The 57164-nt window shown below is 68.8% G+C and carries 52 protein-coding genes, 1 tRNA gene and 1 pseudogene (1 of these 54 only partly in view); 30 read left to right on the top strand and 24 right to left on the bottom strand.

Annotated features, from left to right (window positions below):
- Window positions 1-469, bottom strand: partial view of a Cys-tRNA(Pro) deacylase gene (gene ybaK / locus QM841_RS33290; RefSeq protein WP_283335221.1) — the 5' portion only. Its footprint begins 26 nt before the window's first position; the window shows 469 of its 495 coding nt (coding positions 1-469); it begins with the start codon at window positions 467-469; the stop codon falls past the left edge of the window.
- Between the two features lie 98 nt (window positions 470-567).
- Here ybaK and QM841_RS33295 point away from each other — a divergent pair, with 98 nt between their 5' ends.
- Complete coding sequence (locus QM841_RS33295; protein WP_280781772.1) at window positions 568-1305, top strand: sigma-70 family RNA polymerase sigma factor; 738 nt, start codon at window positions 568-570, stop codon at window positions 1303-1305.
- Complete coding sequence (gene rsrA, locus QM841_RS33300; RefSeq protein WP_005240092.1) at window positions 1302-1583, top strand: mycothiol system anti-sigma-R factor; 282 nt, start codon at window positions 1302-1304, stop codon at window positions 1581-1583. Before QM841_RS33295 ends, rsrA begins: the two co-directional genes overlap by 4 nt.
- A gap of 70 nt (window positions 1584-1653) precedes the next feature.
- Here rsrA and QM841_RS43555 read toward each other — a convergent pair whose 3' ends face one another.
- Window positions 1654-1728: a 50S ribosomal protein bL37 gene (locus QM841_RS43555; protein WP_022597109.1), complete on the bottom strand. Its 75-nt coding sequence runs from the start codon at window positions 1726-1728 to the stop codon at window positions 1654-1656.
- 94 nt (window positions 1729-1822) lie between these two features.
- Here QM841_RS43555 and QM841_RS33305 point away from each other — a divergent pair, with 94 nt between their 5' ends.
- Together QM841_RS33305 and QM841_RS33310 are read left to right on the top strand one after the other, a co-directional pair.
- On the top strand, window positions 1823-2038 hold the full coding sequence (locus QM841_RS33305) for a biotin/lipoyl-binding carrier protein (protein ID WP_005240095.1): 216 nt from the start codon (window positions 1823-1825) through the stop codon (window positions 2036-2038).
- Between the two features lie 17 nt (window positions 2039-2055).
- Window positions 2056-3558, top strand: a complete 1503-nt coding sequence (locus QM841_RS33310; RefSeq protein ID WP_280781639.1) for a sensor histidine kinase — start codon at window positions 2056-2058, stop codon at window positions 3556-3558.
- Window positions 3559-3618: 60 nt separating this feature from the next.
- Here QM841_RS33310 and QM841_RS33315 read toward each other — a convergent pair whose 3' ends face one another.
- Window positions 3619-3873, bottom strand: coding sequence for a WhiB family transcriptional regulator (locus QM841_RS33315; RefSeq protein ID WP_005240099.1), 255 nt, complete (start codon window positions 3871-3873; stop codon window positions 3619-3621).
- A gap of 239 nt (window positions 3874-4112) precedes the next feature.
- On the bottom strand, window positions 4113-5069 hold the full coding sequence (locus QM841_RS33320; protein ID WP_283335222.1) for a diacylglycerol/lipid kinase family protein: 957 nt from the start codon (window positions 5067-5069) through the stop codon (window positions 4113-4115).
- 76 nt (window positions 5070-5145) lie between these two features.
- On the opposite strand from QM841_RS33320, the gene QM841_RS33325 reads away from it, so the two are divergent.
- The gene (locus QM841_RS33325; protein ID WP_005240102.1) at window positions 5146-5583 is read left to right on the top strand and encodes a hypothetical protein; all 438 of its coding nucleotides are present in this window, start codon (window positions 5146-5148) and stop codon (window positions 5581-5583) included.
- On the opposite strand, the gene QM841_RS33330 is transcribed toward QM841_RS33325, so the two are convergent.
- Together QM841_RS33330 and QM841_RS33335 are read right to left on the bottom strand one after the other, a co-directional pair.
- Window positions 5580-6059 carry a GNAT family N-acetyltransferase gene (locus QM841_RS33330; RefSeq protein ID WP_280781641.1) on the bottom strand — a complete coding sequence of 160 codons (480 nt, stop codon included), beginning with the start codon at window positions 6057-6059 and terminating at the stop codon, window positions 5580-5582. The genes QM841_RS33325 and QM841_RS33330 overlap by 4 nt on opposite strands.
- Window positions 6056-6670, bottom strand: a complete 615-nt coding sequence (locus QM841_RS33335; protein WP_283335223.1) for an acid phosphatase — start codon at window positions 6668-6670, stop codon at window positions 6056-6058. The genes QM841_RS33330 and QM841_RS33335 overlap by 4 nt, the downstream gene beginning before the upstream one ends.
- A 69-nt stretch (window positions 6671-6739) precedes the next feature.
- On the opposite strand from QM841_RS33335, the gene QM841_RS33340 reads away from it, so the two are divergent.
- Window positions 6740-7537 carry a ParA family protein gene (locus QM841_RS33340; RefSeq protein WP_105413157.1) on the top strand — a complete coding sequence of 266 codons (798 nt, stop codon included), beginning with the start codon at window positions 6740-6742 and terminating at the stop codon, window positions 7535-7537.
- On the opposite strand, the gene QM841_RS33345 is transcribed toward QM841_RS33340, so the two are convergent.
- Entirely contained in the window at window positions 7509-8339 is an 831-nt protein-coding gene (locus tag QM841_RS33345; protein ID WP_280781643.1) for an SDR family oxidoreductase, read from the bottom strand. The genes QM841_RS33340 and QM841_RS33345 overlap by 29 nt on opposite strands.
- 8 nt (window positions 8340-8347) lie before the next feature.
- The gene (locus QM841_RS33350; protein WP_283335224.1) at window positions 8348-9178 is read right to left on the bottom strand and encodes an NAD(P)H-dependent oxidoreductase; all 831 of its coding nucleotides are present in this window, start codon (window positions 9176-9178) and stop codon (window positions 8348-8350) included.
- 99 nt (window positions 9179-9277) lie between these two features.
- Here QM841_RS33350 and QM841_RS33355 point away from each other — a divergent pair, with 99 nt between their 5' ends.
- A complete protein-coding gene (locus QM841_RS33355) occupies window positions 9278-10264 on the top strand; it encodes a GlxA family transcriptional regulator (protein WP_280781645.1) in 987 nt (328 codons plus the stop codon).
- A 54-nt stretch (window positions 10265-10318) separates the two neighbouring features.
- Entirely contained in the window at window positions 10319-10732 is a 414-nt protein-coding gene (locus QM841_RS33360) for a VOC family protein (RefSeq protein WP_280781646.1), read from the top strand.
- Window positions 10733-10741: 9 nt separating this feature from the next.
- On the opposite strand, the gene QM841_RS33365 is transcribed toward QM841_RS33360, so the two are convergent.
- Both QM841_RS33365 and QM841_RS33370 read right to left on the bottom strand, forming a co-directional pair.
- Window positions 10742-11956 carry an Rv3212 family protein gene (locus QM841_RS33365; RefSeq protein WP_283335225.1) on the bottom strand — a complete coding sequence of 405 codons (1215 nt, stop codon included), beginning with the start codon at window positions 11954-11956 and terminating at the stop codon, window positions 10742-10744.
- A gap of 9 nt (window positions 11957-11965) precedes the next feature.
- Window positions 11966-13609, bottom strand: a complete 1644-nt coding sequence (locus QM841_RS33370) for a DEAD/DEAH box helicase (RefSeq protein ID WP_280781648.1) — start codon at window positions 13607-13609, stop codon at window positions 11966-11968.
- A 322-nt stretch (window positions 13610-13931) separates the two neighbouring features.
- On the opposite strand from QM841_RS33370, the gene QM841_RS33375 reads away from it, so the two are divergent.
- On the top strand, window positions 13932-14612 hold the full coding sequence (locus QM841_RS33375; protein ID WP_009479559.1) for a ferritin-like fold-containing protein: 681 nt from the start codon (window positions 13932-13934) through the stop codon (window positions 14610-14612).
- A gap of 112 nt (window positions 14613-14724) precedes the next feature.
- Window positions 14725-14955 (top strand): DUF3107 domain-containing protein, encoded by a 231-nt coding sequence (locus tag QM841_RS33380; protein WP_005259708.1) that lies wholly within the window; start codon window positions 14725-14727, stop codon window positions 14953-14955.
- Window positions 14956-15012: 57 nt separating this feature from the next.
- Here the strand turns inward: QM841_RS33380 and fasR are convergent, their stop codons facing one another.
- Entirely contained in the window at window positions 15013-15684 is a 672-nt protein-coding gene (gene fasR, locus QM841_RS33385) for an HTH-type transcriptional activator FasR (RefSeq protein ID WP_009479561.1), read from the bottom strand.
- A 224-nt stretch (window positions 15685-15908) separates the two neighbouring features.
- Between fasR and QM841_RS33390 the strand changes: the two genes are divergently transcribed.
- The 3 genes from QM841_RS33390 (at window position 15909) to QM841_RS33400 (ending at window position 19297) form a co-directional block, all read left to right on the top strand.
- Window positions 15909-17042 carry a DUF3152 domain-containing protein gene (locus QM841_RS33390; protein WP_283335272.1) on the top strand — a complete coding sequence of 378 codons (1134 nt, stop codon included), beginning with the start codon at window positions 15909-15911 and terminating at the stop codon, window positions 17040-17042.
- A gap of 133 nt (window positions 17043-17175) precedes the next feature.
- A complete protein-coding gene (gene moeZ / locus QM841_RS33395; RefSeq protein ID WP_283335273.1) occupies window positions 17176-18360 on the top strand; it encodes an adenylyltransferase/sulfurtransferase MoeZ in 1185 nt (394 codons plus the stop codon).
- Between the two features lie 82 nt (window positions 18361-18442).
- Complete coding sequence (locus QM841_RS33400) at window positions 18443-19297, top strand: TIGR02569 family protein (RefSeq protein ID WP_280781650.1); 855 nt, start codon at window positions 18443-18445, stop codon at window positions 19295-19297.
- Here the strand turns inward: QM841_RS33400 and QM841_RS33405 are convergent.
- The gene (locus QM841_RS33405) at window positions 19294-19959 is read right to left on the bottom strand and encodes a FadR/GntR family transcriptional regulator (RefSeq protein ID WP_280781651.1); all 666 of its coding nucleotides are present in this window, start codon (window positions 19957-19959) and stop codon (window positions 19294-19296) included. The genes QM841_RS33400 and QM841_RS33405 overlap by 4 nt on opposite strands.
- Window positions 19960-19970: 11 nt before the next feature.
- Between QM841_RS33405 and QM841_RS33410 the strand changes: the two genes are divergently transcribed.
- The 6 genes from QM841_RS33410 to QM841_RS33435 all read left to right on the top strand — a co-directional run bounded on the left by QM841_RS33410 (window position 19971) and on the right by QM841_RS33435 (window position 27663).
- Entirely contained in the window at window positions 19971-21221 is a 1251-nt protein-coding gene (locus QM841_RS33410; RefSeq protein WP_283335226.1) for a CynX/NimT family MFS transporter, read from the top strand.
- Window positions 21222-21352: 131 nt separating this feature from the next.
- Complete coding sequence (locus QM841_RS33415) at window positions 21353-22762, top strand: MFS transporter (protein WP_283335227.1); 1410 nt, start codon at window positions 21353-21355, stop codon at window positions 22760-22762.
- A 52-nt stretch (window positions 22763-22814) separates the two neighbouring features.
- Window positions 22815-25325 carry a nitrite reductase large subunit NirB gene (gene nirB / locus QM841_RS33420; RefSeq protein ID WP_280781653.1) on the top strand — a complete coding sequence of 837 codons (2511 nt, stop codon included), beginning with the start codon at window positions 22815-22817 and terminating at the stop codon, window positions 25323-25325.
- 81 nt (window positions 25326-25406) lie between these two features.
- A complete protein-coding gene (gene nirD, locus QM841_RS33425; RefSeq protein WP_283335228.1) occupies window positions 25407-25808 on the top strand; it encodes a nitrite reductase small subunit NirD in 402 nt (133 codons plus the stop codon).
- Window positions 25805-26962 (top strand): uroporphyrinogen-III synthase, encoded by a 1158-nt coding sequence (locus tag QM841_RS33430; protein ID WP_283335229.1) that lies wholly within the window; start codon window positions 25805-25807, stop codon window positions 26960-26962. The genes nirD and QM841_RS33430 overlap by 4 nt, the downstream gene beginning before the upstream one ends.
- Complete coding sequence (locus QM841_RS33435) at window positions 26959-27663, top strand: sirohydrochlorin chelatase (protein ID WP_283335230.1); 705 nt, start codon at window positions 26959-26961, stop codon at window positions 27661-27663. The genes QM841_RS33430 and QM841_RS33435 overlap by 4 nt, the downstream gene beginning before the upstream one ends.
- Window positions 27664-27667: 4 nt before the next feature.
- Here the strand turns inward: QM841_RS33435 and QM841_RS33440 are convergent, their stop codons facing one another.
- Window positions 27668-29416 (bottom strand): NTP transferase domain-containing protein, encoded by a 1749-nt coding sequence (locus QM841_RS33440; protein WP_283335231.1) that lies wholly within the window; start codon window positions 29414-29416, stop codon window positions 27668-27670.
- 22 nt (window positions 29417-29438) lie between these two features.
- The gene (locus QM841_RS33445; RefSeq protein ID WP_274542819.1) at window positions 29439-29564 is read right to left on the bottom strand and encodes a hypothetical protein; all 126 of its coding nucleotides are present in this window, start codon (window positions 29562-29564) and stop codon (window positions 29439-29441) included.
- 61 nt (window positions 29565-29625) lie between these two features.
- Here QM841_RS33445 and yczR point away from each other — a divergent pair, with 61 nt between their 5' ends.
- Window positions 29626-31071, top strand: coding sequence for a MocR-like transcription factor YczR (yczR, locus tag QM841_RS33450; protein ID WP_283335233.1), 1446 nt, complete (start codon window positions 29626-29628; stop codon window positions 31069-31071).
- A gap of 138 nt (window positions 31072-31209) precedes the next feature.
- Window positions 31210-32475, top strand: a complete 1266-nt coding sequence (locus QM841_RS33455; protein WP_283335234.1) for a lipase family protein — start codon at window positions 31210-31212, stop codon at window positions 32473-32475.
- 13 nt (window positions 32476-32488) lie between these two features.
- Here the strand turns inward: QM841_RS33455 and QM841_RS33460 are convergent, their stop codons facing one another.
- Together QM841_RS33460 and QM841_RS33465 are read right to left on the bottom strand one after the other, a co-directional pair.
- A complete protein-coding gene (locus QM841_RS33460) occupies window positions 32489-32797 on the bottom strand; it encodes an MGMT family protein (protein ID WP_009479577.1) in 309 nt (102 codons plus the stop codon).
- The gene (locus tag QM841_RS33465; RefSeq protein ID WP_283335274.1) at window positions 32797-33582 is read right to left on the bottom strand and encodes an alpha/beta fold hydrolase; all 786 of its coding nucleotides are present in this window, start codon (window positions 33580-33582) and stop codon (window positions 32797-32799) included. Before QM841_RS33465 ends, QM841_RS33460 begins: the two co-directional genes overlap by 1 nt.
- Before the next feature lie 56 nt (window positions 33583-33638).
- Here QM841_RS33465 and QM841_RS33470 point away from each other — a divergent pair, with 56 nt between their 5' ends.
- Together QM841_RS33470 and QM841_RS33475 are read left to right on the top strand one after the other, a co-directional pair.
- The gene (locus tag QM841_RS33470) at window positions 33639-36935 is read left to right on the top strand and encodes an ATP-dependent helicase (protein WP_283335235.1); all 3297 of its coding nucleotides are present in this window, start codon (window positions 33639-33641) and stop codon (window positions 36933-36935) included.
- Entirely contained in the window at window positions 36932-40279 is a 3348-nt protein-coding gene (locus QM841_RS33475) for an ATP-dependent helicase (RefSeq protein WP_283335236.1), read from the top strand. The genes QM841_RS33470 and QM841_RS33475 overlap by 4 nt, the downstream gene beginning before the upstream one ends.
- Here the strand turns inward: QM841_RS33475 and QM841_RS33480 are convergent.
- Entirely contained in the window at window positions 40245-40643 is a 399-nt protein-coding gene (locus tag QM841_RS33480; protein ID WP_283335238.1) for a DoxX family protein, read from the bottom strand. The genes QM841_RS33475 and QM841_RS33480 overlap by 35 nt on opposite strands.
- A 121-nt stretch (window positions 40644-40764) precedes the next feature.
- Here QM841_RS33480 and QM841_RS33485 point away from each other — a divergent pair, with 121 nt between their 5' ends.
- Together QM841_RS33485 and nudC are read left to right on the top strand one after the other, a co-directional pair.
- Window positions 40765-41832 (top strand): potassium channel family protein, encoded by a 1068-nt coding sequence (locus QM841_RS33485; protein WP_009479578.1) that lies wholly within the window; start codon window positions 40765-40767, stop codon window positions 41830-41832.
- 20 nt (window positions 41833-41852) lie between these two features.
- Window positions 41853-42764: an NAD(+) diphosphatase gene (gene nudC, locus QM841_RS33490; RefSeq protein WP_283335239.1), complete on the top strand. Its 912-nt coding sequence runs from the start codon at window positions 41853-41855 to the stop codon at window positions 42762-42764.
- On the opposite strand, the gene QM841_RS33495 is transcribed toward nudC, so the two are convergent.
- Window positions 42761-43015: a mycoredoxin gene (locus QM841_RS33495; protein ID WP_105413134.1), complete on the bottom strand. Its 255-nt coding sequence runs from the start codon at window positions 43013-43015 to the stop codon at window positions 42761-42763. The genes nudC and QM841_RS33495 overlap by 4 nt on opposite strands.
- Before the next feature lie 80 nt (window positions 43016-43095).
- Here QM841_RS33495 and QM841_RS33500 point away from each other — a divergent pair, with 80 nt between their 5' ends.
- Together QM841_RS33500 and QM841_RS33505 are read left to right on the top strand one after the other, a co-directional pair.
- Window positions 43096-45234, top strand: coding sequence for an ATP-dependent DNA helicase UvrD2 (locus QM841_RS33500; protein ID WP_283335275.1), 2139 nt, complete (start codon window positions 43096-43098; stop codon window positions 45232-45234).
- Window positions 45235-45685: 451 nt separating this feature from the next.
- Window positions 45686-46027, top strand: coding sequence for a WhiB family transcriptional regulator (locus tag QM841_RS33505; RefSeq protein ID WP_016883149.1), 342 nt, complete (start codon window positions 45686-45688; stop codon window positions 46025-46027).
- 87 nt (window positions 46028-46114) lie between these two features.
- On the opposite strand, the gene QM841_RS33510 is transcribed toward QM841_RS33505, so the two are convergent.
- The 3 genes from QM841_RS33510 to QM841_RS33520 all read right to left on the bottom strand — a co-directional run bounded on the left by QM841_RS33510 (window position 46115) and on the right by QM841_RS33520 (window position 49907).
- Window positions 46115-47470, bottom strand: a complete 1356-nt coding sequence (locus QM841_RS33510; protein WP_280781664.1) for an ABC1 kinase family protein — start codon at window positions 47468-47470, stop codon at window positions 46115-46117.
- Window positions 47467-48360 carry a hypothetical protein gene (locus QM841_RS33515; protein WP_280781665.1) on the bottom strand — a complete coding sequence of 298 codons (894 nt, stop codon included), beginning with the start codon at window positions 48358-48360 and terminating at the stop codon, window positions 47467-47469. The genes QM841_RS33510 and QM841_RS33515 overlap by 4 nt, the downstream gene beginning before the upstream one ends.
- Window positions 48361-48479: 119 nt before the next feature.
- Entirely contained in the window at window positions 48480-49907 is a 1428-nt protein-coding gene (locus QM841_RS33520; protein ID WP_280781666.1) for a zinc-dependent metalloprotease, read from the bottom strand.
- 114 nt (window positions 49908-50021) lie between these two features.
- On the opposite strand from QM841_RS33520, the gene QM841_RS33525 reads away from it, so the two are divergent.
- The gene (locus tag QM841_RS33525) at window positions 50022-51044 is read left to right on the top strand and encodes a YlbL family protein (protein WP_280781667.1); all 1023 of its coding nucleotides are present in this window, start codon (window positions 50022-50024) and stop codon (window positions 51042-51044) included.
- 4 nt (window positions 51045-51048) lie between these two features.
- Here QM841_RS33525 and QM841_RS33530 read toward each other — a convergent pair whose 3' ends face one another.
- Window positions 51049-51660 carry a PPA1309 family protein gene (locus QM841_RS33530; protein ID WP_005240184.1) on the bottom strand — a complete coding sequence of 204 codons (612 nt, stop codon included), beginning with the start codon at window positions 51658-51660 and terminating at the stop codon, window positions 51049-51051.
- Between the two features lie 154 nt (window positions 51661-51814).
- Here QM841_RS33530 and QM841_RS33535 point away from each other — a divergent pair, with 154 nt between their 5' ends.
- Complete coding sequence (locus QM841_RS33535) at window positions 51815-54793, top strand: UPF0182 family protein (RefSeq protein WP_283335240.1); 2979 nt, start codon at window positions 51815-51817, stop codon at window positions 54791-54793.
- A 76-nt stretch (window positions 54794-54869) separates the two neighbouring features.
- Here QM841_RS33535 and QM841_RS33540 read toward each other — a convergent pair whose 3' ends face one another.
- Together QM841_RS33540 and QM841_RS33545 are read right to left on the bottom strand one after the other, a co-directional pair.
- On the bottom strand, window positions 54870-55424 hold the full coding sequence (locus tag QM841_RS33540; RefSeq protein ID WP_280781668.1) for a transglycosylase family protein: 555 nt from the start codon (window positions 55422-55424) through the stop codon (window positions 54870-54872).
- A 480-nt stretch (window positions 55425-55904) separates the two neighbouring features.
- A pseudogene (locus QM841_RS33545) lies at window positions 55905-56234 on the bottom strand (transglycosylase family protein); the annotation flags it as partial.
- Between the two features lie 442 nt (window positions 56235-56676).
- Between QM841_RS33545 and QM841_RS33550 the strand changes: the two are divergent.
- Window positions 56677-56753 (top strand) — tRNA-Met (locus QM841_RS33550).
- The last annotated feature ends 411 nt before the right edge of the window (window positions 56754-57164 follow it).

Here is a 57164-nt window from a genome sequence, read left to right on the forward strand (position 1 = left end):
CGGCTCCGCTGAGCCGCACCAGGTCGGCGGGGGCGAGTTCGATCTCGAGTCCGCGCCTGCCGGCGCTGCACAGCACCCGGTCCCAGTCGAGCGCCGACGCGTCGACGACCGTCGGGAGTGCCTTGCGCTGTCCGAGCGGTGAGATGCCCCCGAAGACGTACCCGGTGGAGCGCTCCGCCTCGGTACGGTCCGCCATCACGGCCTTGCCCGCGCCCAGCGCCGCGGCCGCCGCCTTCAGCGACAATTTCTCCGGCACCGGCACGACCGCCACAGCCAGCTTGCCGGTGTCGAGTTTGATCACCAGCGTCTTGAACACCTGATGGGCGGTGACGCCGACCGTCTCGCCCAGGGCGTCGACGGCCTCCGAACCGTACGACTCCGCCCGCGCATCGTGCGCGTAGCTGTGCACGGTGTGGTCGACGCGGTGTTTCACGAGCAGCTTCGTCGCGGGAGTGGCAGTTCCGGCCATGGACAGACACTCTGCCACGCGGTCGGGAACACACCGGACGAGAGGTGTGTTGGTACCTGCAGAACAACAGTGCATCGAAGGGAGTGGTCCGTATCGTGATGTCCTCGGTGATGGAGCCCACGTCGCGTCTGCAGTTGGCGGTAACGTTGACGCCCACGGCGACCGAAGGGATCAGCGTGCAGGAACATGACCGTCCGACGGCAGACCAGGCCGAGCCACAGGACGAGTTGATCGCGCGTTTCGAAAGGGACGCGCTCCCACTTCTGGATCAGCTGTACGGCGCTGCTCTGAGGATGACCAGAAACCCGGCGGACGCCGAGGACCTCGTGCAGGAGACGTACGTGAAGGCCTACACGGCGTTCCGTTCGTTCCGCGAGGGCACCAACCTCAAGGCGTGGCTGTACCGGATTCTCACGAACACGTACATCAACTCGTACCGCAAGAAGCAGCGCCAGCCCGCGCAGTACCCCACCGACGAGATCACCGACTGGCAGCTGGCGGCGACGGCGGAACATTCGTCGACCGGTCTGCGGTCCGCCGAGGTCGAGGCTCTGGACGCGTTGCCCGACGACGACATCAAGGAAGCACTCCAGGCCCTGCCGGAGGAGTTCCGGATGGCCGTCTACTACGCCGACGTCGAGGGGTTCCCCTACAAGGAGATCGCCGAGATCATGGGCACCCCGATCGGGACCGTGATGTCGCGACTGCACCGTGGGCGCAAGCAGCTCCGAGGTCTGCTCGCCGACGTCGCACGCGAACGTGGATTCAACCGTGGGGGCACCGACGACGTGCCCGGCGACAGTGCAGTGAGCGCGGAGCAGGAGGTTTCTCGGTGAGCGAGCAGGACGAATTCGAGCAGCTCGACTGCTCCGCCGTCATCGCGGACGTCTGGCTGATGCTGGACCGTGAATGCGATGAGGCGTCGCGGGCGCGGCTGCAGAGGCACCTCGACGAGTGTGGGTCGTGCCTCGAGGCGTACGGCATCGAGGAGAAGGTGAAGTCCCTCGTGAACCGAAAGTGCGGCGGGGAGCACGCACCGGAAAGCCTCCGTCAGAGGCTCTCCATCGAGTTGCGGCGGACGATCCTCATTACGAATACCGAACCCGACGCATAACTCGTCAGAACAGCAATCAGGGGCCGGAAAGCATCGCTGCTTTCCGGCCCCTGGTGCGTTCTACGGCGCGTCAGGCGTTGGGACGCTTGCCGTGGTTTGCGGCGTTGCCCTTGCGACTGCGCTTCTTACGACCACGCTTACCCATGAGTAGATCTCCCTTCTTTTCACCACAGTCTTCCACGTGTGGTTGGGTGTCCTTGCAACAGGGCTTTCTCGACACCCGGGAGTGAAGGATCACAATGGCAGAAGACGTGCGCGCCGAAATGGTTTCGACGGTGTATCAGGTTGTGGTGAGCGCGGGTGACGAGGTGAAGGAGGGCGACACCCTCGTCATCCTCGAGTCGATGAAGATGGAGATCCCCGTCATCGCCGAAGAGCCCGGCACGGTCACCTCCGTGGACGTCAAGGTCGGCGACGTGATCCAGCAGGGCGACCTGATCGCAGTGATCTCCTGAGCTGACACCCACCGACGATGTCCACACTGAGTGACCTGCTCGCCGAACACACCGACCTGCCCGGCGAGGCCGTCGATCACCTCCAGCGAGTCGTCGGTGAGTGGCAGTTGCTCGCCGACCTCTCCTTCGCGGACGTTCTGCTCTGGGTCGGAACGGATTCCGCGGCCACCAACTCGACCGGCACCGTGATCTGCGTCGCGCACTGCAGGCCCACCACCGCGTCGACCGCCTTCCCGGAGGATGTCGTCGGGACGGTCGTGTCGGAGTCGGAACACCCGCAGGTGCTGCAGGCGCTGCTCGAGGGCCGCGTCGTGCGCCCCGAGGACGGCGGCGGGCACGCCGGTCTGCCGCCGCGCGGGGAAGCGGTCCCGGTGCGGTGGAACGGCGAAGTGATCGCGGTCCTGAGCCGGGACACCAACCTGTCGCACCAGCGGGCGCAGAGCCCGCTCGAGGTCGCGTATCTCGACTGCGCCGATGATCTGTGCCAGATGATCAGCGACGGAACCTTCCCGATCCGGGAGGCCCGGTCGGACACCAACTCGAGTCCCCGCGCCGGCGACGGCTTCATCCGCCTCGACACCGACGGCAGCGTGGTCTACGCGAGTCCCAATGCGCTGTCGGCCTATCACCGGATGGGTCTCAGCTCGGACCTGATCGGCCAGAACCTGGCCGCCACCACGCGGTCGCTCGTGACGGATCCGTTCGAGTCGCAGGAGGTCGCCGGGTACATCCGCGACACCATCGCCGACAAGCCGGGCCGCCGCATGGAGATCGAGGCCAGGGGAGCGACCGTCCTGCTCCGGGCGCTGGTCCTCAAACCCGGCGGGAAGCGCGTCGGCGCCGCCGTCGTCGTGCGGGACGTCACCGAGGTGAAGAGGCGGGATCGCGCGCTGCTCAGCAAGGACGCGACGATCCGCGAGATCCATCACCGGGTGAAGAACAATCTGCAGACCGTGGCGGCGCTCCTGCGACTGCAGGCCCGCCGCACCAACAACGAGGAAGCCCGGCAGGCGCTGAGCGAATCGGTGCGCCGCGTCACGTCGATAGCCCTCGTGCACGACACGTTGTCGATGTCGGTGGACGAGGAAGTGAACCTCGACGAGGTCGTCGACCGTCTGGTGCCGATCCTGTCCGACGTGGCGACGGTGAGTACGCCGATCAAGGTCCGCCGGGAGGGCAGCTTCGGGGTGTTCTCCGCGGAGCGGGCCACGCCACTGGTGATGGTGCTGACCGAACTCGTGCAGAACGCGATCGAGCACGCCTTCGAACCCGGCGCTCCGGGCACGGTCACCATGAGGGCCGAGCGTTCTGCGCGGTGGCTGGACGTCGTGATCCACGACGACGGCAGGGGATTGCCGCCCGGTTTCAGCCTCGAGCGGTCCGACCGTCTCGGTCTGCAGATCGTCCGGACTCTGGTGGCCGCCGAGCTGAACGGCTCCCTCGGGCTGCATCCCGGGCCGGAGGGTGGAACGGATGCCGTGTTACGCGTACCGCTGGGCCGTCGTGGGCCGCGGTACTGATCGGGGGGCAAGCAAAAGGCCCGGCACCATGTGGTGCCGGGCCCGTCTCCTTCTGATGTATCAGACGGTGGTGCGGGCACGCGTCCGAGCGTTGCGGCGCTTGAGTGCGCGTCGCTCGTCTTCGCTCATGCCGCCCCACACACCGGCGTCCTGGCCCGACTCGAGTGCCCACGAGAGGCATTCGGCGGTCACCGGGCAGCGGTTGCAGACAACCTTGGCATCAGCAATCTGCGCGAGAGCCGGACCGCTGTTGCCCACAGGGAAGAACAACTCGGGGTCTTCGTCGCGACAGATTGCCTTGTGGCGCCAGTCCATCCTTCTGCTCCTTAACTGGGTGCTAAATGCACCGTTTCGTCTTCATGAGTTCATGTGTGCGTAGAGAATGTTTCCGCACTGTTGCTTGTGAATGCTTTCACGAACTGGCGGGATGTCAATAGAAAACCGCCGCACCGTGGGGGAGCTCACGTACTTAGGCTGCCCTTCGAGGTGCGCCGTCCTTTGTACCCGGTGCAGGCACTTCCCGCTAGGTGAAAACGGCGATTCTCGAGAATTGCTCAGGGTCGCGCCGGCGCGACCACATCCAGCGCCTCGGGCACCGACACGAACTCGACGACGTTGCGCAGTCCGATGTAGTCGCCGTCCATCTGCAGTCCGATGGGTTCCGACGCGGAGATCCGCACGGACGGCACGTCGTCGACCCGGACCAGCTTCTTCGCCTTCGGACGGGTTCCGGGGGTCAGCAGCTGGCGGGCCACCCGCAGCGTGGTGAGGATCGCGGTGGACCGCATCGCGAAGACGCCGAGGCCGGTGTCGTAGGTGGTGTCGGGATTCGTGTGCACTTCCCGCTTGTTCAGATACGTCCAGGGACTCGCGTTCGACACGAATGCGTAGTGAACGCCCTCGACCGGATCGTGATCGGGAACCTCGACGGTGAGCGTCGGCTCCGCGTATTTCGACCGGAAGAACACCCGCACCGCCGCGCGGACATACTGCGCCGGTGTGGCCGGCCGCCCGTTCTTGCGGTGCATGTCGACCGCCTCACACACCTGGGCGTCCCAGCCGAGACCGGCGTTGAACGTGAACCAGCGGTTGTCGCAGTGCGCGAGCCCGATCCGGCGCCGCTGCCTGCGGGCGAGGAGATCGATGAGCTGGTTGGTGGCGTCCACCGGGTCGGGCGCGATGCCGAGCGAGCGGGCGAACACGTTCGCCGACCCACCGGGGACGACGGCGATCGGGGGAATCGGCCCCACCGTCACCGCGCTCATCGACTTCGGTACCGGGGTGCCGAGCAGTCCGTTGACCACCTCGTTCACGGTGCCGTCTCCGCCGTGGACGATGATCAGGCCCATCCCGTCCACACAGGCCTGCTGCGCAAGTTCGGCGGCGTGACCGCGGTGTGTCGTGTGCGCGACCGTCAACCGCACCCGGCTCGACAGCGCGTGGGCGAGGAGATCACGCCCGGCCGGAGTCGTCGATGTGGCATTGGGGTTGACGATCAGCAGCGCGCGCACGGGGCCCAAGCCTAGCGGGGGCGGGACGTGTCACCATCCGAGGCCGCCGGCGACGGGGTGTTCTAGGCTGGCCGACGTGCCGAAGCCGTCTCTCAGCAAGTCCACGCCCACCACGGTCCGCGCGGCGGGCGCCCTGGTGTCGCTCGAGGGCGCGGTGGCGGTCGGTGTCGCCGTGGTGCTGGTCATCCGGGGACTGCTCGGGCACGACCAGAGCGTCAGCAGCGGATACGGCACCGCGGCCTGGTTTGCGATTCTCGGGGGCGCCGTGCTCGCCGCCGGGCTCGCGCTGATCTTCGGCCGGCGCTGGGGGCGGGCGATCGCGATCGTCGCCCAACTTCTCCTGCTCCCGGTGGCGTGGTCGCTGCTCACCGATTCGCACCAGCCGTTCTTCGGTGTGCTGCTCGGCGTCGTCGTCGTGGCGGCCCTCGGGTGCCTGTTCAGCAGTCCCACGTCGAAGTGGATGGCTGCCGAGTACGGCCAGGAGGCCGACGCCGACAACCCATCGGACCGCTAGCTCACCTCGGACGCGAGGCGGCCGAGCGGATCCCCGGTCAGCCGGTACGTGGTCCATTCGTCCTGCGGGTGCGCGTCCAGCGACTCGTAGAACGCGATCGACGGCTTGTTCCAGTTGACCACCGACCACGACAGTCGCGTGTAGCCGTTGTCGACGCACTCCTTCGCGAGTGTGGCGAGCAGGGCCTTGCCGTGCCCGGAACCGCGCTCCGACGGGCTGACGAACAGGTCCTCGAGGTAGATGCCGTGCGTTCCGTCCCAGGTGGAGAAGTTCCGGAACCACACCGCGATCCCGACGACCCGGTCGTCGTCGTTCGTCGCGACGTGGGCGAAGGTCGACGGCTGCGGACCGAACAGGGCGTCGTCGATCTGGTCGGCGGTGACGGTGCACTCGTCACGGGCCCGCTGGTGTTCGGCGAGTTCGTAGATCATGGCGGTGATCGCGGAGACGTCCTCAGGTACTGCGCGTCTGATCATCGGGCACCTTCCTCGCTTGTCACGTTGTGGCTGACCACCTGTTGCGCCCCGTGCTCGAAGCCGAGGACGGAGTACGCGCCCGGCGACATCGCGAACCGTCGTCCCTCACTGATGGGAAGCTCCGCCCAGCGGGCGATGAGCCCGCGCGAGAAGTGACCGTGCCCGACGAGGATCACGTCACGGTCGACGAGTTGCGAATGAGCGACAGACAGTACGAGGTCGCACCGGGTGTGCACTTGCTCGGCCTGTTCGCCGCGAGGGCACGGGTGCGTCCACACGGTCCAGTCCGGCACCTGCTGCCTGATCTCGGGGGTCGTCATGCCCTCGTAGATCCCGTAATCCCATTCGGCGAGCGCGTCCCAGGTGCGCTGGATCTTCAATCCCGCCAGCTCCGCCGTCTCCCGGGCGCGTTGCCGCGGGCTGACGATGACGAGGGGGTCGCGCAGTTCGAGGGCGTCCATCGCCGGACCCACCCGCCGCGCCTGGGCTTCACCCAGTTCGGTGAGGTGGACGTCGGTCCGACCGGTGTGTTTACCCCAACGGGCCCATTCCGTTTCGCCGTGTCGGAGGAGGACGATCCGACGGCCGCGCGGCGAATCACTGGGTGGCATCCATCCATCATGTCAGTCAATCTGCGTGTATGGCTCGCCTCCGGGGACGAAGTAGGTAAGGATCGAGCCGTGACAACGGTTCTAGCAGTGGCAAATCAGAAGGGTGGGGTCGCGAAGACCACCACGGTCGCTTCTCTCGGCGCAGCCCTCGTCGGGCTGGGCCAGAAGGTCCTGGTGGTGGATCTCGACCCGCAGGGATGTCTGACGTTCTCCCTCGGGCACAACCCGGACCGCCTGGACGCCTCCGTCCACGAGGTGCTGACGGGTGATCTGGCGGCGCAGGAGGCCGTGATCGACACCGAGGACGGTGTCGCCCTTCTGCCCGCGACGATCGACCTCGCGGGCGCGGAAGCGTTGCTGCTCATGCGTCCCGGTCGTGAGTTCGCCCTCAAGCGCGCTCTGGCGCCGTTGCTGGACGACTACGACACGATCATCCTCGACTGCCCGCCGTCGCTCGGTGTGCTCACGCTCAACGGGCTCACGGCGGCGCAGTCGGTACTGGTGCCGTTGCAGTGCGAGACGCTCGCCCACCGCGGTGTGGGGCAGTTGCTGCGGACGGTCACCGAGGTGCAGCAGATCACCAACCCCGACCTGGTGCTGCTCGGAGCGCTGCCGACGCTGTACGACGCCCGCACGACGCACAGCCGGGACGTGCTCTCCGACGTGTCCGATCGCTACAACCTGCCGGTCCTCGCGCCGCCGATCCCGCGGACGGTGCGATTCGCGGAGGCGACGGCGTCGGGTGCCACGGTGCTGGCGGGGCGCAAGAACAAGGGTGCCCAGGCGTACCGGGACCTGGCCGAGAACCTCGCCAAGCACTGGGCGGGATCCGAGCTGGCTACGTTTTCGCCTGGAAGTGCCGAGTAAGTTCTTCCGGCGTCGGATTCCACGCGGCAGGCCAATCCTGTTGGCGTAACTGGGCGTCCGTGCCCCCGTCGGCAAAGACGATGCTGCCGCAGAACAGTGTCGACCCCGGTCCGAGCAGGAACTCGACGAGCGCGGCGATCTCGTCCGGGCGTCCGCGCCTGCCCAGCGGCACCGGATAGAAGTCCAGCGCCTTCGCCAGTTCGGGGTCGAGGTCGTCCCCGCTGGTCATCGGTGTGTCGATCATGCCCGGCGCGATCGCGTTGAGTCGTATGCCGTTGCCGATCCACTCGGGCCGTACCGCTTCGCGCCGAATCCACCAGGCCAATGCGAGCTTGGACGCGGGGTATGCCGGGATGGCGGTCACCTGGTCGCCGATGCGCACCGCCTCCGCCTCGTCGCCGTCGAGGCACGCGGTCACCAGATTCTCGGGAATCCCCGGCTGTGTGGTGGTGCTGCTCGACGAGATCACCACCACCGAGGCGCCGTCCGCGCGCTCGAGGGCGGGCTTCAGGGCCGTCACGAGTTCCACGGCCCCGAAGTAGTTGACCGCGACGAGCCTGCCGCCCGGGACGTGCGACAGCGAGCCGAGTCCTGCGCAACAGACGAGACCGTCCACGACTCCGCCGCTTGCCTCGGACACGGCGTCGGCCGCCGCGGTTCGTCCGCCGGGGGTCGACAGGTCGGCGGTCACGTCGGTGTGTGCGAGGTCGACTCCGATGACGGTATGACCGCCGGACTCGAGCGTGCGGCGGCTCGCCGCCCCGATGCCCGAGGCGGCGCCGGTGATCACGTAGGTTGCCATGCCGTGAATTAGAACACGTTACAGATCGCGGTGGTGCGGACTTCGGACTCCGATTCACGCGTTCCGGACTCCGCGTCGGCGTAGTGGGCGCGCAGTCCCGTGACGCCGGGCGCCCGGTCCTCGTGCAGCACGAACCGGGCGTCGTAGTCGCCGCCGTTCTGGGAGCGGAAAGGCAACGGCGCGTCGGTGAACAGGCCGGACAGGCGATCGATCAACCGGGCCGCGACACCCGGGTAGTGCTTGGCGGGCAACCGGTCCGCGCTGTCGGTCAGGACCGGGGGCAGTACGGACATCCCGGTGTACCAGAAGATTCCGTGGTGGATCGGGAACAGGAGTTCGTCCATCTGGCCGTTGATCCCACGTGCGCCCGCGCTGTCGGCGCTGCCGCCGAAACTGACGACCGTCATCGCCCGCTTGCCGGCCAGGGTTCCGTCGCCGTACCGCCGGGTGGAGCCGTCCTCGCGGCGCAGTCCGTAGCCGTACCCCTCGACGAAGACCCGGTCGAACCAGCCCTTGAGGATCGCGGGCATGCCGTACCACCACAGCGGGAACTGCACGATCACCGCGTCGGCCCACGCGAGTTTGCGCTGCTCGGCGCGGATGTCGGGGGCCAGGGTGCCCTCGGTCAGGGCCTGACCCGACCGCGCGCCGACGAGGAGGCGGTGGTGGGGGTCGTGTCCGAAATCGTCTGCCGTCACCACCGGGTTCCATCGCATCGCGTACAGGTCCGAGGTCCGGATGTCGTGGTCGGCGCCGCGCAGTGCCGAGAGGGCGTCGCTGCGGAGTGCCGCGTTCAGGGACTTCGGTTCGGGATGTGCCGATACCCACAGGATCTTCATGGTTCGCCTTCCGCTCGGTCGTCCTGACCTCTCCGATCATGGACGCGCGGCGGTGGCCGCGACAGTGGCCGGTGGGACGATATGTGAAATAATCGGGCCATGTCCGATTCGAGAGGTAAGCGGACCGTGCGTCGCCATCGCGTGGTCGTGTTCGTGCGCGACGGTCTGCTCCCGATCGAGTTCGGAATCGTCCACCGACTGTTCGGTGAGGCGCGATCGCGGGAGGGCGAACCGCTGTACGAGGTCCTCACGTGCACCCTCACACCCGGCGCCGTCCGTACCGACACCGACGTGACGATCACCGTCGAGCACGGCCCGGCACTTCTCGGCACGGCCGACACCGTCGTGATCCCGGCGTCCGATCAGGACTACGACCCGCCGGAGGACGGGCGCCTGCCCCGCCACCTCGCGGACGCCCTCGCGCACATTCGCCCGGGCACGCGGGTGGCATCGATCTGCACGGGCTCGTTCGTCCTCGCCGCGGCAGGGCTTCTCGAGAACCGGCGTGCCACGACGCACTGGAAGTCGGCGGACGCGTTCCGGCGGCGTTACCCGGACGTGCACCTGGACCCCGGCGTGCTCTACACGCACGACGGCGGCGTGCTCACCGCCGCCGGCGTCGCGTCCGGAATCGATCTGTGCCTGTACATGATTCGTCTCGACCACGGTGCGTCGGTGGCCAACGAGGTGGCGCGGGGAACGGTCGTGCCGCCTCATCGCAGCGGTGGTCAGGCGCAGTTCATCACCGAGCCCGTCCCGGACGCCGACGGTGCGTCCACGGCGCGAGCGCGGGCGCGGGCGCTGTCGCATCTCGATCAACCGCTGTCGCTGCGGGAGCTGGCCGCGTGGGAGTCGATGAGCGTGCGCACGTTCACCCGGCGATTCCGGGCCGAGACGGGGATGTCGCCGACGCAGTGGGTTCTCGAACAGCGGATCATCCGCGCCCGCGAACTGCTCGAGAACACCGACCTGCCGGTGGACGACGTGGCGGCGGCCGCGGGATTCGGCACCGCGACGTCGCTGCGACAACACCTCTCGCGCACGGTCGGCGTCTCACCGTCCGCGTACCGCGCCACTTTCCGTTGACGGCATGCTCATTCGTCCAAGTGCGGGGGAGTGCGCGGCGCTAACGTCGAGGCCATGACAGTCTCGGACACGCCTCGAAACAACACCCTGACGATGCGGGCTCAGCCGCTTCTCGCCGTCGACGACGTCGAACGCGCAGGCGAGTGGTACCGGAAGGTCCTGGACGCGCGCAGCGGCCACGGTGGACGGGACTACGAGCAACTCCTCGTCGACGGGCACATGATCCTGCAACTGCACCGGCTCGACGAGGGCCACCACCACGGCCCCCTCGGCGATCCCTCGCTCCCGCGGGGAAACGGGGTGGCGATCTGGTTCGAGACCCCCGACTTCGACGGCACCGTCGCGCGGGTGCGGGAGGCGGGTGCCGACGTGGTCACGGACGTGCACGTCAATCCCAATGCGGGACATCGCGAGATCTGGATCCGCGACCTCGACGGCTATCTCGTGGTGTTCGCCGAACCGGCGTGACGGGCGATCTCAGCGCAGCGCCACGACAGCATCGCCGCGCTGTTCGAGGACGACGTCGCCGGCCACCGTCGTGAGGATCGGCCCCGCCGCGGCGTCACGCGCAACCGGGATCGTGCGAAGCAACGCGCCGGTCGACAAGTCGAGCACGGCGATGCCGGATTCCACCGGAACCAGCAGGTTTCCGGCCATCACCGCTCCCGGGCCGAGAGCGCCCGGGAAGATCCAGCGCGGTACGAGATCGGAGGCGCCGAGTGACACCACGTCCGAACCGGTCCACCAGGTGACCGCCGAACTGCCTGTCGACGTGACGGGGTCCGGGCCGACCCGGGCGGTGAGCGCGTATTCGGACACGGCGTTGCCGGTGCCGTCGAACAGGCCGATCCGCGGTCCGTACGACGGGCCGGCGGGGAGGTAGACGGCCGTGGTCTCGCCGGACACCCCGAGGATGCGAGCGCCCTCGACGCCGGCATCCACCCCCGCCAGGACGCTCGACCCGTACTCCTCGGGTTCCTGATTGTCCTTCGGCGACGGGTTCATGACCGTCAGACGATCGGCTACCTCGCCGGGACAGCGCTCGAGAACGGACAGCCTGCTGCTACTCGAACCGACGTCGATCAGCGTGCATCCGCTGCGTGGCTGCCTCCTGGGGTTCACGGGCGCGTCCACCCGGCCGTACTCGACGGTGCGGACGAGGTCGGAGCGCCACAATTCCAGCCGGCGGTCGCCGAGAGATGCCACATACGTACCGTCGGCCTTCAGCGTCACCTCGGAATCGGCGTCGCTGCTCCGCTGGGCCAGACGCTCACCGGTACCGCCGTCGAGTTCGGTGGCCTGGGAGCAGCCGCGGTCGTCGCGGTAGACGGCCACGACCTTCTCCCACGACGCCGTCACACCGCACAGGTCGAGATCACGCTCGTACCGCCACAGCTCGGTACCCGACATCCGGTCCCGTCCCACGACGTCCCCGCTGTTGGCGGTGACGACCGCACCAGCGACGACGAGGGGCGCGGAGGTGGCGGAACTGGCGGCGTCCCAGATCGGGCTCAGCGTCTCAGGAACCGTCAGGGCCGTGATGAGCGCAGGCGGCGGCTCGGCGGCGGTGACCGAGGTGGTGCCCCGGGCATCGCTACGGAACCACACCACGGTGAGGGCGACCACGACCGCGACGGCGATTCCGGCAGCGACGACGAGATCGGCGCGCGAGCGCCGCTCAGGTGCGAGCACGGTGGTTGTTTACTCCGCGTTCGTCGCGGCGGCGCCGACCTTCGTGGTCCGGCGGCGACGACGCCGGCGGGGCTTGGAGGCACCCTCGCCGTCGGTGTCCCCGCTCGAAGCAGCGGATTCGGGTGCCGTCGGCTCCGGCGACACGGACTTGGGGCCCACAGAGTCCGCGGGGCGGCCACCACGGGTGCGGCGGCGGGTGCGGGTGCGTGCCGGACGCTCCGTGCGCTCGGCCTTCTCGCCCTGCTCGATATCGGAGCTCTCGCTCCGCTCGGCGCCCGTGTTCTCGCTCCGCTCGGATGCGACCTTCTCGGCCTTCTCCACCCGGGGGCGCTTGATCGTGCCGGTCGCGCCGGCCGGGATCGACAGCTCCTCGAACAGGTGCGGGGAGCTGGAGTACGTCTCCGCCGGATCGGGGATGCCGAGGCCGAGAGCCTTGTCGATGAGCTGCCAGCGGGGGATGTCGTCCCAGTCCACCAGCGTCACGGCGATGCCGGTGCGGCCCGCCCGCCCGGTGCGGCCGATCCGGTGGACGTACGTCTTCTCGTCCTCGGGGCACTGGTAGTTGATGACGTGGGTGACATCGTCGATATCGATGCCGCGGGCCGCGACGTCCGTTGCGACCAGCACGTCGATCTTGCCCGTGCGGAACGCCTTCAGCGCCTTCTCGCGAGCAACCTGATTGAGGTCGCCGTGGACGGAGCCGACGGAGAAACCCCGCTCGGCGAGATCGTCGGCGACCTTCTGGGCGGTGCGCTTGGTGCGGGTGAAGATCATCGTCGCGCCGCGGCCGTCGGCCTGCAGCACGCGGGCCACCATCTCCGCCTTGTCGAGCGCGTGCGCCCGGTAGATGTGCTGGCTGGTCCGGTCGTGCACCGCCGAGTCGTCGGCCTGCTCGGCGCGGATGTGCGTCGGCTGGGTGAGGAACGTGCGGGCGAGCGTGATGATCGGACCCGGCATGGTCGCCGAGAACAGCATCGTCTGGCGCTTGTCCGGCACCATTCCGAGGATGCGCTCGATGTCGGGCAGGAAGCCCAGGTCGAGCATCTCGTCGGCCTCGTCGAGAACGAGGACCTCGACCTTGCCCAGGATCAGATGACCCTGGTTGGCGAGGTCGAGCAGACGACCCGGGGTGCCCACGACGACGTCGGCGCCCTTCTGGAGCGTCGCGATCTGCGTCTCGTACGGGCGGCCACCGTAGATGGCGAGGACCTCGAGCTTGTTCTTCTCGCCCTTCAGGTACTTCGCTGCGCCCTCGAGGTCCTTGGTGACCTGGATGCACAGCTCGCGGGTGGGGACGATGACCAGCGCGCGGGGAGTGCCGTCGAGTGCGGCCGTCCCGGTGGTGCCACTGGAGATGCGGTGGAGCAGCGGGACGCCGAAACCGAACGTCTTGCCCATGCCCGTGCGGGCCTGACCGATCAGGTCGTCGCCGGCGAGGGCGAGGGGGAGCGTCAGCTCCTGGATCGCGAACGTCCGCTCGATGCCGATCTCGTCGAGAGCGCGGACGATCTCGTCACGCACTCCGAGCTCGGCGAAAGTGGGGGCGACGTGCGTGGAGTCGAGTTGCGCCGACAGCGTGGTCTCGGTTGCGTCGTCTTCATGGTCGACAGTGATCTTGCTCAGGGGACTGGCCTTCCTCGTAGCTGCACGCACGCACGAGGTAAGGGCCAGGCCGCTGGTCGGCCCGATTTCCCAGTCGACGCTCGTCGATGTCCTCTTCCGAGTCGATCCTGCCACTGCCTCAGCGCTGAAATCGAAGATTTCGGCGAGGCGCGGCTGGGACCGTCGATCAGGTGCGCGCACATTATCGGTGGGAACCGCTGATCGGATCGTGATCGATCATCACTCAAACCGCGTTCTCCGTGGAGGCGAACGTGGTGACGAGCGGTTGCCCATGATCATTGTAGCCGGAGAACGCCCCACAACCGGTTACGCATGGCAAACATCACTGGGTGACCCACTAGGCTGTGGCGCCATGGAGCCCAACACGCCTGCATCCTCTGATTCCACCATTCCCGCTGATCACCCCGGCGTCAGTGAACTCTTCGCGGTCCTCGCGTACGGCGAGATCTCCGCGTTCTACCGGCTGTCCGAGGACGCGCAGATGGCGCGGACCCTGCAGGGCAAAGTGGCGCTCGCAAGCATGGCCGCCGCCGAGATGGGCCACTTCGAGATGCTCGAGAAGGCGCTGACCGCGCGTGGGTTCGACATCTTCGAGGCGATGGATCCGTTCGTCCGCCCCCTGAACAACTACCACGCGTCCACCACACCGTCGACGTGGCTCGAGGCATTGGTGAAGGCCTACGTCGGTGACGGGATCGCCGCCGACTTCTACCGCGAGATCGGGCACTCGCTGCCCGCCGAGGTCTCGCGGACGGTCGAGGAGGTGCTCTCGCAGACCGGCCACTCGGAGTTCGTCGTCCACGAGGTGCAGCAGGCGATCAAGGCCAGCAACCGCGACAAGGACCGCCTCATGCTCTGGGGCAGGCGACTGCTCGGCGAGGCCATCACCCAGGCACAGTTCGTCCTCGCGCAGCGGGAGGCGCTCACCGAACTCGTCATCTCCGCGTCCGGCGACCTCAACGGCGTCGTCGCACTGTTCGACCGCATGCAGGAGATGCACGCCGAACGCATGGCCGTGCTCGGGCTTGTGTGACGTGTGACGGCATGTTCGCTCAGGGCACAGCCCACGGACGCGCACCGGCGGCGGCCACTGCATTAGCCTTGCCAGGACAGCTGATGTTTCTCGGAGAGTTCGGAGGTTGACCGTGGAGGTCAAGATCGGTGTAATCGACAGCCCGCGTGAGCTCATCGTCAGCAGCGAGCAGACCCCGGACGAGGTCGAGACATTGGTCTCGGACGCCCTTACCGGTGGCGACGGGATCTTGTCTCTGCAGGACGACAAGGGACGCAAGTACCTCGTGCAGTCCAGCAAGATCGCCTACGTGGAGATCGGCCCGTCCGATATCCGCAAGGTCGGATTCGCTCCGACCAAGTGAACACACGAGAAAGGGCCCGCAGTCGACTCGACTGCGGGCCCTTTCTCGTGCACGGTGTCAGCGCTGTTCGGGATGCAGCGGCACGCGGGACAGACCGCCCCACGCGAGCGTGACCGTCGTGTCGACCGCTTCTTCCTTCGGGATCGGGCGCGACGCCTCGAGCCAGTACCGCGCGGTGAACTGGCTGGCGCCGACGAGGCCGACAGCGAGGATGCGGGCGCGGTAGGGATCGAGACCGGAGTCGTGGCTGACGAGGTCGAACACGGCGTCAACACACGCCTCGGTGGCCTGCTCGACGCGGCTCTGCACCTGGGGCTCACCCATGAGGTCCGACTCGAACACGAGCCGGAAGCCCTGCGAGTCGTTGTCGACGAAGTCGAAGAACGCCTGCACTGCGGCGCGGACACGCTGCTTGTTGTCCGTGGTCGAGCGCAGCGCCTGCCGGACGCCGGAGATCAGGCTGTCGACATAGCTCTGCAACACCGCCACGTACAGCTCGAGCTTGCCGGGGAAGTGCTGGTAGAGGACGGGCTTGCTCACACCGGCGCACTCGGCGATCTCGTCCATACCGGCAGCGTGGTATCCGCGTGTGACGAAGACCTCGCTGGCTGCGGCGAGTAGTTGCAGTCGCCGGGCGTCACGGGGGAGTCGCGTGCTGCGACGGGCCCCGGTGCCCTTTCCGGGGGTGGCATCGCGATCGGAGTTCGTCCGATCCGCGAGTTCAGTCATAGCGCTTCCAATCTGCACAAGTATTCCGCGTCACATTCTGTGTAACTGTGTGAACGATACCCGCGCGTAGTGAACCGTTCATGGTGGACTCGCTGGACTCGCCCGGTCAAGGATATTGCCTGACCGGTAACTGGGACCCTGTGGGGGTCGGGTGCGCCTGGTCGTCCGGGTAGCCGCGACGTTGCGGATCGCCTCTGCGTGACACGCCGAATGACCTGCGGGTGGTGCGCTGGGACGAGGCGGTGCCGGACTGTGAGATTCTGGGCTGCGTGACTGACCGAGGAGGACCGCGTGTTCGCGGCCGGGCTCCCCAGAGCTCCGAGGACGGGGAGCGACGATCGCGCAGCATCGACCAGCGTGACGTCCGTCCCCGCACTTCGCAGTCGGCACCACAGTCGCATCAACCGCTCCGTGCGCAATGGGACCCGACCAGCCGCGACGTCGGCAGGCCCCGGAACCCGCGCCCCGAGCGGCAGGCGCGGAAGCAGAGTCGCATCGGCCGGTTCGTCTCCACCTACGGCTGGCGGGCCTACGCGATCCCGATCCTGCTGGTGGTCACCGTTCTCGTGGTGGTCGACGCGGTCCGGGACACCGGCGGCGGCAGCGAGACGACGGCCGAGACCGACACCCCCGGATTCGGCACCCTGTCCCGCGACACCGACGGTTCGAGCGTAATCGGGATCCCGCCGGAGGCCGACGGTAACTTCGCCGCCGAACTTCCCTCGGGCGCGCTGCCCGAGGGAGGTCCGTTCACGGCGGTCGGCGCAGGCACCTGGCATGTGGTTCCCGGAAGCGGAACCAAGATCGGGCAGGGCACCGAACGCGAATTCACGTACAGCGTCGAGATCGAGGACGGGGTCGACACGTCCGGGTTCGGCGGCGACGAGTCGTTCGGCCGGATGGTCGACCAGACGCTGTCGAATCCGAAGAGCTGGACGAAGGACCCGCGGTTCGCGTTCCGCCGCGTCGACCAGGGCGACCCCGACTTCCGGGTGTCGCTGACGTCGCAGATGACCATCCGTGAGGCGTGCGGCTACGACATCCAGCTGGAGGTGTCCTGCTACAACCCCGGCATCGATCGCGTCGTCCTCAACGAGCCGCGCTGGGTGCGGGGAGCCATCGCGTTCCAGGGCGACATCGGGTCGTACCGGCAGTACCAGATCAACCACGAGGTCGGGCACGCCATCGGCTACCAGGACCACCAGCCGTGCGAGACCGAGGGCGGCCTCGCGCCGGTGATGATGCAACAGACGTTCGGCACGGCCAACAACGACATCGCGCAGCTCGACCCCGAGGGTATCGTCCCAATGAACGGTCTGACCTGCCATTTCAATCCGTGGCCGTTCCCGAGGGCGTGAGCAGGGGCCGCCCCGCGCGACTGCCGGCGGGAGGGGAAGAATGGACCCTGTCGGAGCGTTGAAGTCAATGCTGTCCGACGCATCGGAAGCTGTCGTGCAACGTCAGGAGTGGGCCGTGTCGCTTGACCGTTCTGTGAAGACCACCGAGGCACTGCCGCCGCTGGTGGAACCGGACGCCGAACTTTCCCGCGACGAGGTGGCGCGGTACAGCAGGCACCTGATCATCCCGGATGTCGGTATGGCGGGGCAGAAACGTCTGAAGAACGCGAAGGTCCTCGTCATCGGCGCGGGCGGCCTCGGGTCACCCGCCCTGCTGTACCTGGCGGCGGCGGGTGTGGGGACGCTCGGCATCGTCGAGTTCGACGAGGTCGACATGTCGAACCTGCAGCGGCAGGTGATCCACGGCCGGTCCGACGTGGGCCGTCCGAAGGCCGAGAGTGCGCGCGACTCGATCCGCGAGATCAACGACAACGTCGACGTCCGGTTGCACGAGTTCCGGCTCGAGCCCGACAACGCCGTGGAACTGTTCGAGCAGTACGACCTGATCCTCGACGGCACCGACAACTTCGCCACCCGGTATCTCGTCAACGACGCCGCCGTCCTCGCGCACAAGCCGTACGTGTGGGGCTCGATCTACCGATTCGAGGGCCAGGCGTCCGTGTTCTGGGAGGATGCGCCGAACGGTCGCGGACTCAACTACCGGGACCTGTACCCGGAGGCGCCCCCGCCGGGCATTGTGCCGTCGTGCGCCGAGGGCGGTGTGCTCGGTGTGCTCTGCGCGTCGATCGGTTCGATCATGGCCACCGAGGCGGTCAAGTTGATCACCGGCATCGGGGAGTCGCTGCTCGGACGGCTGATGGTCTACGACGCACTGGACATGACCTACCGCACCATCACGTTGCGCCGGGATCCGGCGCGGACCCCGGTCACCGAACTGATCGACTACGACGCGTTCTGCGGCGTGGTGTCCGACGAGGGTCAGGCGGCGGCGGCCGGTTCGACCATCACGGCCACGGAGCTGCGTGATCTCCTCGACTCCGGCAAGGAGATCGAACTGATCGACGTGCGCGAGCCGGTCGAGTGGGACATCGTCCACCTGCCCGGTGCCGTGCTGATCCCCAAGGACCGGATCCTGTCGGGGGAGGCGCTGTCGGAGCTTCCGCAGAACAAGCCGATCGTGCTGCACTGCAAGACCGGCGTCCGCTCGGCGGAAGCGCTGGCCGCGCTGAAGAAGGCCGGCTTCTCCGACGCCACACATCTGCAGGGCGGCGTGATCGCGTGGGCGAAACAGGTGGACACCAGCCTGCCCGTCTACTGACCTTCGTCGTGGCGTGATTGCCCGTGCCCGGGCCAGCGCGCCTTGCAGTGTCACCGGCCCACCCGGCGGTAGCGTTGAGTCCGTGAGCACAGGCCAACCCCCTCAACACGTGTGCTCCACGTTCGGCCTCCGGGAAGTCGAGCCCATCCCACTCGGTGCGGACTGGGACGGCGGGTGGCTCTGTGGAGACGTAGTCCTGTCAGCCGTCGCCGACCACGCGCGCGCCGCGTGGTCCGCCAAGATCCGCGAGACGCTGGAGGTGGACGGGGTGCGGCTCGCGCGTCCTGTGCGGTCCACCGACGGCCGGTATGTGGTGTCCGGGTGGCGGGCCGACACGTTCATCGAGGGCACGCCCGAACCGCGTCACGACGAGGTCGTGTCGATGTCGGGGCGGCTTCACGCCGCCACCTCGCAGCTCGACCGTCCCCGGTTCCTCGTGCAGCCCCCGGTTGCGCCGTGGGCCGAGGTCGACGTGTTCGTGGCTGCGGATCGCGCCGCCTGGGAGAAGATCCCGCTGCGCAGCGCGAAGGGTGCGGAACAGCTCGAGACGCCGTCCCCCGACGGTCGCAAGAGCCTGGAACTGATCACCGGACTCGCGACGCTGCGCAAGCCCGTCACGGGCCCGGACCAGCTGGTGCACGGAGACCTGTTCGGCACCGTCCTGTTCGCCGGTGCCCTCGCGCCCGGGATCACCGACATCACTCCGTACTGGCGTCCCGCGTCGTGGGCGGCGGCGGTGGCCGTGGTGGATGCCATTTCCTGGGGTGGAGCCGACGAGGCCCTCATCGGCCGTTGGGAAGATCTGCCCGAATGGCCGCAAATGCTCCTGCGTGCGGTGCTGTTCAGGCTCGCCGTCCACGTGCTGCACCCACGCTCGACCGCGGAGGCGTTTCCCGGACTTGCCCGCACGGCCGACGTGGTACGCCTCCTGCTCTAGGTGAGCAGCTCCGCGAACAGATCGCGGGCGGCCGTGGTCGCGGCAGCCTCGTCCCCGTCGACCACCGCCTGGATCAGACGCCCGTGCTCGTCGTGGAACCCGACACCGGTCGCGTGGACGTGCCGGTCGACGGTCTGGGCGATCGAGGGCAGAAGCGAGTCGTAGAACTCCAGGTACACGGCGTTGTGGCTCGCTTCGACGATCGCGCGGTGCAGGCTCACGTCCGCCGCGACGGCGGCCTCCGTGTCGGATTCGGCCCAGCACCGGGAGCGCTCGTCGAGGAGGCTCTGCAGGCGTGCGACGTCGTCCGGGGTGCGGCGCCGGGCGGCGAGCGCGGCGGCGGTGACGTCGAGCGCCTGCCGCAGTTCCGTGACGTCGCGCTCGTGTGCGCCGGCGAAGTACTTGCCGAGTGTGCCCCCGACGTCAGAGGTGGCGACGACGTACGTGCCGGATCCCTGCCGCCGTTCGAGCAGGCCGGTGTGGACGAGGGCCTGCACCGCCTCGCGGACAGTGTTGCGTCCCGTTCCGGTGAGTTCGGACAGCGCGGTCTCGGTGGGGATCTTCGCGCCGACCGCCCACCGACCACTGCAGATCTCGTCGCGCAGCTGCTCGGTGACCTGTGAGATCAGACTCGAGCGGCGCACTGGTTTTCCAAAGGTCATCCTGTCATCCTATGATTTCTATTGTGACTCTTCTACGCGGCCGCCTCCTCGTCTTCTGTGCGATCGCCATGTCTGCTCTCGTGCTGAGGCTGGCGGTCACCTCGTTCACCCCGCTTGCCTCGCAGATCCGGGAGGACATCGGATTCTCGCCGACGGTCGTCGGGGTGTTCGGAATGGTGCCGACGGCGATGTTCGCGCTGTTCGGACTGGGGACGCCGCTCATCGCCAAGCGGTGGGGCCTGGAACGGACCGCCCTCGTCGCGATGCTGATGGCCGCGGTCGGCATGCTCACGAGAGCCCTGATGAGCGACACCTGGTCGTTGCTGGCACTGTCGGCGCTCGCGCTGGCAGGCATGGGAATCGGCAACGTGGTGATTCCGCCGCTCGTCAAGCGTTACTTCTCCGACCGGCTGGCCGTGATGAGCTCGGTGTACATCGTCGGCGTGCAGCTCGGCACCATCGCGCCCGCCTTCGTGGCCGTCCCCCTCGCCGAGGCATTCGGCTGGCGGTTCTCGATCGGCGTGTGGGCGCTCCTCGGCTTCGCCGCGGCGGTCCCGTGGATCTTCCTCCTCGCCCGCGAACGACGTCGCGCCGTGGTCGTGACGGCGCAGCCGCCGGCGGACGTTCCGGCCGAGCGTCCCCACGGGAAGGCCTGGCGATCGCCCGTCGGCTGGGGAATGGCCGGCATGTTCGGGATGACGTCGATGATCACGTACTCGATGTTCACTTGGATTCCCGACATCCTGTCCGACGCCGGCGCGAGTGAGGCGTTCGGCGGTGCCATGGTGGGACTGTTCTCGTTCATGGGCCTCGTCGCAGCGTTCGGCGCCCCCACGCTGTGCGCGCGTATGCGCAACCCGTTCCCGATCGTGATCGGGTGCGCGGTCTGCTACCTCGTCTCCTTCAGCGGACTCCTGCTCGCCCCGATGAGCGCGCCGATCCTGTGGATCGTGCTGCTCGGGCTCGGGCCCAGCACCTTCCCGATGTCGCTGACACTGATCAATCTCCGCACGCGCAGCCATCTCGGCTCGGCGACGCTGTCCGGTTTCACCCAGGGTGTGGGTTACGCCGTCGCGTGCCTCGGTCCGTTACTGTTCGGCGTGTTCCACGATGCCTCCGGCGGGTGGACCCTGTCGTTCGGATTCTTGACGTGCGGCGTGGTGATCCTCCTCATCGCAGCGTTCCAGGCATGCAAGCCGCGCATGCTCGAGGACAGCTGGCACGTCGATTCGGAGCCGCAGGACGCTCTTCGACACGTCTAGGAAACATGCAGGAAACCTCACATCGGCCCAGCTGAAAAGTGAGGATCAGTTGACGTTGCGGTCACCGACCGCAGCACCGCCGCAACACCGGTTTTCTACCTTTGGGTCTCCCACACAACGAGGAGGCCCGGGTGAAGAAGCACTACATCGAGCACTGGGATGCGGAAGACGTCGACGCCTGGGAGGCGGGCGGCAAGGACATCGCCAAGCGGAACCTGATCTGGTCGGTAGTCGCTGAGCACGTCGGCTTCTCCGTCTGGTCGATCTGGTCCGTCATGGTCCTGTTCATGCCGACCGACATCTACGGCATCGACGCGGCGGGCAAGTTCTTCCTCGTCGCGGTCCCGACCCTCGTCGGCTCGATTCTGCGGATCCCGTACACGGTGGCGACGGCCCGCTTCGGCGGCCGCAACTGGACCGTCTTCAGCGCCCTCGTCCTGCTCGTGCCGACGCTGTTCACGCTGTACCTGATGATGAACCCCGGCGCGTCGTACACGACGTTCATCCTCGTGGCCGCCCTCGCCGGCGTCGGCGGCGGCAACTTCGCCTCGTCGATGACCAACATCAACGCGTTCTACCCGCAGCGCCTCAAGGGCTGGGCGCTCGGCCTCAACGCAGGCGGCGGCAACATCGGCGTCCCGATGATCCAGGTGATCGGCCTGCTCGTGATCGCCACCCTGGGTAACACGGAGCCGTGGATCGTCTGCGCCGTCTACCTGGTCTTCATCGCCGTCGCCGCGGTCGGCGCCGCCCTGTTCATGGACAACCTCGGCAACCAGAAGTCCGATCTCCGGTCGATGGCCAAGGCGCTGAAGTTCTCCGACTCGTGGGTCATCAGCTTCCTCTACATCGGCACGTTCGGCTCGTTCATCGGCTTCAGCTTCGCGTTCGGCCAGGTGCTGCAGATCAACTTCCTCGCCGGCGGCGCCACCCCCGCCGCGGCCGCGCTGCACGCCGCCCAGATCGCCTTCATCGGACCGCTGCTCGGCTCCATCGCGCGGCCGATGGGCGGCAAGCTCGCCGACCGCATCGGCGGCGGCAAGATCACGCTGTACACGTTCGTCGCCATGGCGCTCGCCGCCGCAGTGCTGGTCACCGCGGGGACCATCGACGACGGCACGCCCGGCGCGGCCACGGCCGGAGTGCTGGTGGCGTTCGTGTTCGGCTTCATCACCCTCATCCTGCTGGCGGGCATCGGCAACGGCTCGGTCTACAAGATGATTCCGTCGATCTTCGAGGCCAAGGCGCAGGGACTCGAGGGATTGAGCCGGGACGCCAAGGCGGCGTGGTCGCGGGCGATGTCCGGCGCGCTCATCGGGTTCGCAGGCGCCATCGGTGGCCTCGGCGGCGTCGGCATCAACCTGGTGCTGCGCGCGTCCTACGGGGGCACCGCGAAGTCGGCGACCATGGCGTTCTGGGTGTTCCTCGCCTTCTACATCGCCTGCATCTTCGTCACCTGGTTCGTCTTCCTGCGCCGCCCGTCCGTCACCCGTGGGCTCACCGTCTCCGGCGACGACGAAAAGGTGTCGGTCTCGGCGTGACCTCACGCAGTACCGCATGAACTCGAGTAATTCAGCTAGAAGGAGCGACGGCATGAGCCGCAAGTCAGCAGTGGTCATCGGACACGGAATGGTCGGACATCGATTCGTCGAGGCGTTGCGTGCGCGCGACGAGTCGGACGACTGGTCGGTGACGGTGCTCTGCGAGGAGCCCCTCCCCGCGTACGACCGGGTGGGACTGTCCTCCTACGTGGGGGCGTGGGACCCCAAGGAGCTTGCGCTCGCGGGCAACGACTACCCGGACGACGCTCTCGTCGATCTCCGGATCGGCCGCCGGGCCGCGACCATCGATCGGGAGTCCCGCAAGGTCACCACCGATTCGGGCGAGGTCGTCGCGTACGACGCTCTCGTGATGGCCACCGGTTCGTACCCGTTCGTGCCGCCGATCCCCGGGCACGACCGGCCGGAGTGCTTCGTCTACCGCACGCTCGACGACCTCGACGGCATCCGGAAGCGGGCCGACGCGGCCGGTCCCGGCGCCGTCGGTGTCGTCGTCGGCGGTGGTCTGCTCGGACTCGAGGCCGCGAACGCCCTCAAATTGATGGGCATGACACCGCACGTCGTCGAGTTCGCACCCCGGCTGATGCCCCTGCAGGTGGACGAGGGCGGTGGAGCGCTGCTCGCCAACCTGGTCACCGACCTGGGTCTCACCGTCCACACGGGTGTCGGCACCGCAGGCATCACCGAGGGTCCGGACGGGATCAGCGTCGAACTGTCCGACGGTTCGGTGATCGAGGCCGCGCTGCTGGTGTTCTCCGCGGGTGTGCGGCCGCAGGACCAGCTGGCCCGCGACGCCGGACTCGAGGTCGGCGAGCGGGGCGGGATTATCACGGACCTCGGCTGCCGCACGTCGGACGAGAACATCTACGCGGTCGGCGAGTGCGCCGCGGTGGAGGGACGGTGCTACGGCCTCGTCGCACCCGGCTACACCACCGCGGAGATCGTCGCGGACCGGTTGCTCGGCGGGGCGGCGGAGTTCCCGGGCGCCGACCTGTCCACCAAGCTCAAGCTGATGGGTGTGGACGTCGCCAGCTTCGGCGACGCGCACGCTCAGACCCCCGGCGCCCTGGAGGTGGTCCTCAGCGACGCCGCCAAGGGCACCTACGCCAAGCTGGTGGTGTCCGACGACGCGAAGACGCTGCTCGGCGGCATCCTCGTCGGCGACGCGTCCGCATACGCGTCGCTGCGCCCGCTCGTCGGCCGTGAACTGCCGGGCGATCCGGCCTCGCTCATCTCGCCGGCGGGGGAGAAGCCCGGCGCCGGCTCCCTGCCCGACGACGCCGAGGTGTGCTCCTGCAACGGCGTCACCAAGGGTTCCATCTGCGGGGCCATCGCCGACGGTGCCTGCGACATCGCGCAGGTCAAGAGCTGCACCAACGCCGGAACGACGTGCGGCGGCTGCCTGCCGACGATCAAGCAGCTCCTCGCGTCGTCCGGCGTGGTGATGTCCAAGGCGCTGTGCGAGCACTTCGAGCAGTCCCGCGCCGAACTGTTCGAGATCGTGCAGGCCACCGACACGCGCACGTTCTCCGCGCTCATCTCGAAGTACGGGAAGGGGTCGGGCTGCGACATCTGCAAGCCCGTCGTCGCATCGATCCTGGCGTCCACCGACTCGGATCACATCCTGCACCGCAACCAGGCGGGCCTGCAGGACACGAACGACCACTTCCTCGCCAACATCCAGAAGAACGGCACCTACTCGGTGGTGCCGCGGATGCCCGGCGGCGAATGCACGCCCGAACAGCTCATCGTCATCGGCGAGGTGGCCCGCGACTTCGGCCTCTACACCAAGGTCACCGGCGGTCAGCGCATCGACCTGTTCGGCGCCCGCGTCGAACAGCTGCCCGCGATCTGGAAGCGACTCGTCGACGCGGGCATGGAGTCCGGTCAGGCCTACGGCAAGTCGCTGCGCACCGTGAAGAGCTGCGTCGGATCCACCTGGTGCCGGTACGGCGTGCAGGACTCCGTCGGCATGGCGGTCGACCTGGAGAACCGGTACCGGGGCCTGCGGTCCCCGCACAAGCTCAAGTTCGGTGTCTCGGGTTGCGCCCGCGAATGCGCCGAGGCACGCGGCAAGGACGTCGGCGTCATCGCCACCGAGAACGGCTGGAACCTGTACGTCGGCGGCAACGGCGGCCAGTCCCCGAAGCACGCCCAGCTGCTCGCCGGTGGGCTCGACGACGAGACCCTGGTCCGCTACATCGACCGGTACCTCATGTTCTACATCCGCACCGCGGATCGTCTTCAGCGCACCGCGCCGTGGGTCGACTCCCTCGAAGGCGGGCTCGACCACCTCAAGGCCGTGGTGTGCGAGGACAGCCTGGGCATCGCCGCCGACCTCGAGGCGGCCATGGCCAAGCACGTTCTGGGATACAAGGACGAGTGGGCGGGCGTGCTCGAGGACCCGGAGAAGCTGTCGCGGTTCGTGTCGTTCGTCAATGCGCCCGAGGAAGCCGATCCGACCGTCTCGTTCGACGACACGGGCGTCCGAAAGGTCCCCGTGTTGATGGGAATGCCGAAATTCGCAGCTTCTACACCGGAGTAATCCCCGCTTAACGCTGCGGAAACACCGACCCCGAACGATGTATCCAAGCACGGATACACACCAGCCCGAAGGAGGACTGTGATGACCGTCGTCGACATGAACGTGCACAGTGCCAGTGGAATCAGGCGTGAAAGCGTCCAGTCAGGCCGTCTCGAATGGACGTCCGCGTGCCCGCTCAGCCAGCTGATTCCCGGTCTCGGGGTGGCGGTACTGCTGCGAGGCGGGGAGCAGGTGGCACTGTTCCTGCTCGAGGACGGAACGCTGCGCGCCGTGGGCAACATCGACCCGTTCGGGCGCGCGGCCGTGATGTCCCGCGGCCTCGTTGGTGACCGGGCCGGCGAGCCCACCGTGGCGTCGCCGCTGCTCAAGCAGGTGTTCTCGCTGGTCGACGGTCGCTGCCTCGACGACGAGTCGGTGTGGTTGCCCGTGTACGACGTGCGGGTGTGGGCCGGCGTCGTCCAGGTTCACAGCACGAACGCGTGAACGACGACACGCCGCTGTGCGGATTCACGATCGGAATCACGGCGTCCCGGCGTGCGGAAGAATTCGCCACGCTGCTGACGCGGCGCGGTGCCACCGTGGTGCACGCCCCGGCCATCCGCATCATCCCGCTGGCCGACGACACGGAACTCGAGCGCGTCACGCGCCAGATCATCGACAACCCGCCGGAGATCGTCGTCGCGACGACGGGGATCGGCTTCCGCGGCTGGATGGAGGCCGCGGACGGCTGGGGCGAAGCGGAGGAGCTGGGCCGCGCACTGGCGTCGAGCCGCCTGCTGGCCCGCGGACCCAAGGCGAAGGGCGCGATCCGGGCCGCGGACCTGCGGGAAGAGTGGTCACCCGCCTCGGAGTCGTCGGCCGAGGTGCTCGATCACCTGCTCGGTGAGGGCGTCGAAGGCAAGCGCATCGCGGTCCAGCTGCACGGTGCCACCACGGAATGGGAGCCCGTCGCGGACTTCTGCGAGGTGCTCCGCTGCGCGGGCGCCGACGTGATCGCCGTCCCCGTCTACCGGTGGACACCGCTCGAGGACCAGGCCCCGATGGACCGGATGATCGAACTGATCGCCTCCGGCGGCCTCGACGCGGTCAGCTTCACCAGCGCACCGGCGGTCGCCTCGCTGCTGACCCGCGCCAAGGAGACCGGAATGATCGAGATGGTGCTGCACTCGTTCCGGCACCGAGTCCTCGCGGCCTGTGTGGGGCCGGTGACCGCGGGACCGCTGCGCGAACTCGAGGTGCCGACGACGACGCCGGCGCGCTCGCGGCTGGGTGCCCTCGCGCGGCACATCGCCGACGAACTTCCGAGGCGGGCGAACAAGATCCAGACCGCCGGACACGAACTGAGCATCCGCGGCGGCTGCGTCGTCGTCGACGGCGAGGTGCGGCAGCTGCCCCCCGCCGCGATGTCGCTGTTGCGCACGCTCGGCGCCCGGCCCGGCCGGGTCGTACCCCGGGACGAACTGCTCGCGGCGCTGCCCGGTGGTGGTGGCGACACCCACGCCGTGGAGACGGCCGTGGCGAGGCTGCGGGCGTCCCTGGGCGCACCGAAAGCCGTCCAGACGGTGGTCAAGCGGGGATACCGCCTCGCTCTCGACCCCGTCGACTGCGTCGATTCACGTGAGGAGGGACAGCAATGAACGAGACAGCACTGGTACTGGTGGCACACGGCACGCGGAGTCCCCGGGGCGTGGAGATGATCGCCGCGCTCGCCGACGCCGTCGCCGAGCAGGTCGGACCCACCCGGGTGTCCTTCGTGGACGTTCTCGGGCCCTCACCGGCCGAGGTGCTCCGCGACATCACCGGGCCCGCCGTCGTGGTCCCGGCGTTCCTCGCGTCCGGCTACCACGTCCACACCGATGTTCCGCGGGAAGTCGCGGACAGTGGTCACCCCTCGGTGGCCGTGACCCGGGCGCTGGGACCGGACCCCGTTCTCGCGGAGGTCCTGCTGCGGCGCCTCGTCGACGCGGGCTGGCGGCCCGGCGACGCGGTCGTGCTCGCCGCGGCCGGCTCGTCCGACCCGCGGGCCCTGCGCGACGTCCGGCGCGCCGCGGCGTTGCTGTCGGAGCTCGTCGCGTCGCGGGTCCGGATCGGCTACGTGGCGACAGCGCAGCCGCGCGTCCCCGACGTGGTGGCCGGATTGCGTGCGAGCGGCGAGAAGCGCGTGTTCGTCGCGTCGTATCTCCTGGCCCACGGACTGTTCCACGCGCGCCTCGCCGATGCCGGTGCGGACGGAGTGGCCGAGCCGCTCGGTGTCGATCCGGCCCTCGTCGACCTCGTGGCGGAGCGCTACCGCAGCGGAATTCCGGCCGCGCTGCACACCCTGTCGTTCCAGCGCTGACCCGTCAGCGCGGTAGCGGCACCAGCTCGGCCAGCTCACCGTCGGCCGCGCCCGCCGGTACCAGCGCCAGCGCTTCGCGGTCGATCAGGCCCGCGAGATGCGCGGTGCGGATGCCGGGGTCGACGCGCCACGTGCCATCCGGTTGCGGGACCGCGGGCAGGATCCGGGTGGCGTCGCCACTGACCTCGGACGCATTCGCAATACGCACCAGCTGACGCGGTGCCGGGGTGCGGCCCGTGAGTGCGGCCGCGATGGACGGAACCGTGGTCAGGAGCGTCACGACCGCGGCGTACGGATTCCCGGGCAACCCGAGCACCACCCGCCCGTCGGGCAGCAGCGCGGTCACCTGCGAACCGCCCGGGCGGCACCGCACCCGCCCCACCACGGTCCGGGCCTCCGCCCGGTCGAGCGCCGCACGCAACTGGTCGGCCGCGCCGCCGCCGGTGGCCCCGACGATCACGATCAGATCCGGCTGGCGGACTTCCCGGAACAGTTCGTCGAAGCTGTCGGACGTGTCGCGCAGGTGGGCGTCCGCGACCGTCCGGATGCCGCACCACGAGAGGAACTGGGGGAGAACGGGTCCCAGCGCATCCCGCGTCTGCCCGTGTCGCAGCGGACCGTCCCGCCGGATCTCGTCCCCCGTCACCACCACGTGCGCGCGGACTGGTCCGCGGACCCCCGCGGTGGTCACCTCCGCGCTCGCGGCGGCGGAGACGAGGGCGGGCGTGACGGTCGTGCCCTCCGCCGCGAGCCGGTACCCCTCGTGCCAGTCCTCGCCACGCCGCCGCGCGTCGTCGCGCACGGGGGCGTCCTCCCGGCGGGACAGTCGCGGCCCCACGGAGGTGTCTGTCGCCACGGCGAATTCGTCCCGCACGACGGCGGTGGCGCCACTGGGGAGGTGCGCACCCGTCGCGATCCGGGCCGCCTCGCCCTCCGCCAGCTCGAGTTCCTCGGAGCTCCCCGCGTACCGGATGTCGTCGCGCAGCACCCACGGACCGTCGCCTGCGACGGCGTATCCGTCCATGGCGGAGACGGCGATGCGCGGGAGAGCTTCGGCGGCGAGCAGCGGCTCGGCGAGGGTGGCGCCGAGCGCCGTGCCGAGCGCCGCGGACCGCGGCTGGAGCGGGGGGACAGCAGTCAGGATCGCCTCCCGGGCCTCGGCGATCGTGACGGGCGCCGCCGCGGCCCTGCTCCGGGCCCGCTCGACGTCCTCCGATGTGTCGCAATCGGTGACGCCGCGGAACAGAACCGTCGCGAACGCGTCCGGAACGAGCGCCTTCATCGGCTGATTGACCGCCGACCCGAGCGCGCGCACGCCGTCGGTCAACGCACCGACACGCCACGCGGACAACAGGAACTGCAGGCGGCCCGACTCGTCGACCGCGAACACGGTGTCGGCGTCCTGCACGGCGGCGGCGAGGGCCTCCACCATCGTGGGCTCCGCGAACGGCAGGTCCGACGCGAGCAGAATCACCCGGTCGTCCGGTTCGGCGTCGAGCACGGCGAGTCCGGCGGCCACCCCCGCGACCGGCCCGGCGCCCGGTGGCGTCTCCTGCGTCTGGAGCACCGTCGAATCGAGGTCGGCGCGCCGAGGTCCCACGACGACGATGCGCTCACAGTCGTCGACGGCGTCGAGGGCGGTGTCGAGCATCCGGCGTCCGCCGACCACCACGGCCGGCTTGTCGACGCCGCCCATCCGAGTGGCTCGTCCACCGGCGAGGACGATCGCGTGAACGGGTGCGGCAGAGTTCATTCCCTCATGCTGCCGCACATCCTCAGTCGCTGTGCAGGTGGCTGCGCGGAGGTCCGGCGAGCCCGGACCGTCCGCCGCGCGCCGTGCTGACGCAGAGCCAGGCCACCGACGCCAGGCTGAGGGCCAAGAGGATTCCAATTACCAGCATGTATCGATTGTCGGGGCAAAGTGGACCGCGAATTCCAGTCCTCTGTGGGAAAGTGGCCTATATGAGTGTCGAACCAGTCCGAAGCGTCTCGGCGACCGAGTTGGCGGTGCTGCTCGGTGCGGCGCCCACCGGCGGGCAACCGCTGTACCGCGGGCTCGCCGACGCCCTCCGCGAGAGAGTGGCGGACGGGTCGATGGCCGTGGGAGTCCGGCTGCCCGCCGAACGGGCCCTCGCGGAGGAGCTCCGGCTCAGCCGGGTGACGGTCAGTGCCGCGTATCGCGAACTCCGCGAGTCCGGTTGGGCGTCGGCGCGACACGGATCGGGAACCTTCGTGGCGATGCCGTCGGGACCGCCGGCGTGGGGAAGCATGGTGGGCGCGCCGGTGGACGGTGTCATCGACCTCGTCAATGCCGCGCCGGCGGCGGCCCCCGAACTCAGGGAGGCCTACCTGGACGCCGTCGACGAGTTGCCCCGCTTCATGTCCCAGCACGGATACCACCCCGGCGGACTGACGACGCTCCGGGCGGCGATAGCAGGCCACTACACCCGCAGGGGTCGCCCGACCACCCCGGATCAGATCCTCGTCACGGGTGGCGCAGGTGATGCCACCGAAGTGGTCTTCGAGGCTCTGGTCGAGGCGGGCGACCGCGTCCTGGTCGAACACCCGACCTATCCCGGGGCGGTCGAGTCCGTGCAGGCGGCCGGCGGCCGACCCGTTCCGGTGGCGATCGATGCGACCGACCCGGACGCGTTCGTCGCCGAGGTCGACCGGGCCGCGCGGCAGAGCGCCCCGACGGTGGCGTACCTGATGCCGGACTTCTCCAATCCCTCGGGAGCCAGGGCGACCCCCGAGGGCAGGCGGCGACTGGCCGCGACCCTGGCGCGCCACGGCGTGGTGACCGTCGTGGACGAGGTGGCGGCGGAACTCGTGCTGGACGGTTCGGACGACCACGAGCCGTTCGGCGTCCCGGTCCCGGAATCGGCGGCTGTGGCGATCGGCAGCCTCAGCAAAACCGTGTGGGGAGGTATCCGCATCGGCTGGGTGCGTGCCGAGGCCGCCCGCACCGCACAGATGGCCAAGATCATGGCACGCAGGCAATTGTCGGTCTCGGTGCTGGATCAGCTTGCGGCCGTCCGCTTGTTCGCCCGGCACGACCGTCTGGTCGCGCAGCGGCGCCGGGACCTCCGGGTGCAGCGGGACGCGCTCGCGGCGGCTGTCGACGATCGGTTGCCCGGGTGGAACTACGTGCTGCCCGCCGGGGGGCTGTCCCTGTGGTGCGCGCTCCCGGCCGGAACGAGTTCGACGGAACTCGTCGCCGCGGCCCGGTCGAGGGGCTTGCTCCTGGCTCCCGGGCCCCGGTTCGGTACCGGCCATCTGTTCGACGACCACCAGCGGTTGCCCTTCACGCGGCCGGTGTCCGAGCTGACCGCAGCCGTGAATATCCTTGCCACCCTGGTCGTGTCCGGCGACGCGTCGATGTCCGCGGCGCCGACGCTCGTCGTGTGACGCGCGGGTGTCCGGCGTGAAAGTACCTGTGAATCGAAGTATCGGTCAGAGACCAGTTCGGTACCGGGAAAGGGGCTGATCTTTATCGACGCTCTGGCATAGTGATGCCGTCGACCGCTCGCTGAATTGGGGTATGTCATGGGCTCGTTGTTCCGCAGATCCTTCGGCGCCGCTGTACTCGGCTCGGTCCTCGCGCTGACTGCCGCCCTCGTGGGCGCAGGCACCTCCTCGGCGCAACCACCGTTGCCGTTGCCCCCCTTGCTGTCCGCACCCGCTGCCGACGCGATCTTCCCCGTCGCCGACCCCGACCCCTTCTACCTCCAGCCCGCGGACGTCGCCGACCATGCACCGGGCGAGGTCCTGAAGATCCGGCAGCTGCCGCCGTCGTACTACTTCCCCGGCAGCGCGATGTGGGAGCTGCTGTTCCGGACCACCGACTCCGAGGGCAAGCCGATCGCGGCGAACACCACGTACGTGCTGCCCCCGAACCACGTCCCGGACGGACCGCTGGTGTCGTACCAGCACATCATCAATTCGCTGGGCAACAAGTGCAAGATCGTCACCGAGCTCTACACCACCGACCCCCTGCACCAGATCCGCGAGGCTGCGGGACTCAACATCGCACTCGCGCGCGGGTGGGCAGTGGCGCTGCCCGACCATCTCGGACCGAGGATGGCGTACGGCGCAGCGAAGCTCGGTGGCCAGATCACCCTCGATGGCATCCGCGCCGTGCAACGGGTCCCGGAACTGCAGGTGCAGAACAGCAAGGTCGGACTGGGCGGATACTCCGGCGGCGGCATGGCCACGGCCTGGGCGGCGGCGCTGGCGCCGAGCTACGCCCCCGAACTGAACATCGTCGGCGCCGCCGAGGGCGGAACCCCGATGAACCTGGTGAAGATGGCGGAGGCACTCGGCACCAACCCGCACCCCGCGTTCGGTCTCGCGATGGCCGCCGCACTGGGCCTGGAACGCGAATACCCGGACCGCATCGACGTCAGCGGCCAGCTCAACGATCAGGGCCGCTGGATGAAGCAGATGATCGGCAACGGATGCACCAACGAGATCATGCTGTTCGGACTCGGGCGCAGCGCGTCACAGATGACCGACAACAAGAACTTCATGGACGATCCGGAAGCGTGGAAGGTGATGGAGGAGAACAGTCTGGAGCTGTATGCGGGCGTGCCCACCACGCCGATCTTCGAATGGCACAGCCCGACGGACGCACTGATCCCGGTCGATTCGATCGACACCACCCTGCGGCGGTACTGCGACGCGGGCACACCGGTGCAGACGCTGCTCACTCCGACCCCCGACCACCTGTCGGCGGCGGCGCTGGGACTGCCGCAGGGGCTGGACTGGATGGACGCCCGGTTCCGCGGTGATCCCGCGCCGAGCACCTGCTGAGGCGGGCGGGACGTCAGCCGGACCGATCGAACCGGTGCCGGGCCGCCGCGAGATCCACGCGGCCGTCCCGGATGGGAACACCCTCGAGTTCGAGCTTCGCGATCTGCCGGTGCGCGAGGTGCGGCGCCGGTCGTCCCGACGCGCCCAGCACCCGGTGCCAGGGGAGGTCGGCGGAGTCGGTGCGCATGATCCAGCCGACCGTCCGCGCACTGGACAGCCCTGCCGCCGAGGCGATGTCGCCGTACGTGGCCACCCGGCCGGGTGGAATCGACGCGACCAGCGCGCGGACCGCCTCGACCTGTTCCTCCGTCGTCGCGACCATCAGAGGAGTGTGCGGACGAGCTCGGCGACCTCGTCGGGCCGGGCCTGCGGCACCATGTGATCGCAGTCGAGGTCGACGGCGGTGAGGTTGTCGCCCAGATGGTCGGTGAGAGCCTTGCGGAACTCGGGTGTGACGTACGGCGGCTGCACCTTCGACGCCTGCACGAGGACGGTCGGCAGGTGCGCGGGCGGCAGGACGGCCTCGCGTGCGAGCTCGCCCCAGGCCGTGACGACGGCGGGGGTGGACAGCCGCCAGTTGACCCGGCCGTTCGCCAGCGGCACCAGGTGTTCGGCGATCTCGTTCTCGAGGACGTCGCGGGCCACTTCGCCCCACGAGCCGTGCACCTTCTCGGACCGGGCCTCCGCGACGTCGGTGTAGTCGGGGGAGGAGATGGTGAGATCCGCCACCGATTGCATCAGCTCGGCATCGAGCCCGATCGCGGGATCGAGCAGCACGAGTCCCCGGACGCGGTCGGGGACGGCCCGCGACAGGTGCAGTGCCAGGGCGCACCCGAACGAGTGACCCACGACCAGCACGGGTCCCCGGGCGTGTGCGTCGAGCGTGTCGACGAGACTCCTGACGTGGGCCTCGAGATTCCACGGCGGCGACCACGTGGAGCGGCCGTGGCCGAGCAGGTCGGGGGAGATCCAGCGGGCGTCCGGCAGGTGGTCGGTGGCCAGCGCCTCCCACCGTCTGCCGTGACCGGTGAGTCCGTGCAGGGCGAGGATCTCCGTGCCGTCCTCGGCGCCGAACAGGTACGTATTCAGTGCTGACACGTGACCCATGATGCCGGATCGGGTCGCCGCACGGGATGTCGGACCGCTCTGGTGGAATGCCATCCATGACGGAATCGGCGGTGCGCACCAGGACGTCGGTTCCCCGTGCCCGGCTCGTGCACCGCCAGAACCCGGTCCGCGAGGCCCGGGTGTGGGACGACGCCACGCAGCGGGTCCTCACCGCAACGCCCCTCGGCCTGGGCTGGAATCCCTGGCAGGTGCTCGGCGGCCCGGGAACGGGCAAGACGTCGCTTCTCGTCGACGTCGCGGTGGACCGGATCGCCGGCGGCGAGGACCCGGAGTCGGTGCTCGTCCTGACGCAGTCGAAGCGAGCGGCGGGGCGGGTGCGCGAAGCGGTCACCGCCGCCCTCATCGGCCACGACGAACATCACGGCCCCCGCGCCACGCGCGAACCGCTCGTCCGCACCGTCCACTCCTACGCCTTCGCGGTGCTGAGACTGCAGGCCGCCGCCCACGGAAATCCACCCCCGCGGCTCATCACCGGCGCCGAACAGGACGCGGTGCTGCGCGAGATGCTGCACGGCGACATCGCGGACGGCGGCGAGATGTGGCCCGAACGTCTGCGTCCCGCACTGGCGCTGGGCGGCTTCGCCGTCGAACTACGCGACCTCATGCTGCGCTCGAGCGAGCGCGGTCTCGGCCCGGAAGACCTGATCAAGCTGGGCCAGCGGCACTCCCGTCCCGAGTGGGTGGCGGCGGGGATGTTCGCCGCCCGGTACGAGCACGGCATGCTGCTGCGCGGAGCCGTCGGTGTCGAGGCCCCCGAGGCCACGGCGCCCGCACTCGACGCCGCCGAACTCATCGGCGCGGCCCTCACCGCGTTCGCCACCGACCCCGACCTGCTGCGCACCGAGCGGGCCCGGGTGCGGCACCTGCTCGTCGACGACGCCCAGCACCTCGATCCGCAGGCCGCGGAACTCGTCCGGCTCCTCGGCACCGGTACCCGCACCACGGTCGTCGCCGGCGACCCGGACCAGTCGATCTACGGCTTTCGCGGAGCCGACCCGACATTCCTCGCCGAGCTGGCCGACAAGGGCGATCCCCGGCAGGTGTTGCTGCCGGTCAACTTTCGCAGTTCGGCGGAGGTCGCGACCACGGCGGCCCGGATCACGTCCCGGCTACCAGGACACCTGCCGCATCGGATCTGGAGCCCCGCGCAGGACGGTGGCCGGACGTCGGTCCGGGTGCTGAGCACGGCGGCGAAAGAGGCCGCGCTCATCGCCGACACCCTGCGTCGCGCCCACCTCCTCGACGGGGTGCCGTGGTCGGAGATGGCGGTGATCGTGCGCTCGGTTCCACGGGCCCTGGCGCCGCTGCGCCGCGCCCTGCTGGGTGCGGGTGTGCCCGTCACCACCGCGGCGTCCGAGCTGCCGCTGGCCCGTCAGCACGGGGTGTCGGGACTGATGCTGGTGCTGCGGGCCCTGTCGGGTCAGGAATTCACGGGCGAGGACGCGCTCGCCCTGCTCGCCGGCCCGGTCGGCGGCGCAGAACCCGTGGCGCTCCGGCGTCTTCGCCGTGGTCTGCGGCGCGCCGAGCTGGCGTCCGGCGGCGACCGCGACTCGGCGGAGCTCCTCCGTCTCGTGCTGGTGGGCGAGACCGACAGCACCCGCAGGGTCACGGCCAAGCTGACCGACGTCGAAGCGGCATCCCTGAACCGGGTGCTGTCCGTGCTGCGCAAGGCGAAGGTTCCCCTGGACCGCGGGCGCGGCATCGAGGACGTGCTGTGGGCGGCATGGCAGGCCACCGGACTCGAACGCCGCTGGTCGGCGGCCTCCGCCCGCGGGGGTCCGATCGGTGCCCAGGCCGACCGCGACCTCGACGCCGTGGTCGCCCTGTTCGACGCCGCGGCGAGTTACGTCGACCGCCTCCCGCGCGCACAGCTCGCCGGGTTCGTCGACTACCTCACCGGGCAGGCCATTCCCACCACACGGAACGTCTCCGCAGTCCCGGTCGACGCCGTCTCGGTGCTCAGCGCCCACTCGGCTGCCGGCCGCGAATGGGACGTCGTCGCGGTCGCCGGTGTGCAGGAAGGGCTGTGGCCCAGTCTGCGGGCCCGCGGAAGTCTGCTCGGCACCGAGGCGCTGATCGATCTGACCGCCGGAGTGTCCGACGGCAGCGAGACGGCCGCCGACCGGATGTCGCGCACCGCACCGCTCCTGGCCGAGGAACGCAGGCTGTTCCTGGTGGCGTGCAGCCGGGCGCGGCGGAGTCTGCTCGTCACCGCGGTCGACTCGGCCAGCGGCGACGCCGACCTCGTCCACTCCCGTTTCGTCGACGAACTGCTCGCCGGAGACCAGGATTCGGACGTCGAGGAGGCGGTCGTGCAGGCGGAGGATCCCGCGACCCGGGTCCTCGCTCTCCCCGCCCTGGTCGCCGAATTGCGCAGCGTGGTCTGCGATCCGGACGTAGCGGAATCCGACCCCGCCCGGCAGGAACGCGCGGCGCGCCAACTCGCCCGGCTCGCCGACGCCGGAGTGCGCGGTGCACACCCGGACCAGTGGTACGGCACCGCCGCGCCGAGCACCGGCGTGGCGTTGTGGAACGAGGAGGACGGCCCGGTGTCGCTGTCGCCGTCCACCATCGACCTGCTCAACACGTGCCCGCTGCGGTGGCTGCTCGAACGCCACGGCGGGACGGACGGCGACAACACTCACGCCATCGCCGGAACGCTCGTGCACACGCTGGTGCAGGCGCTCGCCGGGCGGATACCGCCCGATCAGGTGGCACGCGCGCTCGAGACTGCCTGGGAGTCGATCGATCTGGGGTCACAGTGGTACTCGCGGCGCGAACTCGACCGCACCCGGGACATGCTCGCCACGTTCACCGCCTGGCTCGGTAACACCCGGTCCGAACTCACCGAGGTCGGTGTCGAGGTGGCAGTCGACGGCGTCCTGGAACCGCGGGAAGAGGGTTCCCCGACGATCCGGCTGCGGGGGCGGATCGATCGGCTCGAGCGTGATGCCGAGGGCAGGCCCGTCATCGTCGACGTGAAGACCGCCCGCTCACCCGTCACCAAGGACGACGCCCAGCAGCACGCCCAGCTGGCGGCGTACCAGGTGGCGGCGGCGGTCGGCGCGATCGACGGGGAGCCGGCGTCGAAACCCGGTGGGGCGCGGCTGGTCTTCGTCGCCAAACCGCACAAAAAGGAAGGCGCGACCCAGCGGGTGCAGGCACCGCTGGAGGACGAGGACCTCGAGGTGTGGCTCGCGGTCATCCACGCGGCAGCGGCGGCCACCAAGGGGCCGGAGTTCCTCGCCCGCGTCAACGACGGTTGCCGGCACTGCCCGGTGCGCACGAGTTGCCCCGCGCACGACGAGGGACGGCAGGTGACGTCGGAATGACGATCCGTATCGACCCGGTGGAACTCGCCGTCGGCCTGGGGCAGCATCCACCGACACCGGAGCAGGCTGCCGTCATCGCGGCCCCCCTAGGCCCGACTCTCGTCGTCGCGGGGGCAGGCGCGGGCAAAACCGAGACGATGGCGGCCCGCGTCGTGTGGCTGGTGGCCAACGGTGTCGTTGACCCCGAGGCGGTGCTGGGGCTGACGTTCACCCGGAAGGCGGCGCAGCAGCTGACCGCCCGGATCAGGAAACGCCTTGCCCGGCTGGCGGGTTCGGACCTGCTCCGCAGGGTCGACCCGGGCGGCGACCTGCGGTCGCGGATCCTCGCGGGCGAACCGGAAGTCAGCACCTACCACTCCTACGCCGGGCGACTGCTGTCCGAGCACGGGCTCCTGCTGCCCATCGAACCCTCGGCGACGCTCCTGTCGGAGACGGAACTGTGGCAGCTGGCGCACCGGGTGGTCAGCTCGTGGGACGGCGACCTCGACACCGACCGGAATCCGGCGTCCGTCACCGAAGCCGTGCTCGCGCTGTCCGGGCAACTGGCCGAGCATCTCGTCGAACCGGACGATCTGCGGGAGGCCCACACCGAGCTCGACAAGCTCGTCCACACCCTGCCCGCCGGACCGCGGCAGCGCGGCGGCCCCGGAAAGGCACTGCTCGACATCCTCGACACCCAGCACCGGCGGGTGGAACTCCTTCCACTGGTGCACCGTCTCGCGGACACTCTGCGCCGGGAAGGTGCGCTCGACTTCGGCAGCCAGATGTCGCTGGCGGCACGGGTCGCCGCGGACCATCCCGAGGTGGGACTCGCCGAGCGCACCCGCTTCCGGGTGGTGCTGCTCGACGAGTACCAGGACACGGGACACTCGCAGCGGGTGCTGCTGTCGTCCCTGTTCGGCGGTGGCCTCGACGGCGAACTCGCGCTCACCGCGGTGGGCGACCCCATGCAGTCCATCTACGGCTGGCGTGGTGCCTCGGCGGCCAACCTGCCCCGCTTCGCGACGGATTTCCCGCTGGCGAACGGAGATCCGGCGCCGACCCTGGAACTGCTCACGAGCTGGCGTAACCCGCCGGAGGCCCTGGCGCTGGCCAACATGGCTTCGGCGTCCCTGCGCGAGCGGGGCGTGTCGGTCAGCACGCTGCGGGCACGACCACAGGCCGTCCCGGGTGATGTGCGGCTGGCCCTCACCGGTGACGTCGTGCAGGAGCGCGAATGGGTGGCCGACCGCATCGCCGAACAGTACGCGGACGCCACGAGCCGGGGCGAGGATCCGCCGACCGCCGCGGTGCTGATCCGCCGCAACGCGGACGCCGCACCGATCGCGGAGGTCCTGCGTTCCCGGGGGCTGCCGGTCGAAGTGGTCGGGCTCGGCGGACTGCTCCACACCCCCGAGGTGGCCGACGTGATCGCGATGCTCCGGGTGGTCGCCGACCCGATGGCGGGCAGTGCCGCCGTGCGGATGCTGACCGGGGCGAGATGGCAGATCGGGGCCGCCGACCTGACGGCGCTGTCGCGGCGAGCATCCGAACTGGCCATCGGAACCGGCTACGGCACCACCGGCGCCGTCACCGATTCGTCCGCTCTGGCCGACGCCGTCGGCCAGGCGTTGCCCGGTGAACACGCGGAGCAGGCCGGGCTGGCGGACGCCCTCGCGGATCCCGGCCCCGCCGAACGCTATTCGCAGGTCGGCTTCGCCCGGATCACCGCCGTCGCGGCGGAGTTGGCGTCTCTGCGTGAGCGGATCGGGCAGCCACTCACCGAGCTGGTGGCCGAGGTGGAACGGGCTCTGGGTATCGGCATCGAGGCGCAGGCCCGGACGCGTCGGTCGGCGCGGGGCAGTGCCGGCCGTGAACATCTCGACGCCTTCGCCGACGTCGTCGCCGGGTACGCGAGCCGCACGTCGGCCACCGTCACCGGACTGCTCGCGTTCCTGTCGGCCGCCGAATCGGTCGAAAAAGGTTTGGCGCCGGGCGAAGTCGAGGTGGACCCGCACCGCGTCCAGGTGCTGACGGTGCACTCCGCGAAGGGGCTGGAGTGGGAAGTGGTGGCGGTACCGCACCTCACGGCGGGCGTCTTTCCGTCGCGGACGGCGTCCGGGTCCTGGCTCGGTGCCGTCGGTGAACTGCCGCCGTCGTTGCGCGGAGACCGTGCGCGGCCGGGGGAGTCGGCCGACGGCGTGCCCGTTCTCGAGCTCGAGAACCTGTACGACCGGAAAGACCTCGAGGAGGCCGTGAAGGCGCACAAGGCGGCGCTGGCGTCGCGCAAACTCGACGAGGACCGCCGGCTGTTCTACGTCGCACTCACCCGCACCGAACGGGTGCTGTTCGCGTCGGGTCACCACTGGGCAGAATCCGGAACCGAGCCCAAGGGTCCGTCGGAGTTCCTCACCGAACTGCGCGACACGGTGACCGACGAGGAGCACGAGGGAATCGGGATCGTCGACATCTGGGCGCCCGCACCCGAACCCGACGAGCAGAACCCGCTGACGAGTACCCCCAAGTCGGCTGTGTGGCCGCGGGATCCGCTCGGGCTCCGCCGGGAGTCGGTCGAGCGGGGCGCGGCGCTGGTCGTCGCGGCGCTGACGAGTGCCGGCGAGCCGGCACCGGCAGGCGAGGACGACGATCCCGAGAACTGGGCAGCCGACGTCGACGCGCTTCTCGCGGAGCGGGAGGCGCGGGCGAACGCGCGCACCGAGGTGGTGTTGCCCGGTCAGTTGTCGGTGAGCCAGCTCGTCGAGTTGGAAGCCGACCCGGACGCCCTGGCCGCCCGGCTGCGGCGTCCGCTGCCGTTCCCGCCGAATCCGCTCGCGCGGCGCGGTACCGCGTTTCACGCCTGGGTGGAGCGCCGCTTCGGGGCCACCCGGCTGCTCGACCTCGACGAGCTGCCCGGTGCCGCCGACACGGATGCGGGCCCCGACACCGACCTCGCGACCCTGCAGGATGCGTTTCTGCGCTCGTCCTGGGCGGACCGCAACCCGACCGAGGTCGAGGTGCCGTTCGAGACTTCGGTGGCGGGCACGGTGCTGCGCGGCCGGATCGACGCGGTGTTCACCGACCCCGACGGCGGGTGGACGGTGATCGACTGGAAGACCGGCGCCGAGCCGAGCGCGGCCAACGAGAAGGCCGTCGTGATGCAGCTGGCCGCGTACCGGCTGGCGTGGGCCGAACTGATGGACGTTCCGATCGAGCGGGTTCGCGCCGCGTTCCACTACGTGCGGACAGGGCGGACGATCGCGCCGGACCACCTGCCCGACGCCGACGCGCTTGCCCGTCTGCTCCGTTCCGCCGGTTCTCCCGACGAGGAGATCAGGCCTGACGTCGAGCCTTCAGCGACTCGGTGACCAACGGGATCTGCAGCGGAAGACGCAGCAGCACACCGGCTTTCTGCGCATTCGTCGTCTTGGAGCTCTTCAGCCAGTCCACTGCCATGTTGACGTTGGCGGGGAAGACGGCGACGAACAGGAGAGCAGCGAGGACGCCACCGAGCCTGCGGGTTCGCGGCACGGCGAGCGCGGTGCCGATGGCGAGCTCGGTGACCCCCGACACGTACGTGTAGGTGCGGGCCTCGCCCGGAAGTTGGGTGGGGATCGTGGAGTCGAAGAACTTGGGGGCGACGAAGTGCATCGTGCCGGCGCCGAGCAGCAGCGCGGCAAGGCGGAGTGCGGGCTTCTGGCTCGGTCGTGGTGTGTGGCTCTCTCGTTGCATGACGTCAGCTTGCCCGAACCACTCGGTTCGCGACAACGAGGCTCCGACGTGTCACCGACGGGGCAATCGGGGTTAGGCTGCCAGCCGATGTCGGAGTTCAGTGCAACGTGGGGACGAACATATGGCCGGTAGGCTGCGTGAGAGATTGACCAGGTCGGACACCCTGACCGACCGGCCTGACTTCGCGTTGGTGGGGGTGCTCCGGATTCCGGAGCTGCAGACCAGTCCGGCGCGGGCGATCTACCGCCGCGTGGGTATCGCCCTGGCGGCGTTGATGTTGGCGGTTCTCATCGTCTACATCGACCGGGCGGGCTACCGCGACGCGCAGGACAACGAATTGTCGCTGCTCGACTGCATCTACTACGCGACGGTGTCGTTGTCCACGACGGGCTACGGCGACATCACGCCGTTCACCCCGTCCGCGAGGCTCGTCAACGTTCTCCTGATCACGCCTCTTCGAATCTTCTTCCTCATCGTCCTCGTCGGTACGACTCTCTCCGCGCTCACGCAGAGCTCCCGGCAGGCGTTCAAAATCCAGCGTTGGAGGCAGCACGTGCGCAATCACACCGTGGTGATCGGCTACGGAACCAAGGGACGCACCGCGATCGACGCGATGCTCGGCGACGACGTTCCGCCGTCGGAGATCGTGGTGGTCGACACCGATCACGCGGTGCTCGACTCGGCGGCCAGCAAGGGGCTCGTCACGGTCCACGGGTCCGCCACCAAATCGGACGTGCTGCGGTTGGCGGGCGCGCAGAACGCGTCGGCGATCATCGTCGCGGCCAACCGTGACGACACCGCGGTGCTGGTGACGCTGACGGCGCGCGAGATCGCACCGAAGGCGAAGATCGTCGCGGCGATCCGCGAATCCGAGAACACGCATCTGCTCCGGCAGTCCGGCGCCGATTCGGTCGTCGTGTCCTCCGAGACCGCGGGCCGGCTCCTCGGCATCGCCACGAAGACGCCGAGCGTCGTCGAGATGATGGAGGACCTCCTGACTCCGGAGGCCGGTTTCGCGATCGCGGAGCGCCCCGTGGAGCGGGACGAGATCGGCGGCTCCCCGCGTCACCTCGCGGACATCGTGCTCGGCGTGGTGCGGGACGGGCGGCTGATCCGGGTCGGCTCACCGGAGGTCGATTCGATCGAGGAGAACGACCGACTGCTGTACATCCGTCGGGTCGCCAACTGACCGGCAGTAGTGTCGACGGCGTGACTGAATTCCGGCTGAACGACACCCCGCTCCTGTCCCGCTCCGCCGTCGGGCGGGCCGAGGAATTGCGTTCGGACACGGACGCGCTGCGAGCGGGCTGGCGGGATGCACTGCTGCTGCGCGTCAATCACCGCGGACAGGTGCGGGTAGGGGACGACGGCCTCGTCTTCGCGGAGGCCACCGAACTCGGCCCCGAACCGCAACGCGGGGCGGTCTTCCTCGGCATCCGCAAGGACCGGCACGTGTGGGCGGTGCGGGTGCAGGCGCTGACCGGCGAACTGGCGGATCTCCGGATGCTGGGCGGGACGCTGGACGACGCGGACGCCGGCGTACTCACCGGGGCCCTCGCGATGCTCAACTGGCACGACAGCGCGGGCTTCAGCGCGCTCGACGGCGCGCCGTCCGAGCCGACGACGTCGGGGTGGTCGCGGATCTCGACGAGCACCGGGCACGAAGAATTTCCCCGCACCGATCCGGCGGTCATCTGCCTCGTGCACGACGGCGGAGACCGCGTCCTGCTAGCCCGGCAGCCCACGTGGCCGGCGCGGCGGTTCTCGATCCTGGCCGGATTCGTCGAGGCCGGTGAGTCGCTGGAGACGTGCGTGGTCCGGGAGATCAAGGAAGAAGTGGGTGTCGACGTCCGTGACGTGCGTTACCTGGGCAGCCAGCCGTGGCCGTTTCCCCGTTCGGTGATGATCGGGTTCGCGGCCGTCGGCGATCCCGACGCCCCGCTGACGTTCGCGGACGGCGAGATCGCCGAGGCCCGGTGGTTCACTCGGGACGAGGTGCGCACGGCACTCGAACTCGGCGACTGGGCGTCGGACACCGACGCCCCGCTGCTGCTCCCGGGCTCGATTTCCATCGCTCGCGGAATCATCGAGTCCTGGGCGGGAGCAGCGACGGAGTCCTAGACGCCGAGGAGCTTCTTGACCTGCGCCAACGACGGGTTGGTCGCGGTGCTGCCGTCGGCGAACTTGACGGTGGGGACGACGTGGTTGCCGCCGTTGACGCTGCCGACGAACTCCGCCGACGCCGGGTCGTCCTCGATGTCGATCTCCATGTAGCCGATGCCGGATTCGTCCAGCTGCGTCTTCAGGCGCCGGCAGTAGCCGCACCAGGTGGTGGAGTAGATGGTCAGGGCCGGGGTGTCGGTAGCAGTCACGGCGGATATAACACCACGACTCCGTCGTGTGTTCCCACTGCGGTGTTCGTCCGCTTCGCGCCGTGTCGGTTGCCCCTGTCATGATGGACGCCATGTCAGCAGCCGGCGCAGCAGAGGTGACGAGTACCGGTCTCGATCCCGAACAGTCCGCAGCGGTACTCGCTCCCCGGGGCCCGGTGTGTGTGCTGGCGGGGGCCGGAACAGGGAAGACCCGGACCATCACCCGGCGTATCGCGCACCTCGTGGCCAGTGGGCACGTCGCCGCGGGACAGGTGCTGGCGGTCACGTTCACCGCTCGCGCGGCAGGTGAGATGCGCGGCCGGCTGCGCAGCCTGGGGATCGGCGACGGGGGAGCGCAGGTCCAGGCGCGCACGTTCCACGCCGCCGCACTCCGGCAGCTCAGGTACTTCTGGCCGCAGGTGATCGGCGACACGGAGTGGCGGCTGCTGGACCGCAAGTTCGCGGTCGTGTCGTCCGCCGCCGGACGGGTCGGGTTGTCCACCAGCACGGAGAGCGTCCGCGACCTGGCGAGCGAGATCGAGTGGGCCAAGGCCTCGCTGATCGCGCCGGAGGACTACCCGCGTGCGGTGGCCAAGTTACGCCGGAAGGCGCCGGTCGACGCCGCGAAGGTCGCCGAGGTCTATCACGGCTACGAGCAGCTCAAGGCCCGCGGCCAGGACGGGATGCTCCTCGACTTCGACGATCTCCTGCTCCACACGGCGGCAGCGCTCGAGGAGCATTCGGCTGTCGCCGAGGAGTTCCGCGACCGATACCGGTGCTTCGTCGTGGACGAGTACCAGGACGTCACCCCGCTACAGCAGCGTGTCCTCGACGCCTGGCTCGGGGAGCGGGACGACCTCACCGTCGTCGGTGACGCCAACCAGACCATCTACTCGTTCACCGGCGCCACACCCAATTACCTGCTCGACTTCTCGCGCCGGTTCCCCGAGGCCACCGTCGTGCGCCTCGAGCGCGACTACCGTTCGACCCCCGAGGTCGTGTCGATGGCGAACCGGGTGATCGGAGCGGCGCGCGGCAGGATCGCGGGCACCCGTCTGCAGCTGATCGGCCAACGCGACTCCGGACCGGAGCCGAGTTTCGTCGAGTTCGACGACGAGCCGGCCGAGGCCGCCGGGGTGGCGCGCACGATCAAGCGGCTCATCGCGTCCGGCACTCCGGCCGCGGAGATCGCGGTCCTGTACCGGATCAACGCCCAGTCCGAGGTGCACGAGCAGGCGCTGACGAAACTCGACATCCCGTACCAGGTCCGGGGCGGTGAGGGCTTCTTCACGCGCACCGAGGTCCGTCAGGCCGTGGCGGCACTACGGCAGGCCGCGGGCCGCGACGACCTGCCGGATGCGGTCGGCGCCGACCTGGTCACGCTCGTCCGCGCGGTCCTCGCTCCGCTGGGGCTGACCGACGCGGAACCGGCGGGTGCGCAGGCTCGCGAACGGTGGTCGTCGCTGTCGGCGCTGGTCGCGCTCACCGAGGAGCAGCTGACCCAGGACCCGGAGTTGAGCCTGGAGGCGCTGTTGCGCGAACTGAGCCTGCGCGCCGAGGCACGGCACCCACCCGTCGTGCAGGGTGTGACACTCGCGTCCCTGCACGCCGCCAAGGGGCTCGAATGGGACGCCGTGTTCCTCGTCGGGCTGACCGACGGAACGCTGCCCATCCAGCACGTGCTCGGCGACTCCAACTCGGCACCGGACGAGGCGGCCGTCGAGGAGGAGCGGCGGTTGCTGTACGTCGGGGTGACCCGCGCCCGGGAGCACCTGCAGATGTCGTGGGCACTGTCCCGGAACGAGGGCGGCCGCAAGTCGCGGCGCCGTTCGCGGTTCCTGCACGGCCTCATCCCCGAGGATTCACCTGCCTCGCGGATCGCGGCGCCCGCCAAGAGCACCAAGAAGCGTCCACGGTGCCGGCTGTGCGGAAAACAGCTGATCGGGACGACCGCGACCATGCTCGGTCGCTGCGAGGGGTGCCCGTCCAATGTCGACGTGGAACTGCTCGAATCGCTGCGGTCGTGGCGGCTCGAGAAGTCGCGGGAGCTGAAGGTTCCGGCGTACGTGGTGTTCAGCGACAACACGTTGACGGCTCTCGCCGAGCAGCGGCCGCAGGACGATCGCGGGCTCGTCGCGATCCCCGGGATCGGTGCGAAGAAGCTCGAGCAGTTCGGTGAGGACGTCCTCGGTGTGATCAAGGGAAGCGGTAGTCCCTGAACGACTCCCACGCGGTGCGGGAGTAGCGCGCATCACTGCAGGTCAAAAATAGGTTGTGCGGTTCTGGAGAATTGCCTACTGTGGTTTCAGTGCGCGGGGAGACCCGTGTGGTTCACATCGGATCGAGAAGAAATGGAGGTGGCAGTGAAATGACGAAGTTCCAAGCACATGAGACGGCAGTCGCTGCTGCCTCCGCACTGTTCGGCATGAACGCGGCGGAAACGGCACCGGCGATTGTCTGGTCGGCAGCCCGTCGTCGTCCCGCAGCAGCAGTCGAGTCCGTGTATCGGAGTTGTCGAGGAATTCCTCGGTAGATCAACTCCCACCGTCTTTCCAAGGCCACGGACCCGCATCGCGGACCGTGGCCTTTGTAGTTCGAGCACCTTTCCCGCTCGCAGCCTCGGCTCTGGTTCGCACCCACTTCATCGAACCGAAGAGATTGACCGTCGCAATGAGAGCAGAGGAGAAGGACGTGTCTACCGTGACATGCCGAGGGGTATCCGAAACCTCAACCGCCACAAGCGGATTTGTTCAGATAGTGTCCGCACGTGGTGACCTGCCCTGCCGGGTCGATGATCCCGACCTGTGGTTTGCGGATTCTCCCACCGAGCTGGAACAGGCGAAGGCGCTGTGCGCGTCCTGCCCGATCCGCTCCCGCTGCCTCGACGCGGCCCTCGATCGGGGTGAGCCGTGGGGCGTGTGGGGTGGGGAGATCTTCGACCAGGGTGTCGTGATCGCCCGCAAGCGTCCCCGGGGACGTCCGCGCAAGACTCAGACTCTGGTCTGTGCGTAGAAACCGGTACGGGGCGGGAGAATTCGGGCGTTCGCCCGGCCACTCACACGAGTGGTCCGGGCGAACGCCCGTTCTGTGTTTTCGGGGTCAGACGGTGTCTTCGTCCTCGGGGGCAGGCTCGGCGAAGCCGGGGAGCCACCGCGTGAGGATCTCCATGTACGGCGCGTACGCGTCCAGCTGAGCGCAGATTCCCACCGAGCCGACGAGAACCCGGAAGATCATCAGGTACTCCGCCGGCAGATTCAGTGCCCGGGCCGTCCGGAACTGTGCACTGTTGAAGTCGGTCGCGGAACCCGCGGCCTTCTGCAGCCAGGCGCGGGTGAAGTGGAATGATTCGGTGCGGATCGGGTCGGTGACGGGACGCAGGTAGTCCGCGATCTCCTTGTCGGTGACCGTCCGGCCGGGCAGAACGAATCCGTTGGCGTGCAGCAACTCCGTCAGTTCGTCGAACTGCTCGTGGAGCGCCAGCCGGACCATGGACCCGAGCACCGGGGGAAGACCGTGCGGAAACGGTGCCGCGGCACCGAAATCGATGACACCGAGGCGGCCGTCGCTGTGCAGCATGAAGTTACCCGGATGCGGGTCGCAGTGGAGCAGGCCGACGCGGGTGGGGGAGGCGAAGTGGAACTCCGCGAGCAGTGCACCCGCGGTGTTGCGTTCCTCGGGGGTGCCGTCGGCGATGATGGCCGACAGCGGCTTCGCCGACATCCACTCGGTGACCACGACCTTGGGGGCACTGGCGACCACGTGCGGAATCGCGAACTGCGGATCCCCGTCGTATACCTTGGCGAAGCGGCGCTGATTGTTCGCCTCGATCCGGTAGTCGAGTTCTTCCTCGGTGCGGGCCGTGAACTCGTCGATGACCGGGCGCACGTCGACGCCGGGCATGACCGAGGCGAACAGTCCCGCGAATCGGCCGAGCGTCTTCAGGTCGGCGCGCAGCGCCTCGTCGGCGCCGGGGTACTGAACCTTGACGGCCACGTCGCGACCGTCGGCCCACACCGCGCGGTGTACCTGGCCGATGCTGGCCGATGCGGTCGGGGTGTCGTCGAACGACTGGAACCGGTCACGCCACTTGGTGCCGAGCTGTTGGTCGAGCATTCTGTGGACGGCCCGCGCGGGCAGGGGAGGCGCCTGCGCCTGCAGCTTGTTCAGCGATTCACGGTAGGGTTCCGCGAACTCTTCGGGGATCGCCGCCTCCATGACGCTGAGCGCCTGCCCCAGTTTCATGGCACCGCCCTTGAGTTCGCCGAGGACCGCGAACAATTGCTCGGCGGCCTTCGCGCTCAGCTGGGCGTCGATCTCGTCCTTGTCACCGCCGGTCAGCTTCCGGCCGAAGCCCATCGCGGCACGCCCCGCGATCCCCAACGGGATGCTCGCGAGCTTGGCGGTGCGGGCGGAACTCCTGCGGGGGATGTCGGACACCCCACCATCATGCATCATGACCGAAGCCGGTTCGATTCGCCCACGGCGGGTGCCAGATACGTGCAGCTGCAGCTCGCCTGCCGTGGCCAGCGCCGGGTCACCAGCCGGTGCGCGCCGAGATCGATCTCGAGCGTCGCGTCGAGGCTGCTGGGCGGCGCGCCTCGCGGAGCAGCCAAGACGGCCTCGAGCTGGCCGAGGGCGACTGCTGCCGTGGCCATGATCACGGCGGGGCTCGCGTGCCCGACCGTCCCGAGGAGCTGAGCGGACAGGTGCGGCCAGTCCTCGTCGTACGCGGCGCGGAGGAGGTCGGCGCACCGCAGGCAACTGGTGTGGCCCGGGAGCACCAGTGGGCCGACCACACCGCGGCCGTCACGCAGCCGGACCTGCAGGTGCGGTATCCCGTTCTGGACCAGATCCGCGACGAGCCGCGGTTCCGCCACCAGATCGTCCGCGAGTACGACGCACAGGGCGTTCCATCGCCGGACGTCGCTGTCGGCGGAATAGCGGAAGGAGCGGGAGACCCGGATGCCGCCGTCCGTGAGCCCGGCCGACACCGCATCCGACAGCGGGCCGCGCCCGTGCACGCGAATCGGGATCGTGTCCGCGGCGGGGGACGTGCCTGCGACATCGATCAGACCGGCCCGGTCGAGGTCGCCGAGCAGTTTCGACACGTCCGTGGGCGCCAGGCCGTATCCGACGGCGGTCCACAGGATGTGCGGCCGCGAGTTCTTGCCGTCGAGCAGTCGGACGACGGCCAGGAGTTGCTCGGTCCGGACCCCGGGCGGCGGGGCGAGTACGAGCGCGCGCTCGGGATCCCAGCCGAACTGCACCCGCCCGTCGGGGCGGACGAGTACGGCGATCCGGGGATCGAGGGTGACACCGACGTGGGGTGTGGGCTGGATGGTCACCCGCTGAGGATCGCAGGCCACGACCGGGCGTCAGCGCCGAAAACGCGGGTTGTCCACAGGCCGAAACATGCCTCGACCTGTGGACTTCCCGCTATCGCAAGATTGGTGGGATCAGGAGGTCAGGACTCGGACTCGTCGTCCTTGCCGGACTTGCCGCGTTCGGCTTCCTCGGCCCGCTCGCGCGCCTCGGTTGCCTCCAGCTGCGCCATCGGATTGTCGAAGTCGCCGCCGTCGCCGCCGCCGAGCACACGTTCGACGAACGCATCCGGGCTGTCGAGATCGGACGAGTCGGGCAACAGGTCGGGGTGGGCCCACACACCGTCACGGGCATCGACGGTCGACTCGGACGTCAGGCGAGTCCACAACTGCGCCGCCTCCCGGACCTTGCGGGGACGCAGTTCGAGTCCGACGAGCGTCGCGAACGTCTGCTCGGCGGGTCCGCCGGTCGCACGCCTGCGGCGCAGCGTCTCGCTGAGGGCCGCGACGCCGGGGAGTCGGTCGTTCAGCGCCGACGCGACGACGACCTCGACCCAGCCCTCGATGAGGGCGAGCAGCGTCTCGAGTCGCTCGAGGGCCTGCTTCTGCTCGGGTGTGGTCTGCGGTTCGAACGCGCCCTGCTGCAGGATGTTCTCGAGCTGCGACGGATCGGTCAGCGCGGACGGGTCGAGTCCCTTCGCCATGTCCTCGATGGCCGAGAAGTCCATCGTGATGCCGCGGGCGTATTCCTCGACGGTGGCGAGGAGACGCTGACGCAGCCACGGAACGTGGCTGTACAGGCGCTGGTAGGCGGCCTCCCGCGCGGCGAGGAAGACGAGGATCTCGCGGTCGGGCTGTTCGAGCCCCTTGCTGAACCGCTCCACCGCGGCGGGAAGCAGTGCGCCCGTGCCCGCCGGGCCGAGGGGGAGGCCGATGTCGGTGGAGGTGAGCACCTCCTTCGACAACTGGCCCAGAGCCTGGCCGAGCTGGGAGCCGAACGCGAGGCCACCCATCTGGCTCATCATGCCGATCATCGGGCCGGCCATCTGCTGCGCTTCCTCGGGCAGCCCCTGCACCCACATGCCGGACACCTTCTCCGCGACGGGGTCGCACAGCCGCTTCCAGGTGTCGAGGGTGTTGTCGAGCCAGTCGTTGGGCGTCCACGCGACGGTCTTCGTTGCGCCGGCGGGCAGCGTCGTCGCGGCGTCGAGCCACAGTTCCGCGAGCCGTGAGGCATCGGCGATCGCCTCGGAGTTGCCCTGGGTGATGGGAGCGACGGACCCCATCTGCTGGCGCGCGAGTTTCTTCGCGATCTCGTAGTTGACCGGGCCGGTCTGCTCACCGGAGCCCATCGACGTGCCCATCCCGCTCAGCATCTGGCCGAACTGGGTCAGCATCTGGCCGAGGGAGGCCGGGTCGAAGCCCCCGGCGGGAAAACCACCCGCCCCGAAACCGAAGTCGTCGGAACCGCCCGCGTTCTTGTCGCGGTCGGGCCCGTTCTGATCCCCCGTGTTCTTGTCACGATCGGGATCGTCGTCGGGTTTGGAGAAGCCGAAGGGCGGATTGCTCATGACTCAACGGTACAAGGCGCGTGGTTCCGTGGCTGTCCACCTCGTCACGCTGACGGCGAACACGCGGGACGGCCGACAGCCGTGTCCGAGGGTTCGCGCTCTACGCTGGTCCAGGTGAATCGACGGATCGTGACGCTTCTGGCTGCGCTGGCCCCGATCGTGGTACTCGGAATTCTCGGCACGGTGATCACGGTGCCGTACGTGGCCCTCGGGCCGGGACCCACGTTCAACACACTCGGCGAAGTGGGTGGTGAGGAAGTCGTCGCCATCGAGGGGACGGAGGTCGACGACACCACCGGCCACCTCAACATGACGACGGTCGCCGTGCGCGACGGGCTCAACGTGTTCGAAGCGTTCGGATTGTGGGCCAGTGGGCGTCAGGGCATCGTCCCCCGCGAAGAGGTGTACCCGCCGGACAAGTCGAAGGACGAGGTCAAACAGGAGAACGACGCCGACTTCCAGCAGTCGGAGGACAGCGCCGAACTCGCGGCACTCCACTTCCTGGGCAAGCCGGTGGACCTGCGGATCGCCAAGGTCGGTGAGGACGGCCCCTCCCAGGGACTGCTGCGCGAGGGCGACGTGCTGGTGAGTGTCGACGGAAAGCCGGTGTCCACTGTCGGTGGTGTGCAGGAGGCGGTGGCCGATGTGCCCCCGAAGACGGAGGTGCCGATCGTGATCCGGCGCGACGGCGCCGAGACGACGGTGCGGGTAGTGCTCGGCGCACGCCCGGACGACGAGTCCAAGGGCTACCTGGGGATCACTCCCGAGGAGATCCCGGACGTCCCGTTCACGATCGACTTCAACCTCGCCGACGTGGGCGGCCCCTCGGCGGGGCTCATGTTCACCCTCGCCGTGATCGACAAACTCAGCCCGGGCGAACTCAACGGCGGCAAGTTCGTCGCCGGCACCGGCACGATCGACTCCGACGGCGACGTCGGTCCCATCGGCGGCATCAAGTACAAGCTGATCGCCGCGGAGGAGGCGGGCGCCGAGACGTTCCTCGTGCCGGCGAAGAACTGCGACGAGGCACGCCAGGGTGCGCCCGACGGGCTCCGGCTGGTGAAGGTCGAGAACCTCGGCGGAGCCGTCGACGCGCTCGAGGCGATCGATGCCGGAGCCGACGCGCCGCACTGCTGAGCGGTCAGTCCTCCTCGGTCGCGTCGAGGGTGGCGTACAACGCGCTGATGAGATTCGGTGCCAGATCCTCGTAGGTGAGCAGTTCGATGCCGGCGTACGGGTCGGCGTCCTCGTCGGGGCGCAACTGCATCAGACACAACGACGGTCCGTCGCGCAGCACGGCGGCGATCAACCGGGCGGACCGGCGGTCGGGATGCGACTCGGCCGCGGCCCGCGCCGCGTCGTCGGCGGCGTCTCGATCGGACAGCAGGGGGACGAGCGCGTCGTCGAGGTCGGACTCCGCCTCGGGCGGTAGAACGACGATCTCCTGAACGAGGGCGCACCCCACCACGGACTCCGGCCAGCTGGTGGTGGCGAGGAACTCGTCGAGTGCGCGCGACCCGCCGTCGATGTCGTCGGGGAACGGATCCTGTTCCACCGGGGTCAATTCCGCGCCGTCGGCGAGTTGGTCGAGCAGGCTCGGTTCGGCGGCCGCGAGCAGTTCGGTCGGGACGAGTGCGAACATCTGGGGCGGCTGATCCCACCCTCCGGCATCGACGAATTCGACCACCTCGCGCACACAGCGGGCGAGGGCGTCCGTCTCTCTGTTCACATTCTCTTCACTCACGAGACCCATCTTCGCACCCCCGGAACAGGACCGACGGCCGCATCTCTCGGTTGTTACGTAGAGTGGGACGAAACGGTCACGCCCGTGCGGTTCGGGTGTGGACGAACGAACGGTGCAGTTGATCGCGGCGCGACAGCGTCGCCGTATTCTTGGAGTGTGGCACGTGGGCATGCGGCCCCCCGCAGGTTTACCGTCGTTGTCCAAACGCAGCCGAGTGCTGCTGGTGCTGGCGCTTGTCGTCGCGGCCCTGTTGCTGGTGGGCCCTCGGCTCATCAGTACCTACACGGACTGGTTGTGGTTCGGTGAGGTCGGATTCCGTGGTGTCTTCACCACGGTCCTGATCACCCGCCTGCTCCTCTTCCTCGTAGTCGGTGTCGTGGTCGGCGGAATCGTCTGGCTGGCACTGCTGCTCGCCTACCGTTCGCGGCCGGTGTTCGTCCCGGTGTCGGGTCCCAACGATCCCGTGGCGCGGTACCGCACCACGGTGATGACTCGGCTGCGCCTGTTCGGCCTGGCCATTCCGATCGCGGTGGGACTGCTCGCCGGGCTGATCGCCCAGTCCAGCTGGGTGACGGTGCAGCTGTTCGTCAACGGCGGCGCGTTCGGCGTCGCCGATCCCGAGTTCGGCCTCGACGTCGGCTTCTACACCTTCGATCTGCCGTTCTACCGTTTCGTCCTCAACTGGCTGTTCGTCGCGGTTCTGCTGGCGTTCTTCGCGAGCCTGGTGACGCACTACATCTTCGGCGGGCTGAAGCTGGCGGGCCGGGGCGGGGCACTGACCAATGCGGCGCGAGTCCAGTTGGCGGTGCTCGCGGGAACGTTCATTCTCCTCAAGGCCGTCGCGTACTGGTTCGACCGTTACTCGCTGCTGTCGAGCAGCCGCAAGGAACCCACGTTCACCGGTGGTAGCTACACGGACATGAATGCGGTGCTGCAGGCGAAGCTGATCCTGCTGGCCATCGCGGTCATCTGCGCGGGTGCGTTCTTCGCGGCGATCTTCCTGCGCGATCTGCGGATTCCCGCGATGGCGACAGCGCTTCTCGTGCTCTCCTCGATCCTGGTCGGCGCGGTGTGGCCGCTCGTGGTCGAGCAGTTCTCGGTGCGTCCCAACGCCGCCGACAAGGAGAGCGCGTACATCGAGCGGAACATCGCCGCCACGCGGCAGGCGTACGGCATCACCGACGACAAGGTCGAGTACCAGGACTATCAGGGGTACGGCACGAAGCCGCCGCGGGACGTGCCCGCCGACGTCATGACCATCGAGAACACGCGACTGCTCGATCCGAACATCCTGTCGCGGACGTTCACCCAGCAGCAGCAGTTGAAGAACTTCTACGGTTTCCCGCCGACGCTCGACATCGACCGGTACGACATCGACGGGCAGTTGCGTGACTACATCGTCGCGGCCCGCGAGTTGTCGTCCAAGAGCCTGACGGGTAACCAGACGGACTGGATCAACAAGCACACCGTCTATACGCACGGCAACGGACTGGTCGCAGCTCCCGCGAATCGGGTGAACGCCGCTGCCGGCGAGTCCGCGGAGGAAGCCGCCAACAGCAACAGCGGTTACCCCGTCTACATGGTCAGCGATATCGCCTCGCAGGAGGCGGGTAATCAGGTCATTCCGGTCGAGCAGCCGCGCATCTACTACGGCGAGGTCATCGCCGACACGGACGCCGACTACGCGATCGTCGGCGGATCCGAGGGTTCGGACCCGCGCGAGTACGACACCGACACCTCGCGCTACACGTACACCGGTTCCGGTGGTGTGCCGATCGGCAACTGGTTCAACCGGCTGGCGTTCGCGGCCAAGTACACCGAGCGCAACATCCTGTTCTCCGGTGCCATCGGGTCGGATTCCAAGATCATCTACAACCGGGACCCGCGGGACCGGGTCACGCACGTCGCCCCGTGGCTGACCGCGGACGGCGACTCGTACCCGGCCGTCGTCGACGGCAAGGTCGTCTGGATCGTGGACGCCTACACCACGTTGCAGGACTACCCGTACGCCCAGCGCAGTTCGCTCGACGGACTCGTCGAGGACAGCATCGACCAGAACACCGGCCGCCTGCTGCCCCGTAAGGAGGTGTCCTACATCCGCAACTCGGTGAAGGCCACCGTCGACGCGTACGACGGCACCGTGAAGCTCTACCAGGTGGATCAGAACGATCCGGTGCTCGATGCGTGGATGGGTGTGTTCCCGGATGCGGTCCAGCCGGCGGATTCGATTCCGGATGAACTGCGTGCGCACTTCCGCTATCCCGAGGACCTGTTCAAGGTGCAGCGCGAGATGCTCGCCAAGTACCACGTGGACGATCCGAAGGAGTTCTTCACCAACAACGCGTTCTGGTCGGTGCCGAGCGATCCCACGATCGACACGAGCGCGAACCAGCCGCCGTACTACGTGCTGGTCGGTGATCCCGAGACCGGGAAACCGTCGTTCAATCTGACCAGTGCGATGGTGGGTTACAGTCGCGAGTTCTTGTCTGCATATCTGTCGGTGAAATCGGATCCGGAGAATTACGGCAAGTTCACGGTGCTCCAGTTGCCGACGGACACGCAGACCCAGGGTCCGCAGCAGACTCAGAACTCGATGATCTCGGATCCACGGGTGGCGTCGGAGAGAACCCTGCTCGAGAGATCGAACAAGATTCAGTACGGCAACCTGCTGACCTTGCCGATCGCGGACGGCGGCATCCTCTACGTCGAACCGATGTATACGGAGCGAAGTTCGACAGGCCCGAACACGTCGACGTTCCCGCAGCTGTCGCGAGTGCTGGTGAGCTACCGCGAGCCGCCGCCGAGTAACAGTGTGCGCGTCGGGTACGCCCCGACGTTGGCGCAGGCGCTCGACCAGGTGTTCGGTGCCGGCACAGGCTCGGTGGCGACGGCACCCAGTGCGGAAGAGGGGACGCCTCCGGAGTCCGGCACCACGCCGCCGGTCGATCAGGGTGCGGCACCGGCGCCGACCGCCCCGGCGACACCGCCGTCCGGCACGGATGTCTCGGCGGCCGTGGCGGAGTTGGACGCGTCGCTCGACGCCTTGACGTCGGCGCAGCGCAGCGGTGACTTCGCGGCCTACGGCGCAGCCCTTGCTCGCGTCCAGAAGGCGGTCGCCGCGTACGAGGCGATCCCGAAGTAGAGGCGCTTCAACCGCAGAGAACGAGGCCCTGTCATCCGAACCGGATGACAGGGCCTCGTCGTATCTGATCGGAAGATCAGCGCAGTGCGTCGACCAACTGCGGGTTGGAGTCCACCAGCTGCTGGAACTGCTGTCCGTAGCCGTTCTGCTCGGCGACCTGACGCGCGGCGTCGAGCGTCTGCTGTGCGGCGGGCTCGACCGGGGCGGGTGCCTGGACCTGAGCCGGAGCCGCGGGGGCGGGAGCCGGGGTGGGCTCCGGAGCGGGCGCGGGAGCCTCGGCGACGTCGCCGCCACCGGTGGACAGGTATTGACCGCACACCGGCCATGCACCCTGGCCCTGGGTCGCGAGAACGTTCTCGGCGACGCGGACCTGCTCGGCCTTGCTGGCGTTCGATGCCGAGCCGGTGCCGCCGTTGGCCTCCCAGGTGCTCTGCGAGAACTGCAGACCGCCGTAGTAGCCGTTTCCGGTGTTGATTCCCCAGTTGCCGCCACTCTCGCACTGGGCGACGCCGTCCCAGTTGTGGGAAGCGGCGGAGGCGGTGCCGGTGCTCAGTCCGAGCGGGACGGCGACGACGGCTCCGGTGACGGCGATCCAGCCGAGGGCACGCTTGCTGATGCTGTGATTGGTCATGCGGGGTCAATCCTCTCCGCGCTTGCTGGCGTGGCCGGCCTGCGGGTGACAACGTCTGCGTCGTCACGCCGGGCTGCGATTCTGTGCCGCGTCCCTGCCCCTCGAAGGTTTCGGGGATTCCGAACCCGCGGGGCAGAGCTAGCAGCGGCGGGCCGGCTTTCGCCCGGTTGTTTCGGGCCGAGAGCGACCGTACGGGAGCTTCGGCCGCAGTTCACCTGGCGAAAATGGTGGACAGCTGTCCGGCGGCGCAGGCGAGTTTCCCCTGTCTGCGCAGGTCAACCTGCCTCGATATCGTTTCGGAGTCTATTCGTTACCCCGCTGTTATGTGTCGGGGATCACCACGATTTTGTGCAGCGGCTCACGTCGAAATGGCAGGAACATGGGTCCTGGTGGTGTATGTCGAGGCCGTGCGATGCAGGAGTGCCCCGCGCGCAGTCGTGCTGCGCGCGGGGCACTCTCGCAAGTGTGTGGTGCGGATCAGAGGTACTGTCCGCAGACCGGCCAGGCGCCGGGGCCCTGGGTCGCCAGGACGTTCTCGGCGACGCGGATCTGCTCCTCGCGCGAGGCGTTGGCCGGCGAGCCGCTGCCACCGTTCGCTGCCCAGGTGCTGTCGGTGAACTGCAGACCGCCTGAGAAGCCGTTTCCGGTGTCGGCGCCCCAGTTGCCGCTGCTCTCACACGCTGCGACGGCGTCCCAGTCTCCGGAAGCGGCCGATGCGGTGCCGGTGCTCAGGCCGAGCGGCACTCCGATGACTGCTCCGGTGAGTGCGATTGCGCCCATGGTCCGCTTGACGATGCTGGAATTGGTCATGTGGTTGTTTCCTCTCCGCGCCTGCTGACGAGGTTGTGGTGTGCGGTAACGGCTGGTGTGCCGACCCGGTGGTCGATCTGTCCTCGTCCCTGCCCCTCGAGGTGTCGGGATTCCGAATCCCGCGGGGGCAGGTCGAGCTGCGGCGGGTCGGCGTTGCCCGGTAGTTTCGGGCTGGCAACGAACGTACGCGGTGATCACGGAATGGTCACGGGTCGATTTTCTGTGACGGGCGTCCAAATACTGGGATGAACGGACGGTGTTTTCCCAGGTCGTCCCCGAAGTTTCAGGTTTCGGCAGCGTTACAGATTTCGACTAAAATGTGACGAGCGTCATAACATTCAGGTAACGGATGTGACTCGAGTGGTGCCGAAAGGTTGCTACTCGGACTCTTTCCGGGCGATTTGCAATCCGTTCGTTCGCTCGTGTAACTTCGTTCATGCAACGCGGGGTGGAGCAGCTCGGTAGCTCGCTGGGCTCATAACCCAGAGGTCGCAGGTTCAAATCCTGTCCCCGCTACCACTGAAGAGCCGGTGTCCTGGAGTCCAGGGCACCGGTTCTTTTTGTCTCCGCTCGCCCCCGTCGAGGGCGGACCACCTCGCCGGTGCGACTGCCCGTCCACCAGCACGAGGGCTTCGCTCAGCGGCTGTCGCGTGAAATGGGCCAGTCCGTCGAGTACCCTTGCGGACCGAGTCGCTCATCATGTTCGCGGACTCCACCCGGAGGCTCATGCTGAGGGACTCGGACACGGGCTGCGAGTGCGACGATCTGGACAAACCCGACCTCACGGCACGCGGTGTCGAGTTCCGCTGCCACACCCGCGGATTCGGCGCTGTTGTGGGCGCGCGCTCTCTCGGCGAGATAGGGACTGATGTCGACGGTCGGGCAGTGACGGCGAGCCGCGGGCATCGAGGGAGGTGCTTCCAGTCCAGG

The organism is Rhodococcus sp. IEGM 1307, assembly GCF_030056915.1.
In the GTDB taxonomy this organism is placed as follows: Bacteria; Actinomycetota; Actinomycetes; order Mycobacteriales; family Mycobacteriaceae; genus Rhodococcus_F; species Rhodococcus_F opacus_D.

Coding starts and splice junctions, on each gene's coding strand:
- QM841_RS33295 (WP_280781772.1), top strand. CDS start 568: ATGTCCTCGGTGATGGAGCCCACGTCGCGTCTGCAGTTGGCGGTAACG.
- QM841_RS33305 (WP_005240095.1), top strand. CDS start 1,823: ATGGCAGAAGACGTGCGCGCCGAAATGGTTTCGACGGTGTATCAGGTT.
- QM841_RS33310 (WP_280781639.1), top strand. CDS start 2,056: ATGTCCACACTGAGTGACCTGCTCGCCGAACACACCGACCTGCCCGGC.
- QM841_RS33315 (WP_005240099.1), bottom strand. CDS start 3,873: ATGGACTGGCGCCACAAGGCAATCTGTCGCGACGAAGACCCCGAGTTG.
- QM841_RS33330 (WP_280781641.1), bottom strand. CDS start 6,059: ATGATCAGACGCGCAGTACCTGAGGACGTCTCCGCGATCACCGCCATG.
- QM841_RS33335 (WP_283335223.1), bottom strand. CDS start 6,670: ATGCCACCCAGTGATTCGCCGCGCGGCCGTCGGATCGTCCTCCTCCGA.
- QM841_RS33345 (WP_280781643.1), bottom strand. CDS start 8,339: ATGGCAACCTACGTGATCACCGGCGCCGCCTCGGGCATCGGGGCGGCG.
- QM841_RS33350 (WP_283335224.1), bottom strand. CDS start 9,178: ATGAAGATCCTGTGGGTATCGGCACATCCCGAACCGAAGTCCCTGAAC.
- QM841_RS33355 (WP_280781645.1), top strand. CDS start 9,278: ATGTCCGATTCGAGAGGTAAGCGGACCGTGCGTCGCCATCGCGTGGTC.
- QM841_RS33360 (WP_280781646.1), top strand. CDS start 10,319: ATGACAGTCTCGGACACGCCTCGAAACAACACCCTGACGATGCGGGCT.
- QM841_RS33375 (WP_009479559.1), top strand. CDS start 13,932: ATGGAGCCCAACACGCCTGCATCCTCTGATTCCACCATTCCCGCTGAT.
- fasR (WP_009479561.1), bottom strand. CDS start 15,684: ATGACTGAACTCGCGGATCGGACGAACTCCGATCGCGATGCCACCCCC.
- QM841_RS33405 (WP_280781651.1), bottom strand. CDS start 19,959: ATGACCTTTGGAAAACCAGTGCGCCGCTCGAGTCTGATCTCACAGGTC.
- QM841_RS33410 (WP_283335226.1), top strand. CDS start 19,971: ATGATTTCTATTGTGACTCTTCTACGCGGCCGCCTCCTCGTCTTCTGT.
- nirB (WP_280781653.1), top strand. CDS start 22,815: ATGAGCCGCAAGTCAGCAGTGGTCATCGGACACGGAATGGTCGGACAT.
- nirD (WP_283335228.1), top strand. CDS start 25,407: ATGACCGTCGTCGACATGAACGTGCACAGTGCCAGTGGAATCAGGCGT.
- QM841_RS33435 (WP_283335230.1), top strand. CDS start 26,959: ATGAACGAGACAGCACTGGTACTGGTGGCACACGGCACGCGGAGTCCC.
- QM841_RS33440 (WP_283335231.1), bottom strand. CDS start 29,416: ATGAACTCTGCCGCACCCGTTCACGCGATCGTCCTCGCCGGTGGACGA.
- QM841_RS33445 (WP_274542819.1), bottom strand. CDS start 29,564: ATGCTGGTAATTGGAATCCTCTTGGCCCTCAGCCTGGCGTCGGTGGCC.
- yczR (WP_283335233.1), top strand. CDS start 29,626: ATGAGTGTCGAACCAGTCCGAAGCGTCTCGGCGACCGAGTTGGCGGTG.
- QM841_RS33455 (WP_283335234.1), top strand. CDS start 31,210: ATGGGCTCGTTGTTCCGCAGATCCTTCGGCGCCGCTGTACTCGGCTCG.
- QM841_RS33460 (WP_009479577.1), bottom strand. CDS start 32,797: ATGGTCGCGACGACGGAGGAACAGGTCGAGGCGGTCCGCGCGCTGGTC.
- QM841_RS33465 (WP_283335274.1), bottom strand. CDS start 33,582: ATGGGTCACGTGTCAGCACTGAATACGTACCTGTTCGGCGCCGAGGAC.
- QM841_RS33470 (WP_283335235.1), top strand. CDS start 33,639: ATGACGGAATCGGCGGTGCGCACCAGGACGTCGGTTCCCCGTGCCCGG.
- QM841_RS33475 (WP_283335236.1), top strand. CDS start 36,932: ATGACGATCCGTATCGACCCGGTGGAACTCGCCGTCGGCCTGGGGCAG.
- QM841_RS33480 (WP_283335238.1), bottom strand. CDS start 40,643: ATGCAACGAGAGAGCCACACACCACGACCGAGCCAGAAGCCCGCACTC.
- QM841_RS33485 (WP_009479578.1), top strand. CDS start 40,765: ATGGCCGGTAGGCTGCGTGAGAGATTGACCAGGTCGGACACCCTGACC.
- QM841_RS33500 (WP_283335275.1), top strand. CDS start 43,096: ATGATGGACGCCATGTCAGCAGCCGGCGCAGCAGAGGTGACGAGTACC.
- QM841_RS33505 (WP_016883149.1), top strand. CDS start 45,686: ATGAGAGCAGAGGAGAAGGACGTGTCTACCGTGACATGCCGAGGGGTA.
- QM841_RS33510 (WP_280781664.1), bottom strand. CDS start 47,470: ATGATGCATGATGGTGGGGTGTCCGACATCCCCCGCAGGAGTTCCGCC.
- QM841_RS33520 (WP_280781666.1), bottom strand. CDS start 49,907: ATGAGCAATCCGCCCTTCGGCTTCTCCAAACCCGACGACGATCCCGAT.
- QM841_RS33530 (WP_005240184.1), bottom strand. CDS start 51,660: ATGGGTCTCGTGAGTGAAGAGAATGTGAACAGAGAGACGGACGCCCTC.
- QM841_RS33540 (WP_280781668.1), bottom strand. CDS start 55,424: ATGACCAATCACAGCATCAGCAAGCGTGCCCTCGGCTGGATCGCCGTC.